The sequence below is a fragment of the Prochlorococcus sp. MIT 1323 genome (assembly GCF_047304905.1).
Lineage (GTDB): Bacteria > Cyanobacteriota > Cyanobacteriia > PCC-6307 > Cyanobiaceae > Prochlorococcus > Prochlorococcus marinus_D.
On record NZ_CP138973.1, the window covers coordinates 1,147,505 to 1,203,237 of the forward strand.

Sequence of the window (55,733 nt, forward strand, 5' to 3'; positions counted from 1 at the left end):
GATACACCGAAGCCCTTGAACGATTCAAAGACTTCTGAACGTCATCGATACCAACAAGCGCATCAGATTGAGCCATCACAGCATTAATATCTTTGCTTAAATCGGAAGAAGGGCTGGGCAGAGGAGAATCAGAATTGACCGAGCCTTCAGACATGAGATCGACTAACCGCTTCTTTTGTTGCGCGACATTAGCAGGTGAGACTCATCTCGCACAGGTCGATTCGGCGCCTAAAGACACTTTCGCAATCGGCTTTTTTGGACCGCGGATGGTAGTTTCCCCCATCCACTGAGGTCCGATTCATGCGCGTCTCCCGCCTGATGCTGGTGACGTTGCGCGACGTACCAGCTGACGCGGAAATCGCCTCCCATCAATTGCTGCTCAGAGGGGGATATATCCGTCGTGTTACTTCAGGCATTTATGCCTACCTACCCCTGATGTTGCGGGTCCTGCGCAAAATCACAGCGATTGTGCAGGAGGAAATGGATGCCACTGGTGCTCTGGAGACCTTGTTACCTCAATTGCAGCCTGCAGAGCTCTGGCGGCGTAGTGGCCGATGGCAGGGGTACACGGCCGGCGAAGGCCTGATGTTCCACCTTGAAGACCGCCAAGGACGAGAACTCGGACTCGGCCCCACCCATGAAGAGGTGATCACAAGTCTTGCCGGAGACCTGCTGCGCTCATATCGACAGCTTCCTGTAACGCTCTATCAGATCCAAAGCAAATTCCGCGATGAGATCCGCCCACGTTTTGGCCTGATGCGCGGCCGGGAATTCATCATGAAGGACGCCTATTCCTTCCATGCCTGCGAAGCAGACCTCGCCATGACCTACAGAGCCATGGATGAGGCCTATCAACGAATCTTCTCCCGTTGCGGACTCGCAACCGTCGCCGTGGAAGCCGACAGCGGAGCCATCGGCGGAGCCTCGTCTCAAGAATTTATGGTTACAGCGGATGCTGGCGAAGACCTGATCCTGATCAGTGGTGATGGCCTCTACGCCGCCAACCAAGAAAAGGCCGTCTCTCATCCACCAAAGGCCATCCCCCTGCCTGCTTCAAAAGTTGCCTTGATTGATACACCCGAACAGGGAACGATCGAGACACTGTGTGCCGCCCAGGGCCTTGTTCCGTCGCAAGTGATGAAGGTGCTGGTCATGCTGGCCCGCCTCGAAGATGGTGAACTTCAACCAGTCCTTGTAAGCATCCGAGGCGACCAGCAACTCAATGAGGTAAAGCTGATCAACGCCCTAAGCAGGGAACTAAACAAGGGGGTGCTCGATGTGGCCCCCATCAGCGCCGATCAAATCACTGCGCAAAAGCTTGAAGCCTGGCCCTTTGGGGCGATAGGGCCTGACCTAGACGATGCCCTATTAAGCGGAGCCACAAGCTGGACAAAACAGTTCCTACGCCTAGCTGACCCGACAGCTACTGAGCTGAACTGTTTTGTCTGCGGTGCCAATCAAAACAATCAGCATCGAACTGGCATGACCTGGTCAAAACTCGGGGAAGTGCCCAAAAGGGTCGATCTACGCAAATCGCAGGCTGGCGATCGCTGTATCCATGACTCCAGCCAGATTCTGGAGGAGAGAAGAGGCATTGAGGTAGGACACATTTTCCAATTAGGTCGCAAGTACTCAGAAGCCCTAGAGGCCTGTTTCACCAATGACCAGGGCACTCAAGAGCCTTTCTGGATGGGGTGTTACGGCATCGGGATTTCCAGACTTGCCCAGGCCGCTGTGGAACAACACCATGACGAAGCTGGCATGAATTGGCCTCTGGCCATCGCCCCATTTGAGGTCATCGTCGTGGTAGCCAACATCCAGGATGAGGTTCAGCAAAAGCTGGCCGAACAGCTTTACACCGAACTACAAGCAGCTGATATCGAAGTGCTACTTGATGACAGGACTGAACGCGCCGGCGTGAAATTCAAAGATGCTGACCTGATCGGGATCCCTTGGCGAGTCGTGGTTGGCAGAGATGCCGCCAAGGGGCAGGTGGAACTGATTCAAAGATCCAGCCGCAAGGTTCAAATACTTTCTGCAAAACAGGCCTTTACCGCACTGGTTAAAGAGATAGCAGCGAACCAAAACACAAGGGTCTGACCAGCCATTTAAAATTCTTGGGAATGGAATGAACCGGATGACTACTGCCTTGCATCACATCGCCAAGCAGTTGATGCGGGCAGGATTGGCAATCTGCCTTGTCCTTTGCCTGATGCTCACAGCCAACGGAAGCGCCAATGCAGCCGAGATCCAATTGTCCGGAAACTATGTAGACGACACAGTCAACGTGGCTCACAACCTGCAAGACGCAATCGCCCTGTCCTCGGACGACGAAGGCTATTCAGCAGCTCAAGAGGAGGCTCGTGACCTGAGCTACAACTACATCGCCCGATATCGGCCTCGCTCCAAGGTGAATAACCTGCCGTCTTTCACCACCATGCAGACAGCCCTCAATTCCCTAGCTGGTCATTACAACAACTTCGCCAACCGCCCCCTACCGGAAGAACTTCAAAATCGGATCACGAAGGAACTTGCCAAAGCAGAACAAACTGTATTAAGAGGCAGATAAATCAACTGCTAGGTAATCACTGTTTGACTTAAGGCAGGGATATCTGGGAAGATCCCCGTTTGTGAATAACGGCGGCTTCGGGCCGCAGTGTCCTTGGCCAATGTTGTCGTCATCGGTGCGCAGTGGGGTGACGAAGGAAAAGGCAAGATCACCGATCTCCTAAGCCGTTCAGCTGATGTTGTCGTCCGCTATCAAGGTGGCGTCAATGCCGGCCACACAATCGTTGTGGATGACCAGGTGCTCAAACTGCACCTCATTCCCTCAGGAATTCTTTACCCAGAAACTATCTGCCTCATCGGCTCTGGCACAGTCATCGATCCCAAAGTGATGCTCAAGGAGCTAGACATGCTGCTTGAGAACAGCATTGATATCTCAGGTCTTCAACTGGCGTCGACTGCCCACGTAACGATGCCGTATCACCGCCTCTTGGATGAGGCGATGGAGCAACAACGTGGCGATCAACGTATCGGCACTACTGGACGGGGCATCGGTCCCACCTATGCCGATAAATCCCAACGCAACGGCATTCGCGTACTTGATCTTTTAGATAGCCAACGACTACGAGAACGACTGCGTGGCCCTCTACAAGAAAAGAATCGTCTACTCGAACAAATTTATGGAGTAGCACCACTTGACTCAGAGCAGGTCATCGAGGAATACCTCGGCTATGGCCAAAGGCTTGCTCCACACGTTGTCGACTGTATTCAAACCATTCATCAAGCTGCCCGCAGCCGCAAAAACATTCTTTTTGAAGGAGCTCAAGGGACCCTTTTAGACCTTGATCACGGCACCTATCCCTATGTCACCTCCTCCAATCCAATCTCAGGCGGTGCATGCATCGGAGCTGGAGTCGGACCCACGCTGATCGATCGAGTGATCGGTGTTGCCAAGGCTTACACCACCCGTGTAGGAGAAGGTCCTTTTCCAACAGAACTGGAAGGAAGCATCAATGAACAGCTCTGTGACCGGGGAGGTGAATTCGGCACCACCACAGGCCGCCGCAGACGCTGCGGCTGGTTCGATGGAGTCATTGGTCGTTACGCAGTAGCAGTGAATGGCCTGGATTGCCTGGCTATTACCAAACTCGATGTGCTTGATGAGCTCGACGAAATCCGAGTGTGTGTGGCCTACGAGCTCAACGGTGAACGAATTGAACACTTCCCTAGCAGCGCAGAAGACTTTGCCCGCTGTCATCCAATCTTCGAGACCCTGCCAGGCTGGCAATGCTCCACTGCAGACTGCCGCCGTCTTGAAGACCTACCAACCACGGCGATGGACTATCTGCGCTTCCTCGCCGACCTCATGGAAGTGCCGATTGCCATCGTCTCCCTAGGTGCCAACCGTGATCAAACAATCGTTGTAGAAGATCCGATCCACGGTCCCAAACGGGCTCTCCTAAGCGCCTAAGCCCTTTCTCAAAACAGATGGTGGACGGGGATCGATACTTCTGAGGTTTCCCATGCATCCCTCCATGGCTATCCCCAGGTTCAGTGATCGTCCTCTCGATGTGGTTGGAATAGGCAATGCCATCGTGGACGTGCTGGTGCAGGCGGACGATGCCTTCCTTGATGCGCACAGTCTGAGTAAAGGCAATATGGCCTTGGTGGATGAAGCCCAAGCAGAAGCGCTTTACTCCATCAGTGGACCTGGTCTAGAGACTTCAGGTGGATCCGCCGCCAACACCCTGGTAGGTCTGGCGCAGCTCGGCGGGAAAGCAGGCTTCATCGGTCGTGTCAAAAATGATCAACTAGGCAGCATTTTTAGCCACGACATCCGCTCAGTAGGCGCTCGATTCGAGACTCCACCAGCAAGTGATGGTCCTTCTACAGCTCGCTGTCTGATCCTGGTCACCCCGGATGCGCAACGCACCATGTGCACCTATCTAGGAGCTTCGGTACAGCTGGACCCTGAAGATTTAGACCTGTCAATGGTTCGCCAAGCCAAGGTGCTCTACCTCGAGGGGTATCTATGGGACAGTCCGGCAGCCAAAAAAGCCTTCATCGCAGCCGCACAAGTCTGTCGTGATTCAGGAGGCCAAGTAGCCCTCTCTCTTTCCGATGGCTTCTGCGTTGATCGGCATCGCGACAGCTTCCTCGAGCTGGTTGATAACCACGTTGATCTGCTGTTTGCTAACGACAGCGAAATCACCTCTCTTTACAAGAGTGTCAGCTTCGAGGCTGCATTGGAAGAAGTGAAAGGCCGCTGCAAGGTGGCAGCCCTCACCCGCAGCGAGCACGGATCTGTCGTGCTCGCTGGTGATCAACGCTGGGATATTCCTGCCTACAAACTTGGCAACGTGGTTGACACCACAGGTGCAGGTGATCTCTACGCCGGTGGCTTCCTACACGGTTACACCCAGGGAACCCCTTTGGAAACCTGTGGACAAATCGGATCCATCTGCGCCGGCCAGGTGATCACTCAACTCGGTCCCCGCTCACAGGTGTCACTTCCGGAATTAGTAGCGAAGCATCTGAACTAATTGAAGGGCTGTTTCACCCTTCAACAGGTTCCACAGCTGCTGCTACCCAAGCAGCGTAAGGATCACTTGCAGTGGCTGACCAGTAAATCCACTCTGGGGTCTCATAGCTGTGTAACTCTTTAATCGTCTGATGCAGTGCATCCAGCTGATCCTGACTGGTCTTGATCAGCAATTGCACTTCCTGCGCTCGTTCCAGCTTCCCCTGCCAACAGTAGTGGGATTGAATCTGCTGCAAACTCACGCAGGCCGCCAACCTGCGAGCCAAGAGCTCATTGGCCAATCCCTCGGCCAGGTTTGCGTTTGCCTCTGTGGTCAACACCAAAACCAGTGTCGATGAGGATCCTCGATCAACCATGAAGACCTTTGCGAAGAACGTCAGCACAGTGGAGCTACTGGATTGGTTGAGAGCCGATTGAGCAGTCTCTCAACGCTACCGATGGCTTCTACTGCAACGCAGGGCTGTGGCCGGGAGATCAACCAAAGGCCAAGACCCTGCTGCCGACAGATCTTGTGCCAGAGCTGCTCCGTCACCCCCCCCGACTGCCTGCAAACCACTGCTGTAATCGACCAGCGGCGGCACAAGGCTGACTCCAGTTCGCCATGAGATTGCCCCTGCAACGGACGCACCACTGCCAGATGGTGCTCTGGCAAGCCACTCGCCAACGCATGTCGAAGACTTTCCGGCGAAGGAAGCACACGGGCAAACACTTGAGCTCCAGCCTGACGAGCTGCCCTAACAGCCTGGCCAAGATGCCTTGCCCCAAGAGCCATCAACAATCGACTTCCTTGCAATGTTTGCCTTGCCAAATCAGCCGAGTTCACGATCAGGGATGCTTCTCCACAACCCTCCATGGGACGCTCAAAGCGCAACAAAGGCTGAGCGAATTCCTGACAGGCACGCTGCAGATCCCTACTGATCTTGACTGCAAAGGGATGGGTCGCATCCACCACCCAATCAAAACCTTGATGGCGATCACGAGCCTGATCAAGCACCCCGAGTATCCCTTCCACTCCGTCGAGGGGGCCCGTCCAAAGATCTTCCAAGGACAGACCTGCGTAGGCACCTGCGGCGCTAGCACTGACGACACTGACACTGACTCGCCATCCCTGAGCCACCAAAGCGGCCACCAAAACAGGCCCTTCACCAGTCCCAGATAGCAACCAGATATGCCGCTGGTCATTCCTGCAAGCTTGCATCAAAATGACTCTCACTCCAAGGGAAGGACATGAACCACTGCGTACTTGAAGTGGAAGTGATCCAGGCACCAACCATTCGTTATACCCAAGACAACCAAACACCGATCGCCGAAATGGAGGTGCGCTTCGATGCACTTCGTGTCGACACTGCCCCTGGTCAACTCAAGGTGGTGGGATGGGGCAACCTTGCCCAGGATCTACAAAACCGCGTCCACGTTGGGCAAAGGCTTGTGATTGAAGGTCGACTACGCATGAACACAGTTCCCCGCCAAGATGGCACCAAGGAAAAGCGCGCCGAATTCACGCTCGCGCGTCTTCATTCCCTCTCCGGCCAAGCTGGTCAAACTGCTAGTAGCCCAGAACGACCTACTAGCACTACAACCAACCAGACCTCACGACCTATACCGATAGCCGAGACGCCAACACCCAAACCGGTAACAACTGCAGAACCAGAAGCTGCCAGCTGGAATAGTGCCCCACTGGTGCCAGACACCGATGACATTCCCTTCTGAACACATTCATTACCCGAAGCTGTTCTCGTCTTCAAGGCCCTCGGCAGCTCGAGTCAACAGCTGGCCCAATTCCCTCTCCAGAGCAGCCAAATCAAGGCGCAACTCAACCCAACGGCCACGATCAATCTGCTCCAGCAACCAAGCACGATCAGCATCCAACTGAGTGATCAACTCAGACAAGTCGCTATCAGAGGGATGAGCTGAAGCCATTGCAACGGATCCTTACCCTCAGCCTGGAGGCTAAAGCGTCAGAATAAACGCCATGAATGATCTGTTCTCTCCAGGCAGCCTCGTCACCGTGGCAGGTGGTGTACTTGCAGTTGTTGGTGCGGTGGCCTACACAAATGGCGATGCCAACCTCAGCCTGCCAACCATCTTCTATGGAGTGCCCATCCTCATAGGAGGACTAGCACTGAAATCCTCTGAACTTCCCCCTGCTAAACGCGTCACTCCAGCGGCAGTTCTGCGTCAAGCCAGGGAGAAGGGAGCACCGGAACTGGGCAAACTCGTCTGGGATGTAACCCGCTGGCGTTATGGACAAAAAGCCCATCTTGAGACGTCCTTAGAAGCGCTCAAACTCTGGGATAAAGACAACCCCCCTCAGCTCCAAGAGATTGAAGAACTAGAAACTGCAGCGGGGTACGGCGTACGGTTGAGATTCAATCTGGGTGCTGTGCCACTCGATCTCTGGAAGGAACGCCAGGAACGATTGGGCCGCTTCTTTGCCAAAGGCCTGAACGCCGAACTGAAATCTCCAAGCGCGGGGGTCCTGGATCTCATCCTGCTGCCAGTCAACAAGGATGATGAACTAGCAGGTCAAGATGGAGTCAGCTAAATCTGATGCAGCGCTGGTTGAGCCCTGCCAAACCAACTCCGCGAGAAGGCTTACAGAGGATGACTCCCTCAGGGTTTCTGTGCTTAGCGAAGCCCTCCCTTACATCCAACGTTTTAGCGGACGGCGCATTGTTATCAAATACGGCGGAGCCGCCATGGCCCACGCCAATTTGCAGGAAGCGGTTTTTCGCGACCTTGCCCTCCTCGTCAGCGTGGGCGTAGAGCCCGTTGTGGTTCATGGCGGCGGACCAGAGATCAATCAATGGCTGGAAAGGCTTGAGATTCCAGCACAATTCCGCGACGGCCTTCGCGTTACCGATGCAGACACCATGGACGTGGTGGAAATGGTCTTAGTTGGACGCGTTAACAAGCAAATCGTTAATGGCCTCAACCAACTGGGGGCCAAGGCTGTTGGCCTTAGTGGCAGTGACGGGAGTCTGGTTGAAGCCCGACCCTGGGGCGACGGCAGCCATGGCCTCGTCGGAGATGTAGCCCGAGTCAACACCGATGTACTTGAACCCATTCTCGCAAAGGGTTATGTACCAGTGATCTCAAGCGTGGCCGCCACTGTTGAGGGCTGCTCCCACAACATCAACGCAGACACGGTCGCCGGTGAGATCGCCGCCGCTCTTGAAGCAGAGAAACTCATCCTGCTGACCGACACGCCAGGCATCTTGCTAGATCGGGATGATCCAAGTTCCCTTGTTCATCAGTTGCGTCTCTCTGAAGCACGCCAGCTCATCACTGAAGGGGTGGTGGCTGGCGGCATGACCCCAAAAACCGAATGCTGCATCAGAGCTTTAGCTCAAGGGGTCGGCGCTGCCCATATCATCGATGGGCGTGTTCCCCACGCCCTGCTTCTCGAGGTGTTCACCGACGCCGGCATCGGCACTATGGTGGTCGGCCGAAGCTGAGTGATGCACGCGAATCTGGCCGAGGCTGAAGCCGCCCTCGCCCGGGGAGACTATGGCCAAAGCCTTGCTCTATTAGAGCCTTTGGCAGCAAGCCATCCACTCCCCCATGCGGAGGGGGCCAGGATCAGAATGCTGATGGTTACTGCTTGGATGGGGCAAGGTGACGAGCGCAAGGCTCTCGCAACCTGTCGTCTTCTCACCCGCTGCAAAGACCTCGAACTTCGCCAGAACGCGAAACAGCTACTGACCGTGCTGGAAGCACCAAGCTTGCAACGGCCTGCCAACTGGTCGATACGCTTGCCGAACTTAAACATGACAGCCACAACGGCTGCACGCTCTGCCTCAGCCCGTCGACCTTCACTGCGGCCAGCGCCGCCGCCACCGCCAGCCACCGGACCAACAAAAGCCCCCAATCTGGGCTTCTCAATCTTGGTCTTGCTCGTTCTCATCGGGTTAACCATGCTTCTCAGTGGCTTGGCCATACCCACGAGATGAGCTTCTCAAGGCCAAACGAGTGAACCCAGTAACCAGCCAAAGACTCACCAACAACCCTGACGGGGATCTGAGTTGGCCTCTACAGCAAGGCGACTCTTCAGCAGCTAGACCTTGATCGCAAACGCTCCAGCCGACTCGAGGTTGGCAACCCTTAGGGCATGGAGCTGTTGGAGACCAGCCTGATCCTGCAAACCGTTCAGCGCAGACTCGGCTTCGGCGTGCTCAAAATGCCCCTCGCAGTGACCTCCAACAACATCAACCCGTGAAGATGATGGCCTAATCAAAGCTGAATGGGATCTGGGTCCACCGCTAAGGAAACCCCACGGGGCAATCCATTCCAAAGAGTCGATCCTGAAGGCAATGGCAAAGGACTCTCCTCCGGACCATGCAATAGCAGTTGCCAACGACTTCGACCAGCGACCCTTGCAATCGGAGCTGGCGCTGGTCCTACAAGACACCAACCCTGAGCATCACAAAGGGGTTTGATCTGTTCAGCGAGGACCGCAGCAGCTGTGGCTGTCGCTGCAGCTGAATCACCTGACAAGCGCAACAAGCAGGCCCGGCTATAAGGCACCAAACCAGCCTCATGACGAAGACAGGCCTCTTCTTTCAGAAACTCCCCATAGCGACCATCAACCAAATGGTTAATCACAGGATGATCAGGGCAATAGGTCTGAACAAGCACATGACCTGGCCGCTCGCCACGTCCTGCACGACCAGCCAATTGCATCAATAGCTGCAAGCTCTGCTCTCCAGCTTGTAAATCAGGGCGATGCAGCAAACCATCTGCAGCCAACACAGCCGCAAGAGTGACCCGAGGCAAATCCATACCCTTGGCCAACATCTGGGTGCCAACCAGCACATCTGCCTCCCCTGCTGCAAATTGCTCCAGTAAACGGCGATGCCCATCACGCCCACCGGTGCTGTCACGATCGAAACGCAACAACCTCAGACCCTGGAGCTCCTCAACGAGATGCTCCATCACGCGCTGCGTGCCTGCACCGAAGGGTTTGAAAGCCTTCGATCCACATTTATGGCAACTGGACTCAACCTCAGCGCGATGGTCACACCAATGGCAACGCAACCACTGGTGCCCTTGACGACTGCGATGCACCGTAAGCGCCACATCGCAGTTAGGACACTGCACGACCTCTCCACAGCTACGACAACTCAAAAAACTGCTGTGGCCACGTCGTGGCACCAACACCACCGCCTGTTCACCGGCCTCAGGCAATGCCGAAAGACGTTCCATCAATGGACGGCTGATCAAGCGACGATGGCCATCGGCCAATTCCTGTCGCATATCAACCACATGCACCGGCGGTAAGGGCTGATCGGAAATGCGACGGGTCAGTCGAGCCAAGGCAAGCTGGCCTTGAGGAGCGAGGTTCTTCCAGCTGACAAGCGAAGGCGTAGCGCTTCCCAGCACCACCCTGGCGCCAGTTCGCCTGGCCCTATCCATGGCCATGTCACGGGCGTGGTAGCAAGGCATGGGTGACTCCTGCTTGTAAGAACTGTCGTGTTCCTCATCAAGCACGATCAAACCCAATGGTGCCAATGGCAAAAAGACTGCTGAACGAGTACCAACCACCACCAATGGCTTTGCAGCAGTAAGCCCCTGCCGCCAGGTGCTCACCCGTTCACGATCGGAACAGCCACTGTGATATTCCAGAACCTTGGTTCCGAAACGACGACGGAAACGATCGACCAACTGAGGGATCAAACCAATCTCCGGCGTGAGAATCAAGCAATGACGACCGGCTTGCAGTTCTCTTGCCGCAAGCTGCAAGTAAACCTCTGTCTTGCCCGAGCCTGTCACCCCCCAAAGCAGCATCCCAGTTCCAAGGGGCTGGGATTGGAAAGCCTCCACAACCGCCTGCTGTTCAACAGTCAGAGACTGAGGCACCTCCAAATCCTGATCACAAGCATCTGAGCAGGAAAGCCCGTTGGAGGCATCAGTAGGTTGACGCTTTTCCCTACGAATGAGACCTCGCTTGATGAGGCCATTGACAAGACCAGACCCGAAGCCAGCAGCCTGAAGATCCCTCTGCCATGCACCACCGCCCCCTGCAGCCAAGGCCGCCTGCAAAGCAGCCTGACGCTGAGGAAGATTCTGGGGATTGATCGCAGAAGATTCGAGTTGAATCCACCAGAGTCGACGGGGCTCCGCCTGATGAGACGGCCGCTGACCGAGCCAACCAGGCGGCAAAGCTGCTTTAAGCATGCGAAATGAACTGATATGGCAATGAACAGCCATCGCTTCAATCCAGCCAAACCAGAGAGGGTCTACCGCCGCAGACTGCACAAGAGCCTCGATGGCCTCTAAGTGACGCGGCGGCGCTTCACTTCCAGAGTCCTGCCCACGATCAACAGGAGACGAGATCCGCCGATCCATTACCAGGCCGTGCATCCTTCGTCCCCGCAGGCGAACGAGGACGAGATCCCCTAAATCCACCCCTAACCGTCTGCTGTCCAGATAGGTGAAACACCGCCCTTCACGACCTGCCTCCACCCAGACGTCCACCTCTGCGCAGTATTCGGAAGGGCAGGGGGCCGGTTCAGCCGGATCAGGACTTGCAGGCGTCACAAGTTTTTTTTAGAATGTCAATGTTGGACAGTCCAAAGACTGTCGTCGGAACCAAGCAGAGTTCCGTCCAGTGGGAAGACACGAAATTCGAGCCTTTATAGGGAACCCTCTATAAAAGTTCGGTCGGTCTGAGAAAGCCCCTGACAGCCCTGCTTTGGTCCACAAAAACATTTCCTGTTCCTTTCGCTCCAATTCAGAGCATCCCAAGTCTCAACCTGGATAACAGGATCGTCAGACTACTTCTAGCTCAGATGATCACTTGTTTATGAGGTTCTGATCTGATGCTGTGAGCCGTCGGTGCTGCAGTGGCCTCTTTTGCATGGTTTTGCATAAGCCTGGGTTCTGCTCCCTCATTCCCACTTTCCACTTTCATTCCCCTCACCTGCCATGAGTCCTGCAGCCACCCAAGCAGCAGCTGCAAAGGCCAAGCCAAAAGCCTCTGCAAAGACTGCCAAACCCCAAGTGGCCAAAGGTACGGTTAAAGCCAAAGCCAAGAAAGTCAAGGCAACAGCTCCTAAGGCCAAGACTGCTGCCAAGCCGGTCAGCTCTGCTGCAAAAGCGTCCAGCCCCAAAGCAAAAAAAGCAAAAGCCACCCCTACCCCTACTGTCAGCAAAAACCTTGATTTAACGGCTGACAAACTTCTTGCTACTGCAACGACAAGCGCCCCTAAGGCCAGCGCTGAGACTGAAAGCAACCAAGCTGCTGCTAAAGCAACCAGCGAAGCAGACGCGAAGGCCAGAGCTCTAGCCAATATCAAGATCGGTCCTAAAGGCGTCTACACCGAAGATTCCATCAGGGTTTATCTCCAGGAGATCGGCCGTATCCGCCTGCTGCGTCCGGACGAGGAGATTGAACTAGCCCGCAAAATTGCTGACCTCCTGCATCTAGAGGAACTGGCAGAGCAGTTCAATAGTGATCACGGTCACTACCCCAACAACAAGGAATGGGCTTCCCTTGTTGAAATGCCCAACATCAAATTCCGCCGTCGCCTGATGCTGGGGCGCCGAGCCAAGGAAAAGATGGTGCAATCCAACCTGCGGCTGGTTGTTTCAATCGCCAAAAAATACATGAATCGAGGCCTGTCCTTCCAGGATCTAATCCAAGAAGGCAGCCTGGGATTAATTCGTGCTGCCGAAAAATTCGACCACGAGAAAGGGTACAAATTCTCCACCTATGCCACCTGGTGGATCCGTCAAGCCATCACCCGAGCAATTGCGGATCAGAGCCGCACAATCCGTCTTCCTGTTCACCTCTACGAAACAATCTCACGCATCAAAAAAACAACCAAAGTGCTGAGCCAGGAGTTTGGCCGTAAACCAACAGAAGAGGAAATTGCCGAAAGCATGGAGATGACAATCGAAAAACTTCGATTTATCGCAAAAAGTGCTCAACTACCCATCTCCCTCGAGACACCGATTGGCAAAGAGGAAGACTCCAGACTTGGTGATTTCATCGAATCTGATACTGAGAATCCAGAACAAGATGTTGCCAAAAATCTCTTGCGAGAAGATCTAGAAGGTGTTCTCGCAACCCTCAGCCCCCGCGAACGTGATGTTCTGCGTCTGCGCTATGGCCTTGACGATGGCCGCATGAAAACCCTCGAGGAAATTGGACAGATCTTTGAGGTCACACGAGAGCGCATCCGTCAGATTGAAGCCAAAGCCCTACGCAAACTTCGTCACCCGAATCGCAATGGTGTTTTAAAGGAATACATCAAGTAATCAATTTAAAAGTCAATCCAAAAAGGGGGCTTAAGCCCCCTTTATTTATGCCCGCCATCAGATAGCGAAAAGGCTTTGAAACCTGCTCAGACCCCAATGCCCATAAATTTTCAGAGCAACAACGTGTTTTCTCGCCCTACAAGGGCGATGGGTCCAACTGCTTAGTATTAAAAGCTTCAATTATTCATTCCAACATGTCTACAGCATAAAAAACCCCGCTCAATGGCGGGGTGGCAAAGATCTGCTTGGAGCAATCTTTATTTGGCGTAGACATATATATAAAAATATGCCCTATCTAAAGGGGGGCGTCTGGGTTATAAGGGCTTGGGCAACCGGTTAAGATATCGACGATTTTCTTAACTTCGTCTTTGTAGTCGTCCCATTCATGCTTGCCATCACCATCGCCGAAAGTACTTTCAATCTTGTCACCTATTTTTTTAGCTATTTCTTTGATCTTATCCCAGACGCGGCCTCCACCAGCTATGAATGCCAGTTGTTCAGGAGTTAGCTCCATGTCTTCAAGCTCACTCATGACGAGTGCTTCTACTTCAGCTTGGCTGATCTGGTTTGCAAATGTAGTCATGATTAAAAATGAGTAGTTTGTTTAAGTTCGTTGGAATTTCTTCCGCCGACAAACACACCATCTCCCAAATCAGCAACAGCTGTGATGACCTCAGTCAATCACAGCTGTGAGGCTAGTCACACTCTAGCTTCTCCTGAGACAGAGATATCAATCAACTTGGCTGCAAGTCACTCCAGCAGATACCCCCCCCATTGATGATGCATCAAATTCAAGATCTAGCGATACTATTGGCTCCTTCCTTTCACTCTTACAAAGCCTCGCCTACTGAGGATTGCCTGTCTGCTGATTTTCCGCTTTTAATTCCACCATTTCTTGGGAGAGATTACACCTTGACACAATAAATCTACAATGTCAAATCAGGCAGCACAGTCTAATCACAATGATGCTTCAAAGGAATACATCAAGTAATCAATTTAAAAGTCAATCCGACAAGGGAGCTGAAGCCCCCTTCTTCAATGCAGGTGATCAAGATTTTTCAGCCACTTATACCTCTAATACCTAATACAAATAGAGCAGCAAAGCTATTTAGGTTAAGACCATGAAAAAAGCAACAAGTCTCAATCTGATCAATGGCACTCCAAATACTCTAACCACTATGACCATTTATATTGGACATAAAATACCTCCATCCTTCTGATAAAAGTAAAGCCTGGCCATCAAGGTAGCGCCTCCGCATTAAATTCAATCAAGCCACTCACTAGGAGAAGTTTTATTTTTTAGCATGCAATCCGGAGACAAGCTAAACATATTTCTGATCACTTTTTCAATAGCTTGGAAATGATATTTGCTTTCCAAACGGAAGCTCTTACATCTATTGCTGGTCTTGGGAAAGGAAATGAACAAGTCCTATTGATTGAGCAGACAACCTAAAAAACCTCCCTTCCCTCAGAGCATTAACGGATTATCAGCCAATCGCGAAGATCGTGGGGTCGACTGCTTAATCTGGAGGGCTGGAGTTCTGAACACATGGTCCTCACCCAACTGCGCATCGCCTCACGCCGAAGCCAGCTGGCCATGGTGCAAACCAATTGGGTGCAAGCGGAACTGGAGCAAGCACACCCTGGCCTTTCCATCTCGGTAGAAGCGATGGCAACCCAGGGGGACAAAATCCTCGATGTCGCCCTTGCCAAGATCGGCGACAAAGGTCTTTTCACCAAAGAGCTTGAAGCTCAGATGCTGATCGGCCGTGCGGATATCGCTGTTCATTCCCTCAAAGATCTACCCACCAATCTTCCCGAAGGGCTAATGCTTGGATGCGTGACTGAGCGAGAAGACCCAGCCGACGCTCTGGTAGTGAATCAAAAGAATGCCGAGCATCAACTCGACACCCTGCCTGAAGGGGCAATCGTTGGCACAAGCTCGCTACGGCGCCTCGCCCAATTGCGGCATCACTACCCCCATCTGGTGTTTAAGGATGTGCGCGGCAATGTGATCACCCGCCTTGAAAAACTGGATGCCGGCAACTATGACTGCCTGATCCTTGCAGCAGCAGGTCTGACAAGGCTTGGCTTTGGAGATCGCATTCATCAGTTGATTCCCAGCGAGATCTCCCTTCATGCCGTTGGCCAGGGAGCCCTAGGCATTGAATGCGTGGAGGGTCACCCCGAAGTCCTCGAGGCCATCAAGGCACTGGAACACAAACCAACAGCGCAGCGCTGCCTTGCTGAACGGGCCTTACTAAGAGAACTAGAAGGGGGCTGCCAGGTCCCCATCGGTGTCAATAGCCGCATCGAAGCCAACGAATTACTGCTCACGGGCATGGTTGCCAGCTTGGATGGCAAACGCTTGATACGTGATCAGCAGCGCGGCCCAATTGATCGCTGTGAAGCCATCGGCAAGGAACTCGCTGAAACCCTGAAATCTCAAGGCGCTGGAGAGATCCTTGCGGAGATCTTCGCTGCTGTCAGGCCAGAAGCCTGACTCCTCTCAATCTCTATTGAGCCAGCTAGCGAGATCACTCAAGCAATTGTCAGTCTGTTGGCTGCGCTAACAAGGATCAGCGCAGGATTTCCACAGTTGTTCCCACCTCGACGACGTCAAACAACTGACGTACATGCGCATGAAGCATGCGCACACAGCCATTGGTGACTGCAGCTTTTGCATTGACCCAGTAGGGCCATGGGGTGCCATGAATGCCGAATTGGTTCTGACCACTTTGCAGAAAGCCAATCCAGCGATCGCCAAGGGGACTAGCAACCCCAATCGCAGGATTCACTCGCCCAGATTTGGTGCTCTGATATTGCGGATTGATCACTTTGTTCTCCACCTTGAAGACACCTGTAGGAGTAGGCGTAAGAGGATCACCAATAGCAACCGGCCAGGGGCCAAGCTTCTCGCCATCGCGGATCACACTGATTTCACGACGACCAAGCAGCAAGACAACTTTCGTACTGATCTCAGGCGATACAGATGCTTCAGTGTTTTCCGCTGAGGCCTCAAGAGATGCAGACGCTTCAGTGTTTTCCGCTGAGGCCTCAAGAGATGCAGACGCTTCAGTGTTTTCCGCTGGGATCTCAACAGATGCTTGAACCATGCCTGGCAAAGCAACAGCTCCTGCCAGGATCAATGAAACAGGCAACAGCGAAAACGGACGGCGCAACAGGCTTGACACGGGCCAGCAAAGACTGATCAGTCTCCAGATAAACAGCGAGCAACAAAACCTTTCAGGCCATGTTCATTCGCTGCCAACGACCATTGCCGCAAGGATCAATCAACCAGTTTTGGATCGATCTCAGCGAGATAACGGGCTTCGCAGGCCTTGATAATCTCTACAGCCTTTTGCACCCCTAAGAAGCCGTTCACCCTGCAGGTACCAGGCTTTTTAAGGTCCTTGTAGTGCTCCCAGTAGTACTGGGTCTCCTTCAGCCATTGCTCTCCGAGCTGTTCAAAGCTGGTGATGTGGTCCATGCGCTTGTCATCAGCCAGCACAGCGATCACTTTGTCGTCGACTTCACCACCATCATCAAAGGTCATGATGCCAATGATCCTTGCCTCAACAATCGAGCCAGGCACCAGCGGCTCTGTGACACTGACGATTTCGATGTCGAGTGGATCACCGTCTTCGTCCCATGTACGAGGAATGCAACCGTAGGCAAAGGGATAGGCCAGGGAGGAATAGCCGACACGATCAAGCTTGAGGTGGCCTGTTTCCGTGATCAGCTCATATTTATTGATCGTGTTGGAGTTGAGCTCCACGATCGTGTTGAGCCGCAATTCCGATTCATCGGCAAAGGCAGGCAACACATGCAAGAGGTTGGGAGTGCTGCGGCTTGGAGCCTGATCGATGTTGGCCATAAGTAGCGAAGTCGCCAGCGGCGCATCCTACGGGGGCGCCGCGATCAAGCTCATCGCCGCAACGAATCCAAAGTGATTGATTCAACAAACGATGCTTAACACGATCCAAAGCTTCAAGAGGGAAATAAGCCAACAGCTGGCATAGCAGTTGGCTTGATTAAAAGAACAAATAAAAAGATTAATGATTGACCATCTAAACATCAATCAAGAACTTCTCGTTAAAAGAGAGACCTCTAGCCAATCATCTTCTTTTCTTCCATAAAAAAAGTCAGAAGATTTTGGGCTTAACAGAAGCGCCCACACTCCCTTCCACATTGACCTTGCCATCAATATTAACTCTACCTTGCACTTTTAGTGGAGATGAATTCACCACATCCACCGGTGTTCGAATTTCATCAACACTCACACTTCCTTTAATCTCTTCTACCAACACTTGGCCGAGGATTGGTAGAGCTTTATTGGAGTTAATCGTCACGCCATTCTTAACAGCCACATCACCGTTCACGGGGAGCGGCTGTTCGGCGTTGATATCAACGGTGGGCAAAGCAATCTGATCCACTTGCAATCCACCAACGATGCGAATTGGAATCGGCCGGCTGAGCAACTGCAGCGCTGTTGCCGAAAGCATGCCGATCGAAATCACCAGAGCAAAGGGCCATCGACTGACGATGAACACTTGAAGCCACAACGGCGTGTCTTCTTTTGGAGTGAATGGCTTGCTCTGCATTGGACAAGATCTACTGCCCTATTGATACAAGACCAGCACCTCATGCGCTCATTACCCACCAGCTAAAACTGCGCAAAAAAGGAACCGATCCTGCTGTTCGTTTTGGCGAAACAGATGGGGGCAGTTCGAAAAGCCACATCTTCCCATCATGCTGTTGACAGCATTGAACAGCTCAATCCCAGTGCTGCGTTCGCTTCGCCTCGCGTTATCGCTGACTGGTGCGACTGCTCTTGCACTAGCCAACACTCCCATCCAGCCTGTTGCTACTCAAGACGACGACAGTGCAGAAGATCTAGGCGTGATGGAGATCAAGCCTAAAGACGCTGTGTGGTTCAACTGGGGTTTCCAAGGAACACTGCAAGGAGCAGGCACACCCGATCAAGCCGGCATAGGGGCATTTCTTCCCATTGCTGTTGGTGAGAACAGCGTCTTCTTTATCGATGCCTTAGCCAACCCTCAAAAGCACAGCCAGCTGTCGCCAGCCTTGACCAAACTAGTTTTTCAAACCTCAAAACTATCTATTGCTATTTAAGTGCAGACGCTGTGAATTAATCAAGGTAATCATACCAATAAATAGGTACTCTAGGAGTTTAACCCTAAATAGATCCAACCAACTTATGCAACTACAATGCATAGAGTCGCATCAGATTCTTTAGTCGCGGCAATTAAGCACCATCCCTCCAGCCCAACAATTCTTCTCGCCCGGACCGCCCGTATCAGCAACATCAAGCATCTTAAACAATCCAGGCACACATAAAATGCCATCGCCTGTCTCTACCCAGCCAGGCGCACATTTAGAGCCCGGCTGTTCAACAGCGGTCTCATCTGTTGATACTTGATCATTCGGCACTGGCTGACTGGTTACTGAATTAGCTGGCACTCGCTGAATAACTAGCGGATTAGTGGCTGTTGGATTAATTGCCACTTGATTATTCTTCAATTGATCACTGGCTACGCCCCTAGCATCAAGCCGGATTTCAGCAACTTGCCTAGTGATAACATTACCTCCAGGAATTATCCCCATGGTGATAACAATAAACACCAAAAGCATGACGCCAATGGCAGCCAATATGCCGTTAATGCCTTTCATTTGCGACGTTCTGCTGTATCAAGCATAACGGGCCCTGGAGAAATCCCAGAAGAAAGCAAATAATTAGTAAGAACATCTAAGAGCAAAGAAAGATGCCATTCACCCAATGCCCTTCACTTCAAAGCAATTGATTTGATCTAGTAACGGCAGCAGACGTTTTCAACATAGCGCCAAATCCAGGCCAGGAGTATCTATTAAAGTTCTTGCAGATGCTCAAGCTTGTCTTCTAAGTAATCAAGGAAAGGCTTGCTCGATAAAGGTTTTCCGGTTACATGCTCCACCAATTGCTCAGCATTCATCATCCGGCCAATCGGGTGAACATGTTCTCGCAACCAAGCCAACAGCTGATGCTCATTCCCATGAGAAACATGTTCCTCAAGTGGTCCAATCGCCTGCTGCATCGCTTCTGATAGCTGCGCACTAATCAGATGCCCCATCAGATAAGAAGGGAAATAGCCAAATAAACCTTCACTCCAATGCACATCTTGCAGACAGCCCTCGCCATCATTTTCGGGAATCACACCAAGCAAATTGCTATAGCGCTGGTTCCATTGATCAGGCAAACCCTCCACCGGTAAGCCTTCTTCTAGCAGCGCAATTTCAAGATCTGTTCGAATTAAAATATGCAAGCCATAACTGAGTTCATCGGCTTCGACGCGATTCAAGCCTGGTGTTAATGGATTCATCGCCAGCCAAAGCTCATCAGCAGAGCTGAGTGGCGCGCCTACAGAGGCAAAATGAGGCCACCAGCATTCGCAAAAAGCCCTACTGCGAGCAATTCTGTTCTCCCAAAACAGAGACTGACTCTCATGCACCGCCATCGACGTGGCCTGGCCCAACGGCCAGGCAAACCATTGATGACTTTGAGCAGGTAGGCCCTGTTCATAGAGGGAGTGTCCCCACTCATGGGCGGTGGCCAAAAAACAAGACAAGGGCTGCCCAGGCACCACTCTTGTCGTGAGTCGAAAATCCTGAGGTCCAAGGGTGGTTGAAAACGGATGAGGTGATCGCGCCACGCAAGTGATGCTCAGATCCCGACCCCAGCCCTGCAGCAGGCGCTCACAAAGATCCTGCTGAGTGGTGTCATGCAAATCCCATCCCAATGAAACAGCACGAGAACGAGTCCAAGCGCGTGCCTTCTCAACTAAATCAGGCAGGCGTTGACGTAATGGAGCAAACAGCTCCTTTAGACGCGCCAAGGTCAGATCTGGCTCAAAAGGTTGGGCCAAACTTTCCCAGCAGCTGCGTTGTTCTGCCAGCTGCTGCGCCTGTTCCTGCCGCAAACTGATCAGATGCTGCAAAGCCGGCGCGAAGCAGGAAAAATCAGCCGTTGATTTAGCTTGCTGCCATCGGGCATATCCCTTTGCCTTCGCAGTCGCGAGCGCTCCCACCAAAGCAGGATCTAGGCGCTGCTGTCGCCTGAGGTCTTGCTCAAGCAGCTCCAGGTTGCGAGCTCGCTCAACAACCTGGCTTGGCTCCAACTGCCCCGCCAAACGAGCTTGCTCAAATTCAGCGCGAACCTCCACCAACAGCCCCTCAAATTGCGAACTGCTTTGACGAGCATGCAGTTGCTTGGCCAAAAGACTGAGCTGCTCACCACGCCAAGCAGCGCCCGCAGAAGGCATCCTGGTGTTCTGATCCCAATAAAGGGTGCTTTGAATCGAACCCAAAAGCTGGGTCTCGTGCAGATATTCACCAAGTCGTTGCCAAGCCAGCGCAGGCAAGGGCTGGATCCATGACTGCATCAACCTTAAACAGACGAGTGCCCTAAGGCCAAAAGTTCGTCGAGCTTGACTCCCCCTTACCCCTTAAAAGAGAGACAGAAGAGAGGTGAAAAACTAAAGCCGCTTGATGCGGCAACGGCATAGCTGATCGAGGGATTCGCGGCCAGTGAGCCGCAGGCGCAATCGAGCCCAGATCTTGTAGACCCCATCCACAACACGAGCAACACCAGGCCAGGCCGTGGGTGCATAGAGCCATCCCCATTCCACCAATTGATAAGCCTCGCGAAAGACCGCGACATCTCGCACGACTTCACCATTACGACGCAACGCATGCATGCGCCCCATCGCCTGCCGATAACTGATGCCTGCAAAGGCCTCAGGGTCATAGTTAGGGGAATCAATATCAACAAAATTCAAGCGGCCGTAACGATCATGAGCGCGTAAAAAGCTCACTTCACGGCAACAAAAAGGACAAGCCCCGTCAAATAAGAGCGTGAGCTCAGGTTCAATATTGACGGTCATCTCCTGTTCCAGCTGCATTCCTTGCGGCATCAGTCAACGTCATCCAACCACAAAGGAATTGCTGACCATTGCTGGCCATCAAGGCATAGGTCATCCATTGGCGAGTGTTGTCTTTGCCAGCAAAAGGTTTCGAGACAAGCCATCGGGTAGATATTTTTCGGCTGCTTCAGCCCCGCTGCGCATGGAGAGAGGCACAGCCACTCGCAAGCGCAGCAAGCAAAGCAATGATCGCCAGCAGACCCTTTCAGCGCAACAGCACGCCCCATTGCTGCTAGGTCAACTGTGTAGACCAAACTTAGGCAGCCAGTCACTCCCCCCAACAACGATGTCTCTTCAGCAAGCGTTACACCAGCTGGAGATCGTCACGACAGGAGAAGGCTTCACAGACCTCACTGCCCAACTCAATCATTGGATTGCCTCCTCGAGAATTAAACGTGGCGTTCTCCACCTCACGGCATTGCACACCAGCTGCAGCCTCACCATCAACGAAAACGCAGACCCACGAGTGCTCACAGATCTCTCGGCTTATCTCAAGGCTCTCGTACCAGAAGAGGGCTTCCGGCCGATCAACGGCCTAGGCGAGCGGCGTTCCTATCTCCATGACGATGAAGGGCCAGACGATATGCCCGCGCATATCCGCACAGCTCTCACCTGCAGCACTCTTAGCCTCAGCATTGATCAAGGCAGGCTGCTACTAGGCATCTGGCAGGCGATTTATCTCTGGGAACATCGCCGGAATGGAAGCCACAGGCGGGTGGCGATCCACGCGATTGGCGAAATGAACAGCCATGAATGATCTGCCTGATGAATTGTTAAAGCGACTTGATCGTTATGCCGCGATGCACGGCGTGGATCAAAAACAAGCCATCGAGCATCTACTACGAGCTGCCCTCAATCTCGCCATTCCTGATCTCTCGAAGTCCAAGCCAGTCAAGCCAACTGCTAGCAAAAAAGAACCAGCACCAAGCAGCACAGCCAACTTATTCGCACGCCGCAATGGTTCCAAAATCAACCAGTTGGTGCAGCAACGCCACAACCCTGATGCCTGGGCTGAAGATGGTGGTGCTGAGACCAACGTAGATCTGCTCGTTGATCGTCTCCACGATCTAGCTGAATCACCAGATCAGGAGCAATCGATGCCAACAGATCAAACCTGAGCCGCACAAATGCACTGTCCAATGTGCATCGTTGATCGATGCTCTGACAAGAAAACACCTCGACAACGCACCACAGCACTCAATGATTGCCAGTTCAAAGAAAAATTGTTTAGCAGTATCCGACCAGCTCGGACAACAGCATTGGATTCTCAACTGCCGCAATCACTCCTAGGGGACAACATCAAATCACCCTTCAGCCATTGCATCAGTAGAGCAACACAACACAGCAACCATCACAGACAAGAATGACTCCAAAGCTCACAACACAACCTCATGACGGCAACCCTGCTTACTGCTGAACAGCTCTCTTCCCTAGCTGAAAAGCTGCCGGGGTGGACCCTGGCGGATCAACGGCTGCAAAGGCAATGGCGCTTTCGCAACTTTGTGGAAGCCTTCGGTTTTATGACCCGTGTAGCACTGCTAGCTGAAGCCATGAATCATCACCCGGAATGGAACAACGTCTATGCCACTGTGACGATCGAGTTGACGACCCATGACGTCAACGGATTGAGCGATCGTGATTTGAAGCTCGCCGAAGCAATCAATTTGCTTGAGCCTGGCTGATCAAAACTCACTCAGGCGAAACTGCTGCCAGCATGGAATCAAAGAACGGCTGTGGTTCCGGCACCCTCCCGTTCCCCTGACGGCAAGCCCATGAACGACGCAATCGCATCCGAAGCAACCACTCAACCTGATCATGGCGAAGCGCTCGAGCAAGACCGGTGCGTACCGGTAACAATCCTCACTGGCTTCCTAGGCGCAGGCAAAACTACCCTGCTCAATCACATCCTCAGCAATCAGAAGAGCCTAAAAACCGCCGTATTGGTGAATGAATTCGGTGAAATTGGAATCGACAACGAGTTGATCGTGACCACCAGCGAGGACATGGTTGAACTCAGTAATGGCTGCATCTGCTGCTCGATCAATGGGGAGCTGCTCGAAGCGGTTGATCGGATTCTCGAACGTCCAGACCCAATCGATTACCTCGTTGTAGAAACCACAGGCCTGGCAGATCCGCTACCCGTTGCCATGACCTTTCTTGGCAGTGAACTGCGAGATCAAACCCGCTTGGATTCGATCATTACCTTGATCGACGCGGAAAACTTTAACGACCAACTCCTGGAAAGCGAAGTCGGCAGAGCCCAGGTGATCTATGGCGACATCCTGCTGCTCAACAAAACAGATCTCGTCCCTGAAGAGCGATTAAAAGAGGTTGAATCCAAGTTGGCAGACCTCAAACAAAATCCCCGCATCCTTCGATCAATCAAAGGGAACGTGCCCTTACCGCTGCTGCTAAGCGTGGGCCTGTTTGAAACCGATCGCCTACAACCAGCAGACCTTGCAGAGAGCCACGATCACAGTCATCACCACGACGATCACAGTCATCACCACGACGATCACAGTCATCACCACGATGACCACCCTGATCACCTAGCAATCGAAGGCTTCACATCCCTATCCTTCAGCAGCGATGACCCTTTTGCGCTGCGGAAGTTCCAAAATTTCTTAGACAATCAACTTCCTGCAGAAATCTTTCGTGCCAAAGGGATTCTCTGGTTCAACGAGAGCGAACGCCGCCACATCTTTCATTTAGCCGGCAAGCGCTTCTCCATTGATGACAGCGACTGGCCCGCTGAGCGCAAGAACCAACTCGTTTTGATTGGACGCCAACTCGATCACGACACCCTGCGACGCCAACTTCAGGCCTGCGTAGCAAAGGACGCCGGCAAAGGGTTCAGCTGACTCCAACCAACAGGCAAACAGATCGATAACTTCGCCCACTGCTTGCTACTCAACAGCTGCATCAATGGCCGTTACTCAACCCGCGCCAGGCGGAGAAGCTGACCAACAGCTTGATCAACAGCGCACTCAATTCTGAGGCAATAAAAACGACTGCACACTCGCTGGTTATGTTTGCTGTGCTGAATTGATACTTCAGTATGAACAAAATCAAGCTTCTAATACTTCTTATTGAGATCTACCTGGCTAAAGTGTTTTTTCAACGGAGAGGGCCATGCTTGAACTGCTGACCGCCATCACCGCCCTGGCCCTCGTGATGCTGGCCTTTTGGTTATTGGCCGATTCCGATGACGACAACAGCGGCGGCGGACTGATGGAACCCTCACTTGTGCCTATTCCGGTACGCGAGCGACGCCCCTAGAAAACCACCCCTCAATCAACTAGCTGGAAGGGAACTCGAGCACAAAAAGAAGCTGCAGGCCAGCTTTCAAAGTCATCGCAGAGCAAAAAGAATGTCGTGACTCACAATGCTGTTGAACGCAGTTGAGGTCATGCTGAGAAAAGTCGTCACCGCTGCAGAACTCTGCCAATTCCACCCAACTCCACTTGCTCAACATCAAAACCTTCTCCCTGATGGCCTCTAACGGTTGAGATTGATCGCCTGATGACCCAAGACGCCGTCCCCTCAAACTACGGCTCGAACCGCCTGCGCAAACGCCATTGGCAACCAGACCGCCTGCTTCTCAACAGCATGGCCATTCTGCTTGCTGTGCTTGCTCTCTGGCCTCTGATTGGTCTGATCCGTGAAGCACTGCAGGGATTCATCAATGGATCGGCCAGCCTTGGAGTCGATGGCCCACAACAGATTCAAGGGACCTTAACTCTGCTGATCGGGACATCTTTATTGGGTGGCCTACTTGGAACTGCAAACGGCTGGTTATTAGCAAACTGCCGCTTCCCAGGACGTCGAGCCCTACGAGTGGCTCAGCTATTGCCCCTCGCAACACCCGCCTACCTACTCTCGGCCATCCTGATCGACCTTGGCAGTCGCAATGCCATAAGAATTCATGGCATGGGCTGGGGGATTTTGATCATGGCGCTGACAACCTATCCCTACGTTTTTCTCCTCAGCACTGAAAGCTTTTCAATCTGCGGACGCCGCCAACTGGAAGCCTGTCGCAGTCTTGGGGTTGGACCGTGGAACAGTTTTCGACGCATTGCTCTGCCCATGGCTTTGCCAGCGATTGGTGCCGGGATTGCCCTGATGGGCATGGAAGTCGTCAATGAACTCGGGGCTGTAGCACTACTCGCCATCCCAAGCCTGTCAGCTGGCATCGTTGAGACCTGGCAAATGGAAGGCAATCCTGCCGGTGCCATTGGACTAGCCATGATCGCGCTGATCATCGTGATGTCACTGGTGGGGTATGAACGCAGACTGAGACGACGCAGCCGCCGCTGGACAGAGGGTGTCGCTGGTGGCGATTCTCCAGCCTGGCAGCTGCACGGTGTACGCGCTCTGTGCGCTCAGTGCCTAGCCCTCCTTCCTCCCACGATCACTTTGGGCGTCCCCCTGCTGTGGGCCATCCTCAATCTCGATCAACTCGAACAAGGGATAGATCCTGATCTAATCCCACTAACAGAACGCAGTCTTGGACTTGGGCTGGCAGCAGCAAGCCTGGCCGTGGTAGCAGGTCTGATCCTTGCAATCGCCAAGCGTTGGTCATCAACTCGCTGGATGGGCAACCTCTCATTTATGGCAGGTATTGGTTATGCCATTCCAGGAGCTGTAATGGCCATTGCGCTGATGCCATTCAACGGTGCTCCATGGAACCTCGCCTGGATTCTGCTGCTGCTGTGGGGCTATAGCGATCGCTTCTTGGCAGTTGCAAAAGGAGGACTCGACGCTGCCTTCGAGCGCCTCTCCCCAAGCCTGGATGAGGCCGCTACTGGACTTGGCTATCAATGGCAGGAGGTGCTTCGACGCGTTCATCTGCCTTTGCTGAAAGGTCCCCTAGCGGTAGGAGCACTTTTGGTTTTTGTCGACACGGTTAAAGAACTACCTCTCACATTTGTTCTGAGACCCTTTGATTTCGACACCCTTTCTGTAAGGCTGTACCAATACGCCGCAGATGAACGCATGGCGGAATCCATCTTGCCAGCACTGATTATCATCGCTCTGGGATTAATCGCTTCGCTGGCATTGGTCCCAGGGCTCGATCAAGGGGAACGAAAAAAGCCTCCTTTAAGTAAAGAACCACTCACTTAGTTTTGAATACTTCAAATGATCTTCAACAAGAGTTTTGGGTCAGCTTCAGATAGGCAGACCCCTATTCAAAACCACAGACTCATAACAAGCGAAAATTGCAAAGAGAGACTCGACAGACAAAACCCTCTACTCCACAACACTTGCTACAGATAAATCACTTATTTGATACGAGATTAGCAGCATGCGAAGACTAAAATATTGGCATCTTTTGATTGACTACCAAATCATTGAAAAATCCGATAATGCGCTTCTAATACGCCTATTTCTTGGCCTGGCCGCTTTCCTTTTACTACGATTAGTCGGAGTTACAGTTGAAATGGACTCGCCAATTTGGCATACAACCAATGCCCCACTTGGCTAAACACACAATCAAGCAACCTCTCTCTTAGACCTATTACATTGAACGAGGCTTAAGTTGCTTCGAGCCTATTAATATATGGAGCCTATGATGCTTACACTTGTTGTTACTGGCTCTGATATCAGGCAACGACTAAGCATCTTTTCTCTTAGCAAAGTTGCAGGGCATGAGTTAATTCTCTCCAGGCTATTGGAGCTGTTCATGGCCAAGGTAAAGCATTGATTTTTCAACCAAAAAATTAGCTAAAACCCTTTCGCCTCAGCCCTCTGGGATGAAAGGGACACGTTTCGATTGAACTGAGAGGTGGTGGGCTGATCCTCTGGCTTGGGCTGATCATTTGGCTTAGGCAATGCCAAAACATTAAAAGCCAATGACCAGCGCTCTCCTTCACCTCGAAAAGGCATCACAGAATGAGGTTGCCATGCCGGGAAAACATAAAACTCACCTGGCACTGGCAAAACATAGTGCGCCATTCCCGTGCGAAAACTTTGGATGTGCCATTCCTCAGGGCCATGAAAACAAAGCTGACCATCAAAACTCTCTGGCCTGATCTGAGATGGCACTTGCAGGAATGCAACACCCGAAAAACTTCCACCATGGGTATGGGTCGGGTTGTAATCACCAGCACGTTGACTGTTCAACCAAACATCCACCATCTGCAGCCGATAGCGGCCTGGTGTCCATGGGCCACGTCCTTGCGGAGGTTGCCGATCAATCACATGACGAATCCAACGGTCACAACCAGGCAAGACAGCTTGATTGCAAAAATTCTGAACTTCTAGTTGGTTGAGAGCAAGCTCTCTTTGTTGGTTGAGTTGCCCAGCCAGCTTCGCCGATGCATCAGGGCTGTTTTCTGGATTCGCGAGAACCTGAGCCGCAAGACTCTGCAGGCTGCTGAGCACTGAGGGTTCAAGCTCCCCCTTGAGGATGGACCTTGGGAAAAGGTCAAGAACATCCATGGCCAGTTTCTTTGCTAGCAACAGTGTGATGCATGCGATACAAATTTATGTTCACAACGAACCGGTGCTTAGCCAAATCAACGAACACAAGAAGATTTCAGAGAACTTCTTGCAGTTCAAACCAATCCAAGTAAATTGAAAATTTTCGCTAGAAGCGATGATAAGCAAAGTGTAAAAGCCACTGCATGAAAGAGAATTAGCAAGCTGCTTTTCTTTTGGCTCAAAGAGAACTTTTCAGCCCAGAAGCCTATCTTTTAAGGCTTTAGCCTCCAGCCATGATTTCATAGATTGACAGTCATTAAGAGAAATTCTACCCCTAGAGTGACCCAAGAAACCATAATCTCTCCAGCACTCTCTATCGCAAGGCTCAAGCAACTTCGCAACAAGAAATGCCATTGATTCCGATCATTTGACCCAGCCCTTTTCAGCCATGCAGAAAAAGTAAAGGCCAAACCATATCCAGCAACAAGGCACCCGGATTGATCTCGACTCAACAACACAGAGAACGTTCTACTTAGAGCCGCAAGATTTATCAATGCTGTCGCTAATCTGAAATCATCAATAAGGGTTTCAGACTTTTATAGACAATTTAATTTTTGAAAGTCGAGACATCTCATCACCTCATTGCATGCGCCGTCTGCCTCGCTAATGCGCCTTCTGTCGCTTCAATAACGCACGATCCCCCGCAACCGCAGCAGCGGCAAGCCCATCGGCAATCGTTGCGATCACCCTGTAGCAGAGCACCACCGCTAACAAGGGCGCTTCCGGCACCTCAGAGCCCACTCGCAACAAAAGAGTGGCTTCAAAAACCCCTAGCCCTCCAGGCGCTGCAGGAACAACCAAGCCCACAGTCCAAGCCAAGGCAAACGCTGCCAACCATTCCCCCATCGTCAAGCTGGTACTCAGCGAAAACGCCATCAAACAACACCAAAATCCAGCAAAGCGAAACGCCACGAAGAGCATCTCCATCACCAGCGAACCCCAGGGGTAGTCGTCTCGTCCACTGCCCAATGATTCTGCTGAGACACCACCAACCAGACCCGCATCAACCCGATCGAGCTGCTTGGCTTTGGCACGTTCTAAGCGTCTGAGCAGGGGCTCTCTCCAGCGAGGTATCAACAACATTGCTGGCAAGCAACAGGCCATCGCAAGGCCTGACTGCCAACCTCCGAAGGGAACCCAAAGCAGGGCTGCTACGGCCATGAGCAAGGGCTCGAGCAACACAGAAGCCAATGCAGGCCCGGCCCCCAGATGGGGCCTTAACACCCGCATTCGTTCAACCAAATGCCAGATCCCGCCAGGCAGATACTTGAGCAGATTGCTACTCAGGAAAAGGGGAATCAGTGATATTTGCCTGGGTCGATGGCCCAACCAACCCACCAACACTCGCCAAGCGAGTGCATTCACCACGAGGCTCGACCAGCTGATGCCCACGCCAAGCACCAGCCACCAGCAGGCCAGGCCACTCAGGGAAAGCTGACGCAACTGTGCCCCATGGCTGACCAATGCCACCGCCACAAAGGCAAGACTTGCGAGCGTGATCCAGAGTCGAAACCCACCTGGGAGAGCCACCTTGCCCAGCCAAAACCTCAACCCCCGCCCATGGCGAATCAAGCCTGAGATCACCATGTCCAATCCTCATCTGCAACAAAATCCTCCGAAGCCAACAACACTTCACGGCGTAACTCCTCCAGAGAATGGCCCGTCTCAACACTGAGGCGAAGGAGATCGTCATGCTCCGGCTTGACAGTAAGAATCCCTTGAGGTCGCCGTACCTGCTTGACACGCACTGAGCCCCATGGCGTGGGACAGGATCCCCCACGACGAGGCAGCACCCATCGCCCATGAGAGTGCTCCCGCAACCCCAGAGTCGTTCCCTGAGAGAACCACACCACTCGCAACCCAGGAGCCTGTTCAGCAGTCACCAATGCCTTCACACTGACCCCCTGGCGACCTTTTTTCATCTGCACTTGCTCAGAAACAACATCCAACGCTCCGGCATCCCTCAACTGATCACTGAAAACGGCAACGTCCTCAGGCGTGGCGTCATCAATCCAGGCTTCCTGCACAACCACCGACTGCCATCTCAAACCAGCCATCTCTTCTTCAGATCGCTCTCTCGCGAAACCATCGAGCTCACAGATTCGCAGGATGTTTGGGCGATCAAGAGTGCGGTGTCCCAAACCCACGCCAATCGCGTTGATTCTTAGCGACGGAGGCTGACCAAAGCGCTCTGCCAGCACAGCCATCAAGGCAAGCCCAGTCGGAGTGGTGAGCTCACAAGCCGGGAGGTCATCACCAACCTCGAGGCAGATTTGATGTCTTCGGGCTAGTTCCAAAACGGCCGGGACCGGAACCGGCAAGAAGCCATGAGCTGTTGCCGTCTTGCCTCGCCCCGCCGGCGGTACGGCGCAGACAATCTGTTCGGGAGCCAAGTGCTCAACAGCCGCACAAACGCCCACCACATCAACCAAAGCATCGATCATGCCCACTTCATGAAAATGCACCTGCTCGATGGGGTGACCATGAACCGCAGCCTCTGCTTCCGCCAAAGCTTTGAACACCGTCAATACCCTGGCGCGCAAAGGTTCTGACCAATCAGCCTCCATGATCAGCGCTCTGATGTCATGCCAAAGCCGACCAGGAGACTCCAAGTCGAGCCCTTCGACGGATAACCTCAGGCCCCTCAAGCCAGCGCTGCGGTCCTCTGCGACCGTAAGGGCATAACCCTGCTCAAGGCCAAGTCCTGCAAGAGGAGCCTCAATCACGGCCCGAGGCACACCCAGATCCAAAAATGCGGCCAGGAGCATGTCACCAGCCAGACCAGTTGGGCAGTCAACAAACAGGGCCGTCATTGCCCCTGAGGAAGTCCCTTGGGAAACTGACCAAACCAAACATAAACAGACTTCCAATACAGCTTGTCAACCGCCAAACCAATAGCAATCACAACGCCTAAATAGACAGCCAATGCAGCGAAAGATCTAACACCAAGGCTTAAGCAGAAAGGTTGGATCAACGACATTCAGTTATTGGGCTGGCTACCGCGTCCATCCCGTCGAACAAGGGAACCTCTTCCACCTCGCCCCTTGCCACCGCGAGTAGGCATCGGCCCCATCACTTCATAGTCTTCAAGGTGAAGCTGCTGCCCACGACGTCGCACCTCCAGGCTCACAAAATGACGCAGGTTACTGAGGGGCACATCCCCTTTTAATTGCAATTTGAACGGCAATGGTCTACTGCCATCAGCCCTAGGCTTCTGGCGAACCTTCAAAACCAGGTCACCGGTTTCAGGCCTGGTATAGATCAATTCACCACGAATAGAAAAGTAGTCGTCCCCTTGAGGAAGCTGATCTTCAATTTCCAAGCTGGAATCACTCGAACGCTCTGAATCACTTTCATCAAGCAAGGTTTGTTTCAGGGTGCTGGGCTCCCAGATTCCAGAGATCTGTAGATGCAGATGATCCGCTTCGCGGCAGCGGGGATAGACGACCCATAGATGAGGTTGATCCATGGCTAGATGACGACGCATCAAGGTGAGCACCCGGCCTAGGACAACAGCCTCAATCTCAACCCCGTCAGAATCCACCAGGAAGCCTCGAGTGAACTGCTCAGAATCTTGCGGCCGATAAGTGCCTCTTACGACACCGATGGCCCTGTACTGCAACGGCTCAGTGGCCGCAGGAATCGGATGGTCGCGCATCGAAAAAAAGGGCATCCACTGGCCCAATTGGAAATCTAGCCAGCATTCGTGAACCGTCCCAGACTGACCAGGTAATTTTCTGCTCGCTGAAGTGCTTAAGCCCGAAAGGATTCTGCCCTCCCGCGGGATGATCCTTCTGATCACTGGGCTCATGACCGCCTCAGCACTGGCCTGGTTTGGAGCGCAATTAATCGCACCTGAGTCAAGAGCTCTGGGCAATCGAGAGATCCTCAATCGGCAGGTGAAAGATCTGCTAGATCAACAAAATAATGGTGATCTGAACACAGAAGAACAGCAGAAGCTGCTGGAGCGATTGCTGGTCCTAGGCCGCAACGAGGAGGCAATGAACCAAATTGAACTGCTAATGGCCAGGCAGCCAAAAACCTGGTCATGGAAGTTGATGCTCGCGGAACTAAAGCGCGAACAGGGAGATCGCGATGGAGCCCGGAAGGACATCAACCAGCTAATGACCATCCAGCCTCACAACCTCGAGGTCCTGCAACTAAAGATCTTGCTTGACCTAGAGGCCGGGAGAGAAAAAGCAGCCGTGACTGAACTCAAAAAGAGATTTGAGTCCAAAACGAAAGGCAAGCGCATACCCATAGGGCTTCTCCTGGCAGATTTGCAGCGCCAGACAGGACAAACCAAGGCTGCCGCTGCGCTCTATCGCGTTCTATCGAATGAGTCACCAACAGACGCACGTCCCTTGCTCGCTCTTGCTCTGATGCGGCAGGAGCAAGGCCAAGACCAGCAAGCACAAACTCTGCTTCAAGAAGCTAGAGAACGCCGTAACAAACCAGGCGAAGCGGATCCCTTGATTGATGGCCTGGCGAGTCAGTGGAGGCTTAACTCAATCCGCACAAAAGGTTCAAACACTGTCCTCAGGGCTGATTCACCGAAGCCTCAGAACTCTCCAATTCCAGGGCCTTGAGGGCTGCATCGATTGCATCAGAAGGAGCTGTGGCATCGTCCATTGCTGTGGACCTTCGCAAACGATTCATAAGGTCCATCGGATTGGTGGCATCGAGAATCGTTCCTTTGTCGTTGTTCCCCGGAACGGTGTTGTAAAGATCACGCTCCTGAGGTGTCTGATAGTCACCTGAAAGCTGTGCTTCAGCAGGATCGACAACTGTTGTCAGGCTGAGCAAGGCAATTGGCAGTGCAGCCAAACCAAGCTTGCGCAAGGTATGAAGACCTAAGGGGGCTCGGTTGATCAATGACGCATCCCCAAGTTCACTAAGGCTAATGCTAATTGTCATGGTCAGATTTCCATGACCTGTGCAGATCGCTACCTGGAACGTCAACTCAATTCGCACCCGCCTCGATCAGGTGCAAGCTTGGCTACAGGATGCCCAACCCGATCTACTTTGCCTCCAGGAGACCAAAGTGGATGATCCGCTGTTCCCTCACGAGGTCTTTGAAGCTCAGGGCTATCAAGTGCACTTTCACGGACAGAAGGCCTACAACGGCGTTGCAATCGTTAGCCGCCAACCTCTCGAAGATGTGCGCCGGGGCTTCACTGATGAGCTCCCAGAGGATGCCGAAGCCTTGCAACTGGGAGAGCAAAAGCGCGTCATCAGCGCGCTCGTTAACAACATTCGTATCGTCAATGTCTACGTTCCCAACGGTTCCGCTCTGAAATCGGAGAAATATCCCTACAAACTCGAATGGCTGAGCTGCCTAAACCGCTATCTGAGTGCACAAGCGAAACGGGATGAACCCCTCTGCCTCGTTGGGGATTTCAATATCGCCTTGGAAGCAAGAGACATTCATCATCCCGAACGACTAACGGGCGGGATTATGGCTAGCGAGCTTGAAAGAGAGGCTCTTCTAAACGTTCTAGGGGACCGGCTCCACGACGTGTTCCGCGTGTTCGAACCAGATGCCAACCATTGGAGCTGGTGGGACTATCGAAGTGGTGCCTGGGACCGTGATCAGGGTTGGCGTATTGATCACATCTACCTATGCGATGAGCTTCTCAGTCAGGCCAGAAGCTGTGTGATTCACAAACATCTAAGAGGCCATGAAAAGCCTAGTGATCATGCCCCGGTAACCGTAGATCTCAACTGGCCTCCAACTGATGACGATGAGGAGATGTCGGAATTATTCAGCAATTGAAGGACATGATTATTTAAGGCAATAGTCGCAGTCAAGGATTCACCTCCGGAGCAGTCAGAATGCCTTGGCTTCTGAAGGCATCTCAAGACCTTCTGAAGTCAAGATGACCTGCCGCCGAGCCGACTCACCACAGCTTTTTGGAGTGGGGAAAATTTTGTCAGGATTGGCCCGTCCATCTGGATCGAAGGCTCTTCGTAGCAGTTTCATTGTGGACAGATCATCCGCTGCAAACATCCAATCGAGATAACAGCGCTTATCAGCCCCAACCCCATGTTCACCAGTAATGCTGCCGCCAACATCAAGACACTCAAGCAGAATGGCTGACCCCAGATCCCGAACACGAGACTCCACATCAGGCGTGTCTGCGTTGTAGAGGATTAAAGGATGCAAATTGCCATCGCCAGCATGAAAAACATTGGCCACCGGCAACTCATACTCCCGACTAAGCCTCTCGATTGCCGTGAGCACCCTCGGCAAAGTACTGCGTGGCACGACACCGTCCTGCACGTAATAGGTGGGTGAAATCTGCCCAACCGCAGCAAATGCTGACTTGCGTCCCTTCCAAAGCAAGGCACGGTCAGCAGCCTCTTCTGCACGACGAATGGTCCTCGCTCCTGCCTTGCTACAAAGTCCACTGGCCTGGTCTGCGGCCACAGTGACTTCCGCCGCCTGACCATCGAGCTCGATCAGAAGCACAGCCGCGGCATCACGAGGGTATTCGTCGAAGCCAAACAGATCATTGACTGCATTAATCATGAAGTTGTCCATGATCTCCATACCCGCAGGTAAAACTCCGGCAGCGGTGACCTGGCAGACCGCCTCGCCAGCAGACTCCATGGTGGGGAAATCTGCGAGCAGCACAGTCACATGTTGCGGCGCCCGCAAGAGCCGCAGAGTGATCGCTGTGGCGATCCCCAGGGTGCCTTCGCTGCCAATAAAGGCCCCACGTAGGTCGAGCTCCGCATGCTCCGACAGTCCACCACCGAGAAGGGTCACCGTGCCATCAGCAAGCACGACTTCAAGCCCCAGCACATGATTACTGGTGACGCCATATTTAAGACAGTGCACACCACCGGAGTTCTCGGCCACATTGCCGCCGATGCTGCACACCACCTGACTGGAAGGATCAGGGGCGTAATAAAACCCTTCCCCAGCGACCGCCCGAGTCACCCAACTATTGATCACGCCTGGCTGCACCGTAATGGTGTGGTTATCAAGGTCCATCGAAAGGATCCTGCGCATGCGACTGGTCACCACCAACAGCGCCTCTTGCTCCACTAATGCACCTCCCGAGAGCCCCGTACCACTACCCCTAGCGACAAAAGGGATGCCATAGCGATGACAACAAGCCAAGATCTGAGACACCTCCTCAGTGGTCTCGGGCAACACTGCCAAAGGAGGACAATGACGATCGATGGTTAACCCGTCACAGTCGTATACGAGCAACTCTTGCCGCTTTGAGACCACCGACTTCTTCGGCAAAAATCGCCTTAAGTCACTGTCTAGAGCAGTCCAGTCGTGGGACACCATGCCCGCGCATCTGTCCAACAACCTAGGCAGCAAACCCAGAAGTAAACGGATGACCTGACACAGTTCATCCGCTTCTGACCTTTTTGGGTCAAGATGGCGAACGGTTCGTATCAGCCACTTGGCTTCGGTCCCTGTGACAGCTTCAGCCTTGAACACCAGCCGCTCCCAGGCGATTTTCAGCGCCGCCCAGCGCTTAATGCCTGGTGGCGTTAGTTCTCCAGTGCGAGCATTCCGCTCCGTAGGCGGTCAACCGATCGTGTTTGACCGCGTAAAGGGTGCCTACGCCTGGGACGTCGATGGCAATCGCTTCATCGACTACATCGGCAGCTGGGGGCCCGCAATCTGCGGCCATGCCCACCCAGAAGTCATCGTCGCTCTACAAGATGCGATTGAAAAGGGCACAAGCTTTGGTGCCCCATGTGAGCTAGAGAATCAACTAGCCGAAATGGTGATCGACGCCGTGCCCAGCGTCGAGATGGTCCGTTTTGTGAATAGCGGCACTGAGGCCTGCATGTCTGTACTGCGGCTGATGCGCGCATTCACTGGCCGCGACAAGCTCATCAAATTCGAAGGCTGCTATCACGGCCACGCCGACATGTTTTTGGTGAAAGCTGGGTCCGGGGTGGCAACTCTCGGTCTACCCGACTCACCAGGGGTTCCCCGCAGCACCACTAGTAACACCCTCACTGCGCCCTACAACGATCTCGAGGCAGTCAAAGAGCTATTTGCCGAGAATCCTGACGCAATCAGCGGGGTGATCCTTGAGCCGGTCGTAGGGAATGCCGGATTCATTACTCCAGAGCCTGGTTTCCTGGAAGGTTTACGAGAACTCACCCGTGAACACGGAGCCTTGCTTGTGTTTGATGAAGTCATGAGCGGTTTCCGCATCAGCTATGGAGGTGCTCAGGCCCGATTTGGCGTCACGCCTGATCTAACCACCATGGGGAAAGTGATCGGTGGTGGGCTCCCCGTTGGTGCTTATGGTGGCAGAGCCGAGATCATGGAGATGGTGGCCCCAGCAGGCCCCATGTACCAAGCCGGCACGCTGAGTGGCAACCCGCTGGCCATGACGGCTGGCATCAAGACCCTTGAGCTACTCAAGCAAGAAGGCACCTATGAGCGCCTAGAAAGCACAACAGAGCGCTTAATTAACGGCATTCTCGAAGCAGCCAAAGCAGCAGAGGTTCCCATTACGGGCAACAGCATCGGTGCGATGTTCGGCTTCTTCCTTTGCGAAGGCCCAGTACGCAATTTCGAAGATGCCAAAGCAACCGATGCCGAACTCTTCGGCAAGCTGCATCGGGCCATGCTCGAAAGGGGCATCTACCTAGCCCCAAGTGCCTTCGAAGCAGGCTTCACATCCCTTGGCCATTCCGAAGCAGACATCGAAACTACCCTGAAGGCATTCCGCGAGAGTTTTGCAGCATTGGCGTGAACAAACAACGAAAATAGAGAGCTGTTCTTACAGCTCTCTTGCGCAAATACAAGCCAGCTAAGCCAAGGGGTTACATCTAGAACTAAAAGTTGGGAAACGAGAGTTAATTCAATTCTCGTTTTTTAGCAATCCCTAATTCTGCCTGTTTTTGCGGAGTAGAAACCTCTCAAGAACAGGAAAAAGCTGGATAAGCAGAGCAGTTATTCACAAGCTTGGACAGACTGTTGATTTGCCTGAGCGAATTTTTGCGTTTGCTGCTCAAAAAACCTTTGATAAGCAGCTGGCTCAATACTCTGACCATTAGCATCCTTCAAGAACTGCTTATAACTATGCCAACCAGCCTGAGTAATAAAGTAATTGATTCCTTGAACACAAATATCCTCGAAATGAAAGTCATTCTTGCCAACGTTCAATTCAGGCAAAGGCCTGCCTGGAAGACCAGAAGAATATGCCTGCGCAAGGCCGATCAAATCCCCCTCTCCATATTGAAAACCAATCAATTCAAAGCCAATAGGCATCGCTGGAGTTGCCGATGTCCAACCAGCAATCAAAGCAATTGCCGGCAATCCGGAGTTTGATGCAACAGGCGATTCCGTTGTGGCTGTGCGATACATATCATCGTAATAGCTTGGGGGTTGCCAAGAACTAAGCGGCATTAGCAAAGCATCAATGCCATCTTCTCGCATCAATCCCTCTACATAGTTTCGATTCTTCTCAAAAGTCTTTAACGCAGAATCATATCGATCGCTATACTTTGGCGCAATGCTTTCCATATACCCTATGCAGGCTTTCTCGCCTAGCCGTGTGCGACCAGATAAACATATGTCCTGAAGGCTCCTTCTGGTCGACGCAAAAGAACCTAGGTATTGATCAATATCTTCCGCCTCGCCCGCCATATTATTGTCTCTGTTCGTGTCAAATAAGGGCAGATTGATTTCAACCAGTGATGCAGCCTGTCTCTCAAGCCTGGCTTTGACCTGATTGAATATAGCCATTGAAGACTTATCGCTAGCATCAAAGACCTCATTGCCTGCAACACTGCGAATTACGCCAATTCGCCTTCCATCAAGGGAAGCATTTTTTAAATTATTTGCATAAGAATCTGTGCGCGGCACTTGCTTCGTAAAATGATCATCAGGGTCAGATGTGTTTGCTATCGCAGCAAGGCCAAGAGCAAGATCAGGAATCGACCTTGCCATCACGCCAGCGACTCCATCCAGGTTGCCTCTCGGGAGAATTCCTGAATGACTGATCAGACCCGTGCTTGGGCGAATGGCATAAACCCCATTGAAGACTGCAGGCACTCTGACCGAGCCACTATTATCCGTACCGATCCCCAACACAGCAAAGTTCGCACTCACTGCAACTGCAGAGCCTCCGCTTGAGCCACCTGAATTTTGATTAGGGTCATACGCATTGCCAATCCTTCCGCTGCGGCCACTAATCCCTTCCCCGCCGGAAGCCAATTCATCCATGGCGGCTTTACCAATAATGATGCCGCCAGCGGCTCGTAATTGATTAACCAAAAAAGCATTGCTGACTGGCTGAGAGCCAAGCAAAGCCAACGTCCCAGAAGTAGAAGGAGTGTCAACGGTATCAATATTATCTTTAACAGCAATCGGGATGCAATGCAAAGGACCAATCAGTTTATTGCTTTGTTTAAAATGCCTATCCAGAGCCTTTGCCTGCCTGACTGCATTCGGATTAAGTGCAACAAATGCATTCAGAGGAGCTCCTCTTTCGAGGCTAAAATTATACTTCTTGATTCGATGCAAAAAGCTCTGAATTAATTGCTCACAATCAATCCTTCCCTCTTTAAAAGCATCATGGATGGATTCAATTGTAGACTCATTAATCTGAAATTTCTGACTGCCAAACTGGCTGGCCATAGACTTCTCAGTCATAAGACAAGCCATGCTCAGAGCAAGCGCAAGCCTTATGCCTTGGTCAAATATCTTCAGCCCCTTCGAATGATTCATATCTAATACTTAAACAAAGAATTTTGCTGTCAGTATTACACACACATCAACATTCACAAGAGCATTTCATTATCGATAATTTTCAAACTGAAGCGGCACATCTAAATCATCTTCCTTGCTTTTGACTAACTTAATCGCTGCTTGCAGATCATCCTTGTTTTTGCCGGTGATCCTCAAACTCTCTCCTTGAATCGCCACGGTCACCTTCTTCAGCTCATCGCGCACGGACTTGCTCAACTTCTTGGCGAGCTCCTGGCTTAAACCCTTGCGCAGCTTCACCACCTGCTTCACCCGGCTGCCACCAACTGCCTCCGGCGTCTGAAAATCGAAGATTTTGAGCGAGAGGTTTCGTTTGGTGGCCTTGGCTCGCAGCACGTCCTCCACCGCCTTCAACGTCATATCGCTGGCAGTGGTGATCAACACTTCGCTCTCTGTTAACTCGATCTCAGTATTTGAATCCTTAAGGTCGTAGCGCTGTCCAACATCCCGACGGACCTGATCCAACGCATTCACCAACTCCTGACGATCAAAGTCCGAGACAACATCAAAGGAATAGGTCGCCATATCTAAAAACGATTATGAGCTCAACCTACCCAACATCTCAGCAAGATCAGGCCCAAGTTGGCCTGATCTTGCTGAGATGGGCTAAAGGCTCAGGATTCTTTGCAGTTTGCCCCGATAGCGAAGCCTGCAACCAAGCCAATTCCAGCGCCACCCATCCCAGTCATCAACGCAAAACGATGCTGATCGGTCATCTGGCCAACGAAGTGAACACCAGCTGCAATCACTCCTAGTCCGTAGGCAACCACGAGAACCACATCCAAATTCGCGGGCTTCTTGATCAAAGATGAGCCTCCTTCGCGGACCCTGCGGACCTTGGCCTGCGCTTCATCAATCTCCTGCTGGAATTTTTCCAGGTCTCTCTTTGGGTCGTCCATCTCAAATCAAGCGAAGGAAGCGTTGGCGGTGCGGAGTTCCGATCGCCCCAGGCGTTGCAAGAAGTGGATCAATCCCTTCACCACTGCCTGATACACGGTCCGCTTCTAAACAGAGAGCTCTCTACCATCAACCCATTAACGGTATTGACACAGCCTAGAGAACCTTTGTTTTGAGGAACTAATCATTTTCAGGCCCTACTTGGCGAAACTCCCTTCTCATGGTTCACCCGGTCGTTGTCGGTTGCTTGGCCAACATCCAGGCGAAGCGCATTACTGCTGAGAGCAATGTTTAAAACATTTGCCAGAGATAAGAAAGCCTGCGAATTAAGCCCAAGAGAACAGCTTTGCATCCTTCAGCCAACTCAATTGAAGCGCTAGAGAATCCCCCAGTGATCAGCCTGAGGTTTCCATTCTCCTGGAACCGACTGATCCCCATCACCCGGCCACGCAAAGACATTAGTAACTGTTTAGGGATCTGTCATGCGCAAAAACACTGCTCATGGCGCTTCATTTGCCGCTAAGGCAAGTAACAACTACTACATATGGAGATGGTGGGAACTCTCGAACAGAGAGAGTGAATGGCACCTCACGATCCAATAACGAGAAAAAGTCCCATCAGCGAGGCCCGGCGTCATCAGCAAGGGCTTTTTTGTTGCTTCTCATGATTTAGATCCTGCAGCAAAGTTCCCTAGCCAACCCTGCTGCAGGATCTAAATCCAGGCTCAAAGGATGGCTTCTCTGCTTAAAACTCAAGGCAACCAGCACGCACACTCACAAAACAGAACCCTTTGAACCGCATGACCAAAAACCCTGACCTAGCCGAGTGCTTGAGAGCTAAACCAGCTAGCGAATAGCCATAACAAACTCAGCTATCTGATTTCTGAAAAGCCTTGAGTGCCGAAAGCAAAGCAGCTGGGCTTTGAGGATCAACCATCAAAACACTTCCTGCTGGTGCAGCAGCCATCTGCTCGCCCATAGCCATCCATTCTTTAGCCAACAAAAGCCTCAAAGCCTCCTCCGCTCTGGGGCTGGCCTCCAAAGCCCGAGCAATCTCCAGGGCGGCTTCCGCCTTGGCGCGAGCAAGGGTTGACTGCTGCTTTGCCTGGGCGTCAGCTTCTAGTAAAAGGGCTTCCTGCTGGGCGCGAGCATCTAATACCAACGCTTCAGCATGACCACGAGCCTCATTGAGCTGAGCCTCTTTCTCGCCCTCAGAACGAAGAATGGCAGCACGTTTTTCCCGCTCTGCTGTCATCTGTTGTTCCATCGCTTGCTGCACCCCTCGAGATGGAACAATGTCTCGCATTTCAACTCGCGTGACTTTGACCCCCCAGGGATCTGTGGCCTCATCCAACTCCCTAAGAAGGCATTCGTTCACTTCTGTACGGGTGGTAAATGTCTGGTCAAGATCAAGCTTGCCCATCTCGGCTCGGATCTGAGTGAGAACGAGATTCACCATCGCCGCCTGCAGATTATCCACCGAGTAATAAGCACGAGAGTGTTCAAGTAGCTGCCAATACACCACCGCATCCACCTCGATCGAAACGTTGTCACGAGTGATGCATTGCTGAGGAGGAATATCCAAAACTCTCTCCTTCAACGACTCGTAACTGACCACCTTTTCAACCATGGGGAGAACAAAAGAAAGGCCAGGCTGCAGTTCACGATCGAACTTGCCGAGCCGCTCCACCAAGCGCGAGCGTCCACCACTCGTAATTTTGACACTGCCACTTCCCAACAAGGCAACTAGCAAGAGAGCTGGCAAACCAAGAAACGCTTCCACAATGTTCTTCCTTTGTAGGCAAAACCTAGGTCCGTAAACGAACCACGGCAAAGCCCTTCCAAACAGCTTTCTCTTCTCCAAAGTAGATAGAGAAAGCCCTGCACCCTATCCCTTGCCTTCGCCCACCTGGATTCCTCTGATCTGGCTCGCCGTAGCTGGCCTACTCCTAGCCATTGAGCTGGCTCAACCGAGCTTCGATGGCCTGATGTTCGCAGCGCTTGGGGCCTTAGTGGTATCGATTTTGACTGCAATCACTCCCATGCCACTGATTTTGCAGATGATCTTCTTCCTGCTGATCACGGTTTTAGGGACTCTCTGGCTGACTCGTTGGTCAGCCCGCCGCAACCCCAGTCCAGATGGGCTTCGCCAACGCGAGGATATCGCCGAAGTTCTGACGCCAATCAAAGCTGGAGGAGATGGGCGTGTGCGTTGGCATGGGCAAAGCTGGGCCGCCAGTTCGATCGACCTGGAGACTCCAATAAACGCCGGTGATCAGGTCGTGGTAATGGGCCGTGAAGGCACACAACTACAGGTTCTGCCACTGCCGCGTCGATGAACTCAATCAAAGAACAAAAGACTCACAACCTTGCCCATATCCTCAGCAGTGCGACAACTGGTCAATAACGTCTCACTGTCATGGAAAGCAAAGCAGATCAATTGATCACAGCGACTGATGATCTCCTGATTGCAAAGACTGCTAGCCATCGGTAACGACAGCTCATCGTGCTCAGGTTTTTCGATGAGATGAAGCACAGAGCCGAGCTGATCGCGAATCTCAGGGGCTTGACGATCAAGGCTCTGGGGAAGCAACACAGTGAGGCAAGAGGCATCCGCCTCCAATACCCCACGGATCACCGCGGCATTCACCCCCTGTGAACCGGAGGTGATCAGAGAATGACCCTCTTGCGCAAGGGAGCGCGCCATCAATTCAACAAGATGAATCGCTACCACCGGCACATGGCGACTACCAAGCATGGCAATGCGGCGCTTGCCCTTGTCCTGCAAGAGGGCAAGCTCTTGGGCAAGGGTATCGACCCGATCAAGGTCAGGGAGATCCAGAGACTGACTCAAGGACATCCCCATGACGATGGATCGAAGCTAGCAGTGGTCATCGACCCTGCATAGGCAACCCCAGAACATCAAACAAACGGTCCAAGTCACAGTGTTCATCGACCAATCGGAAGGAATAGGTTGCTTTAACGGCCTCATGCAGTCGCACATGACCAAAGGCCTGCTCAATCACTTCCACGGTAGACAGCGTGTCGTGATCCACCCTGAGTAAAGGAACCTCAAGTTCTTCTGCCCTACTAATCAACTGCGGCAAAGGTTGCCCTGCACCAGTGAGGATCAAGCACTGAGTCGAAGCCTCGAGGGCCGCCAACTGAATATCAGTACGGTCAGCACCAGTCACCACAGCCATGTTGCGACGACAACGGAAAAAGTCCATGGCGGAATTCACATTCATGGCTCCGATAGTGAGAGTCTCAACCAGAAGCTCAAGTCGCTCAGAGCAACAGATCACCCGGGCTCCTAGGCGCCTAACCAACTCACCCACAGTCACGCTGCGCAAGAGTGGCGAATGGGGCATCACTCCGAACACCACCAGTCCAAGGGCCTCCAGGGCAGGCACCACATTGGTTTCTAGATCATCAATTTCATCTGGTTTTACCGCATTCAAAATGATGCCCACCAGATGATCTCCAAGCTGTTCCTTCGCCGCTAACAAAGCATCGACGCTGCGGCTGTCCTGCCAGAGATGCACCAGCACGACGCGGGCATCCAAGCCATGAGCCAGCTGACCAAGACTGAGACCGTAAAGCAGGCCTTCATGCAAACTACCGGCTGCTTCAAGAATGGTGAGGCCCTGAGCATGAAGCTCGAGCTGTTTGCATAGGTCCTCAAATCCTTTGCCAGCTTCGATTTGAGACATGGCCAAACGGTGATCAGCCGTTGCCTTTGCCAGGAGATGCAAAGAAGGAATCAGCTGATGCTCAGACAAACCCAGGGTTGCACCAACAAAACGAACATCATCATCAATTAAAGGTTCGGGCAGAGGGGAAACTGCGGGATCCCACTCCACACTCGTGGCCAGAGGCTTCCCAAAGCGAATGGGCTGATTCGCCTCTATCAACTGGCGAGCGAGACCAAGAACCAATGCCGATTTACCACTGAATGGCTCACAAGATCCAATCAGCAAGGTCTTGCCCATCAGTGGACTCCGTGTTCCTATAGCTGAGCAATTTAGGCGTCACCCACAGACTCTTCAGAACCCAACAGCAGCCACTTCCAGAATCGATTGGGCAGGTCTCCCTGCCCCCCAAACTCAGGCCAGTCCATCAACCAATCCACAAGTTGATGCGTAGACACATCAAAGGTGTAGGTCAAAGCTTGGATGTCTGGGAAACACAACTGACAAGAACACAGCTCCAGTGGCGACCTAGCTCCCTGCCAACGAAGAGTGAAGCGATGAACACGACCACCTTGAAGAGGTCGCTCTCCTTTCAATGAGCTCTGAGCCAAGAGCCGCAGGGCTCGCTGCAAATCAGCCTGCCTGGAAAGGCCACCGCAATAGGGTGCAAACAAGGCCAATTGGGCCGCTTCTGAGGGAATTGGCAAGGTCAACTTGAAGCTCACACCAAAGGATGCCCCAAGCTGAAGAAATGGGACAGATCACAACTCTCAACAACCATTGGTCAAACTGCCGCATCGGCATCACTGGAGCCAGTGGAAGTCTTGGCAGGGCCCTAACCCAAAAGTTGCGCTCCCGAGGAGCTGTTGTGATCGGATTGACCCATGGACCGATTCCCTCCGCAGAGTCATCAGACGATGCACCCCAGGAATGGGTGCAATGGAAATGCAGCCAAGAAGCATCCCTCAAAAGCACCCTTGTGAGCCTTGACGTGCTCGTGCTCAATCACGGCATCAACCCGCAGGGACGTCAGACACCGAAAGACATCAAAGCGGCCTTAGAGGTGAATGCTCTGAGCAGCTGGCGCTTAATGGAACTCTTTGAAAGCCTCGCCCTCAACGCAGAACCATCCATACGCCCCCGCGAGCTATGGGTGAACACATCAGAAGCTGAAATCCAACCAGCCCTCAGCCCCACCTATGAAATCAGCAAGCGGTTGATCGGTCAGCTGGTCAGCCTGCGCTGGAACAACCTCACCTCGAATCAACGCAAAGTCTTCAAAATCCGCAAGCTTGTACTTGGCCCCTTCCGCTCAGAGCTCAATCCAATCGGGTTAATGTCTGCTGATCTAGTAGCCAGCCAAATTGTTCAACAAGCCGACCTTGGCCTCAATCTGATCATCGTCACCCCCAACCCTCTCACGTATCTACTGATGCCCCTGACCGAACTAGGGCGAATGATTTACTCCCGGTTGTTAGGTAGTGGGTCCATAGACAATCAATAACAAGTCAACTCCAGAATTAGTCGCCCCGATCAGTGAGGATGTCGCAGCCATCTGAGGTGACCACGATGGTGTGCTCCCACTGAGCCGAAAGACTGCCGTCTTGAGTCACAACAGTCCAGCGATCTTTAAGTGTGCGGCAAGCCTTACTGCCAGCATTGAGTATCGGCTCGACGGCCAAAGTCATCCCTGAACGCAAAGTGATGTTGGGCAGGTCATCCGTGCGGAAGTTGAAAACGGAAGGCTCTTCATGCAAGTTGCGACCCACACCGTGGCCGGTGTAATCCTCCACCACGCTGTAACCATGAGCCTTGACATGATCCTCAACGGCTCCTGCGATATCAAGAAGAGTGTTGCCAGCTCGAATCTTAGAGAGCCCTGCCATCAAGGATTCTTGGGCCACACGACTAAGTTTCTGCCCAGATTCAGGCACCTCCCCAACGCAGATGGTGATGCAACTGTCACCGTGATATCCCTCGTAGTAAGCCCCGGTGTCGACCTTGAGAAGATCCCCGGACTTGATCACTCGCTTAGGGCCTGGAATGCCATGCACAACCTCATTGTTGATGCTCGCGCAGATCGAGGCAGGGAAGCCGTGATAGCCCTTGAAACTAGGGGTTGCGCCCATCTCACGAATCCTGCGCTCGGCATAAACGTCAAGATCAGCAGTCGTCTGGCCAGGCTCGGCCATCTCCATGATCTCGCGCAGAACCGTGGCCACAATGTGGCTTGCCTTGCGCATGATCGCCAACTCCCTTGAAGACTTGATTTCCACTCCTCGACGCTGTTGTATTCGAGGCCCTGTAGCCGTTGCGCGCGCCTCTGAAGTTGAGGCCAGCAGATCAGCGAAGAGGTTCATAAGGCTGAAGAAAAACTGATATGAAAAAATCAAATGAACGGTTATCGGCTCTGCCCGACTTCCATCTTTCCATTCGTCACGCTATCAATCTTTGTACTAGGAACGGCACGAATGAACCGCTTCAAGCAACCCTGCTAGCCGCATCGCTGGCTTACTGGGTCCATGAGTGGTGATTTCTTTGCTGATCTCAAGATGACTTCATGATGCACATATCGCTTGTTGCGTCACTGGCAAGAAATGTCCGACAAACAAAGTCATTGGCTAAGAATGACCACCGTGCATGAAGGTGAATGGCCTGCTCCCATGCTGAGCCAAAGGAGGTTCTACGCCATGCCCTTTGACTGCTATGGATACTGATCACAGGCACAAGAAAGCTGCTGAAGGCTTCCTGACTAAGTGAAATTCCCAAAAAGCTTGTGAACTGAGCCATCGCAAGGGCCAAGCATCGACTGAGGAGCTTTCACCGCCAAGCAATGGCAAAACTACTCAAGGCAAGAATGATCAGCAGGTAGAGTTGTTGTTTGGCTAGTTAACCCGGAGCTGGGATGACGGCGGATTCGAAAGACACCTCCATGAGCGAAGACAACACTGAAACGGCAACAGCAATTGAGAACAGCTCAGCCATGGTGACTGATGTAACAAGCAAAAGTGCCACAAACGTCAGGCTCAGCCCTGACGCCCTGATCAAAGAGTTCGAGGCCACACAGCAGAAAAGTGATTTAAATGACATCTACGTCGGAGACACCGTCCGAGTAGGAGTACGCATCAGTGAAGGCAATAAGGAACGGATCCAACCCTATGAGGGTGTTGTTATTGCAAAGCGCCACGGCGGAATTCATGAAACCATCACCGTGCGCAGGATCTTCCAAGGCATCGGTGTCGAGCGTGTTTTCATGCTGCATAGCCCTCAGGTGGCCTCCATCAAGGTGGAGCGGCGAGGTAAAGTTCGAAGAGCGAAGCTTTTCTATCTGCGGGAACGGGTGGGTAAGGCCACCCGCGTGAAGCAGCGCTTCGACCGCTGAGGTTTCGGCCTCGTTCAATCCAAATGCCATCACCTCTGTGATGGTCGACGGGTCCATCGCCTTGCGCCGTTAGTTCAGTTGGTAGAACGCAGGTCTCCAAAACCTGATGTCGGGGGTTCAAGTCCTCCACGGCGCGTCCGATGGCCCATCCTGCAGTTTCCTCGTTCCGAGAATGGAGTTAGATCTTCAACCTGGTGATGTCGTCAAAGTGCTCGAGTCAGCCGCTCTTGGTTGGGTTCGTGCACGCGTCATTCGAGTCAAATCTGGTGGTCGTGTGGTCGTCCAAAGCGATCAGGGACGCGAATTCACAGCCCGCGGGAACCAAGTACGCCTAATCGAACCCGCAGGATTCCGTCCCTAATCAGAGGGACAGTAATTCCAATCTTTCGATTTGCTCTCTATCTGAGCTCCCTACCTACAACGCCACTAGAGATGTCTTTATTTCGACATCGAGAGCAAGCGTCCCAAAAAGCAGATCCGAAGTCTTCAATTTCATTCGAATCGATCCATCCTCAAAAGGATCACAAGACCACCGCCAGCGAGTTGACGGCAGGCAGGGCAGAGGTTGATACTTTCTTGGTCGCATAAGCGACGCAGGTCAGATTCCATGCGGCGAGCTCCCGACTGGACCTGAACTCATCTGGGACCGTAGTTCAATTGGTTAGAGCACCGCCCTGTCACGGCGGAAGTTGCGGGTTCGAACCCCGTCGGTCCCGTTCTTATTCCTAATCCTGAGAGTCATTGTGAAGGTGCGCGTTCGGCTGGCCCCGAGTCCAACAGGCACACTTCACATCGGCACGGCAAGAACGGCAGTTTTCAACTGGCTCTTTGCACGCCATCAGGGGGGACAATTCCTCTTGCGCATCGAGGACACCGACAAAGAACGATCCAAGCCTGAATTCACGACCAACATCCTCGAAGGTCTGAATTGGCTTGGCCTCAACTGGGATGAACAGCCCATCATTCAAAGCCAGCATGTGGATGACCATCGCGCAGCAATCCAAAAGCTGCTCGATCGTGACCTGGCTTACCGCTGCTACGCCAGCGAGACTGAACTGGAGGCGATGCGAGAGACACAAAAGGCCCAGGGCCAGGCCCCTCGCTACGACAATCGTCACCGAGATCTCAATCCCGAGCAAGAAGCCGCCTTCCAATCTGAAGGGAGAACTGCCGTAGTGCGCTTCCGTATCGATGATGATGCGGCCATCAGTTGGAAGGACCTGGTGCGCGGTCCAATGCACTGGAAGGGATCAGATTTGGGCGGCGACATGGTGATCTCACGTCGGGCTCCAGCCAAGGAAATTGGCGACCCGCTCTATAACCTTGTGGTGGTGGTTGATGACGCCGCCATGAGTATCTCGCATGTGATCCGCGGCGAAGATCACATCGCAAACACGGCCAAACAACTGCTGATCTATGAGGCCCTTGGATTACCAATACCTCAATTCGCCCATACCCCGCTCATTCTCAATTCCGAAGGACGCAAACTCTCCAAGCGGGATGGAGTGACCTCGATCAGTGACTTTCAAGCCATGGGATACACAGCCGAAGCTATGGCCAACTACATGACCCTGCTGGGTTGGTCAGTCCCCGAAGGGACTGACGAACGGTTCACTCTTGAGCAAGCTGCAACCGTCTTCAGTTTTGACCGAGTCAATAAAGCAGGAGCAAAGTTTGACTGGGACAAACTCAACTGGCTCAACTCTCAAGTGCTACATGACTTGCCTAAAGATCAACTGTTGCATGAACTCAAACCCTTATGGTCTGAGGCTGGCTGGGCTCTGCCAGAAGAAAACTGGTGTTTGGATCTAGCCGAGCTGCTTGGTCCATCACTGACACTGCTCAAGGATGGTGTCGATCAAGCTCGCCCTTTTTTCGAAGAACCAACGCTGCAAGCTGATGGCCTGGAACAACTTGCCGTGGACGGAGCCAAGGCAGGCCTTAGCAATCTTCTCGATCAGCTGGATCGCACTTCCTGGGACGGTTTTGATGTCAAGCAAGCACAACAACTGCTAGCGAATGCTGCTCAGGCTGCCAACGTCAAAAAAGGTGTGATCATGAAAAGCCTCAGAGCTGCGCTTCTAGGCCGCCTGCAAGGGCCAGACCTAATCAAAACATGGGGATTACTGGCCAGAATCGGGCAAGACTTGAGCAGGCTGCGTCGTTGTCTCTGAGCAGTCGTCTTCGTTTGAATCTTCAGGAGCGATTAAACCCAGGGCCTTAGCCAACGGCTGGGCCGTGAGGCCTTGAATGCCAACCGTCATCAGGATGGTGAGAAAGACCAAACCTTGCAACCGACCGGCTCCTAAAATCCCAGCCTGCTCAAGGCGAATCGCAAACAAAGAGGCCACTGCGGCCGTAACAATCCCACGTGGTGCAAGCCAACCAAGAAACAATCGCTGCCTGAAATCAAGAGGCAAGCCAATCGTGGCCAGGCTGACAGCAACAGGACGCACAACCAACATCAGTACAAGCACACAACTGACCCCCCCCCAGCCAAGCGGACTGAGCTCACCCCAAGAGACATCAGCAGCCAAAAGTGGAAATAACATTGTGATGGCAAGACGGGCCAGCTCCCGGATCAACTCATCGAGCTGATCGGACTGGGTAACAGGCCTGCGACCGACCACCACCCCCGCTGCTACAGAAGCCGGCAAGCCCGACTCCGGCAACAACCATTCACAAACTGCGTACAAGAGGAACAACACACCCAAGGTGAGCTGCAACCTCAGCCCTACCGAAGGGTCCGGTTTTAAACGTCGCAATCCCTCTGACAGAAGCCAACCAGCAGCAGCCCCTATCAATACGCCTCCACCCAGGCGGGCCAGCAGCCCGAAGGCAACCTCCCGCCACCCATGCAAATCGCCCAGCAATAACTCCAGCAAAAGCAAGGCCAGCACAGCACCCACTGGCTCAAGCACCAATCCCTCTGCCTCAAGGACATCCCCCAGAGGAGAAGCTAAACGGATCTGCTGCACCAACGGGGTCACAACAGTCGGACCAGTAGCCAGCACGATGGCGCTGTAAACCGCTGCCACTGACCAACCCAAACCAGCCAGCCAATGCGCCGCCAAGAGACCCGCGGCCAGTGAAATCACTAGTCGGATCAGCAAAATGCGCAGCACAGTTGACTTGATGGTGTCGCCAGGGAGGCGCAGATTGAGACCACCGTCAAAGAGCACAAGGCTCACCAGCAGACCAACGATCGTCTCAAGACCTTGACCAAGATCCAGCGGTTCAACCAAGCCAAGGCCCGATCGACCAATCAGCAGGCCAGATAGCAACAACAGCACCACACCAGGAAGGCCAGAGAGAGCAGACAAAATCCGAGCTCCGGCACCTGCAAAGACGGTGATCCCCCAAAGCAGGCCTAACCGCTCAGGTGTCATCGAGGGCTGCGAACTGAGGTTCCACTCTCACACCGATCACAGCCTCTGGACGCACTACCAGATACTCGCCATCGAGCTCGCTAAGCGGCACGTTCACGAACCCCCCACTGCCTGAGGCGTTGACGATTCCCTGATACCACTGCTGAAACGTCTCAAGAGTAGGAAAATGAACCTCTTCGGTCTGCCCCCCGGAGAGATGGAGGTACACCGCATAGCGGCGTGGGGTGCGTGTCATCAGTGAACCGTAATAGCAAGGTCCATCGACTCAGGATGGCCGATAGTTACCCCACTTGCCCAATTGAATGGTCGAAGAACCTCTTTGCCAGGCATGTAAAGGGGATGGCAGGGGTGCCCCTCACGCGTCAAACCCAGCGAGAGAGGGCCGGGAGCACCAGGAATGTTCCTGATGCGATTCTGGCGATGACGCTCCAACAAAGCCTGGACGGCAAGATCACGTCGACGCAAAGTTCCACCGCACCCCCAACCAAGCCAAAGGTCCCAATTAGGGCTCTCAGACCACTGGCGTGCCCGAGTCAAAAGCTGATCATCATTTGCATCACCAATCGGATCAGCACAGTTCCTAAGCAGCGCTGGGGATTGACTGATCCGCGCAAATAGATTCACAACAAGAAGGTGTCCATAACCCCATGAGCGGCAAAACCCCAGCAAACGCCTCAAGGTTGGATCATCCTCTGACGCTGTAGCCGTGGAGGGATTCAAGCCAATGAAAAGCAACGTGCGCTCGCATTGCCCAAGGCTGCGCTTCAACCACCAGCGGTAGTGACCGCAAGAACTAAAGGCAGCCTCAGACACCCAGAAATGCACAACTTGCCTCAAGAATGCGCCCGCTGGCCTTCCCGTCGCCGAAGGGATTGACAGCACGTGCCATCGCCTCGTAGGCGCTTGAATCATCAAGCAAGGAAGCTGTCTCAGTCACGATCATCTCCGGATCGGTACCAACCAGCTTGGCCGTACCCGCTTCAACGGCCTCTGGTCGTTCAGTGGTCCGTCTCAAAACCAAAACTGGCTTACCCAGCGCAGGAGCTTCTTCTTGGAGCCCACCAGAATCTGTAAGCAGAAGCGTGCAGGCCCTCATCGCAGCAACCAAACGGTCGTAATCGAGAGGCTCGGTGAGTACCACCCTCGGATGGTTCCCCAAAAGTGCCTGCATTGGTTCTCGCACGGTTGGATTGCAATGCAAAGGCAGAAGTAAAGCCGTGTCGGGATGAAGGTCAAGAACCCTTCTGATGCCCTCGGCAATGTCTTGAAGCCGATCTCCCCAATTCTCCCGGCGATGCACGGTGGCCAAAATGACGCGCTGATGCGCCCAGTCGAGTCCATCAAATTCGATAGGCGGCGCCTGCTCAGCCATCAACAAAAGAGCATCAATCACTGTGTTGCCCGTAACAAAGATCTGACCAACAACCCCTGAACTGGTCAGATTGGCCTGAGAGCGAGGCGTTGGAGCGAAGTGAAGCTGGGAGATCTGAGAAATCAGGCGCCGGTTTGCCTCTTCAGGGAAAGGATCTAACAGGTTGTCTGTGCGCAAACCCGCCTCAACATGACCAACCGGAATCTGCTCATAAAAAGCAGCAAGGGCAGCTGCAAATGCTGTCGTGGTATCTCCCTGGACAAGCACCAACTGGGGAGGGTAGGCCTTGAATTCATCCTTGAGGCCTTGCAATGCTGCACAGGTGACGTGAGTGAGGGTCTGCAGAGGGGCCATCAGATCGAGATCATGATTGGCTGAAAGACCAAATAAATCCATGACCTGAGCAACCATCTCGCGGTGCTGGCCAGTAAGCACAACTCGAGTCGTCAAAGCGTCACAGGCCTGAAACGCCTTGATCACCGGTGCCAACTTGATCGCCTCTGGACGGGTGCCCAGCACTATCGTGACGCGGGGCAAACCAGCCATAACAGAAGCAATCTTGAAAGGATCCTAAGAGTGCTTGCTGATCACCAAAAGTGCTCACGGACTTGCCAAGAGCTTCGCCGCGACGAAGCTGAAGAGAGCGGCCACAATCCCCTCGTGAGTCAACCGGTCTTTCCGCCCAACTTCCCCCCTCAAGCACCAAAGTCAGCCTCTGAGTCGGCGAAACCGATATCCAGATCATCTACAGAAGGATTAACGCCATTCGCTGGAGCCACGCCTGGGGTCTCTCCCAACTTGGAGGAGATCGTACGAATCGCCTATCAAGAAGGACATTCCGATGTCCACCTAGGCGTTGGCGAAGTGCCCCGTTTCCGAGACCGCGGCGAAATGCAAAGCACAGATTGGCCTGTAACCGACCCAGAAAGATTTCAGAGTTGGTTGCAAGAGATCCTCTCCGCGAATCAGATCGATGAATTCTTTAGAAGCAAAGAATTCGACGGCTCCCATGCCTTTCCCTTCGCAAGAGTCCGGATCAACCTGCTGGATTCCCTCACAGGGCCAGCGATGGTGCTTCGCATCATTCCCCAAACAATTCTCACCCTTGAGCAACTGCAACTCCCTGATGTCCTGAAGGGCCTCTCATCCAAACCGAAAGGACTTGTCTTGGTGACCGGCTCAACCGGGTCAGGGAAAAGCACCACCCTGGCGGCCATGATCGACTGGATCAATAGAAATCAACCCCGCCACATCCTCACCATCGAGGATCCTGTGGAGTTTGTACACAAGAGCAAGCAATCCCTCGTCAAACATCGAGAACTGGGAAAACACACCCTGAAGTTCCACAACGCCCTGAAAGCCGCCCTACGAGAAGACCCAGATGTAATCCTGATCGGTGAGATCCGTGATCAAGAAACCCTGGCCAGAGCGATTGAGGCCTCCCAAACGGGGCACCTGGTGTTTGGCACTCTGCATACCAACTCGGCAGTCAAGACCATTGAGCGAGTCCTGGGCATGTATGCCCCAGAAGATCAAGAGAGCATGCGTCGCTCCCTTTCAGAATCACTGCTGGGGGTGATTGCCCAAGGATTGATCCGAACAACCGACAACAAGCGAGCTGCCTACCACGACATCCTGATCAATACCGATGCTTGCAAGGACTACATCCAAAGAGGAGCACTTGAGGATGTTGAGGAGATCATGGAACGCAGCAGCTTTGATGGCATGATCACAGCCAATCAATCATTGCTGAATCTTGTCGATACTGGCCGGGTAGAACCAGAGATGGCAGTCGCCGCAAGCTTTAAGCCCAACGAACTAGCCCAAAGTATTCGTGGGCGGAATTGAACCACAACTAATTCAGCCAGGCTCTGCAGTCAGCAGGCATCACTACACGCAACAACAACAACACGCTGATCCCAATAATCAATCCCGCCATTGCCATACGACCATTCCAGATCTCGGCCTGTGGGGTGAAGCCTCGTCGCCAAGCGTTTAGCTCTTCACTACTGACAGGTTCCGCAGAGGTGTTGGAATCAAGTGGAGATTCAGAAGCCATCGCTGCACAGCAGACAAGGTCAAGCTAATTCGCTTCTTCAGAATGGGGGAGGTGCATGGTACAAATCCTCGGTTTTGTCCAATGGCCATCGGGCTGCCACTCCCAACTCAAGAGAGCTGCAATTAACCCCAGACACCAAGCGCTGCAGGGCCGCTGCTCCAATCATGGCAGCATTATCAGTGCAGTATCGAAGCGGTGCCGTGTGCACTTCAATCCCCTGTTCTTGTCCACGCTTGCTCATCAGTTCTCTTAGGCGGCGGTTAGCAGCGACTCCTCCAACCATCACCACAGTTTTTAGGCCCTGGTCATTAGCGCAGAGCAAGCTGCGCTCGACCAAAACATCTGCAACCACTTGCTCAAAACTGGCAGCAAGATCTGCGCGTGGCAGGTCTTCACCAGCCTCTGAAAGAGCCTGAACCAGGCGCAGCATGGCGGTCTTCAATCCGCTGAAAGAGAAATCGTAGGGATGAAATCCACCACCAGGCTTAGAGACCCTTCCTTTGGGCAAAGAAAATCTGCCAGAGTCTCCAGCCGCGGCCAGCGCCTGAATAGCGGGGCCACCTGGATAGGCCAAACCGAGCAAACGCCCGACTTTGTCAAAGGCCTCTCCAGCAGCATCATCATGGCTACGTCCAAGACGCACCATCTCACTCTCTGTCCCGACCCGAATCAACTCAGTGTGTCCCCCGCTCACAAGTAGCACCAGATAAGGAGGGCGTGGAGGATTTTCCGCCAAGCGCACTGAAGCCAAATGCCCCTCCAGGTGATGAATGCCAAAAAAAGGCAGCGCATGGAGAGCAGCCAAAGATCGGCCTGTCACCGATCCCACCATCAGTGCTCCGGCCAGCCCAGGGGTCACCGTTGCAGCTACAGCATCAAAGCGAGCCATCGACTGTCCCGCCTCCTGCAAAACCTCCTCCACAAGATGAGGCAGAGCCTCCACATGCAAGCGAGAGGCCACTTCCGGTACCACGCCTCCCCACTGGGCATGTTTCTCAACCTGAGAAGCAATTCGGCTAGCGACAACCTGCAAACACCCGTTATTTAGACGTAGGACTGCGGCAGCCGACTCGTCACAACTTGTTTCGAGGGCAAGCACCGTCGGCATAGTTGTGGGAAGCCTCATTTACATTTTACCCGTGACATCCTGCCGTTCCGGAGCAGGTCTTACAGGAATCGAAACCGATGCGTCGTCTCTTCGCCGTTGTGCTCTCGGCTCTGCTGGTTCTCGGCTTTGCACCCGTTGCTAAAGCTGACATAGCTGGCCTAACCCCTTGCGCTGAGAATGCCCGTTTTCAGCAGCGAGCCAGTGCTGCAGACACTCCACAGGCCATTGCCCGCTTTGACCGCTACAGCAAATCCTTGTGCGGTGATGACGGACTCCCACACGCTCTAATCCCAGCGCCAACTGAGCCGTTTGCGATGTCCTTTATTCGCGGCCATGAAGGCGAAATCATGATCCCAGGGGTGATTTTCATCTATATCGCTGGAATCATCGGTTGGGCTGGTCGTTCTTATCTCCAGGCCATCAAAGCCAAAGGCCACAAAGCAGCCTTAGACAATGAGATCCATCTTGATATAACCCTGGCTTTCAATTGCATGCTGAGAGCTTCCGCCTGGCCGTGGCTCGCCCATATTGAAGGCCAAAATGGCAGCCTCCGTGAGAGCGACGACAAGATCACAGTTTCACCACGCTGAGCAATATTCTCCTCTTAACAACCACCCCATTTCCCCTTTATCAAGATGAGAAAATTCTTCGAAAGCTGGCCAATGGCTGCCGTTCTCTGGGTATGGCTCACAGCGGGAATCATTGTTGAATTCAACCGCTTCTACCCAGATCTTCTCTTCCACCCAATGGGTCTTTGAAGAGCTGAAGAGCATCAACAACTACAGCCAAGAAACAAATCAGCTTCTTGGCTAAACCCCTTCACAAAGCCCTCTAAAGGGGCTTTTTTATTGGCCTATGTTGTCAAATAACGCTTTAAGGTCAGGAAAAAGTCTTCGCATCAACAGCTCAGACCCATCAAAGACTCCAGCTCAATCACAGCAACCTGCAGGTTGTCATTAATCACAACTGCATCAAACTCCTGCTGAGCCATCAGTTCCTCCCTCGCCCTAGCTAAACGTCGCTGAATTGCCTCTTCAGAATCAGTGGCACGTCCGCGAATGCGTCGTTCAAGCTCCTCAAAACTGGGCGGTGCCAAAAAAATCTGAAAAGCTTCAGGGAAACTGCGCCGCACCTGTCGGGCCCCTTCCAGTTCAATCTCAAGCAAAACCGGACGGCCTAATGAAAGCTGCTGCTCAACAGGTTGGCGTGGGGTGCCATAACGATTGCCTGCAAATTCAGCCCATTCAAGACAACCGCCAGCTTGAACCAGTTCTGCAAAGCGATCACGGTTCAAGAAGAAGTAAT

60 protein-coding genes, 2 tRNA genes and 1 pseudogene (2 of these 63 running past the window's edge) are annotated in these 55,733 nt (G+C 52.9%); 30 read left to right on the plus strand and 33 right to left on the minus strand.

What is annotated here, in order from left to right; genetic code table 11:
* On the minus strand, positions 1 to 154 hold the beginning of the coding sequence (locus tag SIB68_RS05625; RefSeq protein ID WP_063400163.1) for a hypothetical protein. 311 nt of this gene lie to the left of the window's left edge; only the first 154 of its 465 coding nucleotides appear in the window; the start codon lies at positions 152 to 154; its stop codon lies beyond the left edge, outside the window.
* Between the two features lie 146 nt (positions 155 to 300).
* On the opposite strand from SIB68_RS05625, the gene SIB68_RS05630 reads away from it, so the two are divergent.
* From SIB68_RS05630 to SIB68_RS05645, 4 genes are all read left to right on the plus strand, one after another.
* Positions 301 to 2,100 carry a proline--tRNA ligase gene (locus SIB68_RS05630; RefSeq protein WP_063400162.1) on the plus strand — a complete coding sequence of 600 codons (1,800 nt, stop codon included), beginning with the start codon at positions 301 to 303 and terminating at the stop codon, positions 2,098 to 2,100.
* 28 nt (positions 2,101 to 2,128) lie between these two features.
* Positions 2,129 to 2,569: a photosystem II protein Psb27 gene (psb27, locus tag SIB68_RS05635; protein ID WP_196757107.1), complete on the plus strand. Its 441-nt coding sequence runs from the start codon at positions 2,129 to 2,131 to the stop codon at positions 2,567 to 2,569.
* An 87-nt stretch (positions 2,570 to 2,656) separates the two neighbouring features.
* Complete coding sequence (locus SIB68_RS05640) at positions 2,657 to 3,976, plus strand: adenylosuccinate synthase (RefSeq protein WP_196757106.1); 1,320 nt, start codon at positions 2,657 to 2,659, stop codon at positions 3,974 to 3,976.
* Positions 3,977 to 4,040: 64 nt separating this feature from the next.
* Positions 4,041 to 5,048, plus strand: coding sequence for an adenosine kinase (locus SIB68_RS05645; protein WP_155724929.1), 1,008 nt, complete (start codon positions 4,041 to 4,043; stop codon positions 5,046 to 5,048).
* A 13-nt stretch (positions 5,049 to 5,061) separates the two neighbouring features.
* Here the strand turns inward: SIB68_RS05645 and cutA are convergent, their stop codons facing one another.
* Together cutA and SIB68_RS05655 are read right to left on the minus strand one after the other, a co-directional pair.
* Entirely contained in the window at positions 5,062 to 5,403 is a 342-nt protein-coding gene (cutA, locus tag SIB68_RS05650) for a divalent-cation tolerance protein CutA (protein WP_063398445.1), read from the minus strand.
* 20 nt (positions 5,404 to 5,423) lie between these two features.
* The gene (locus SIB68_RS05655) at positions 5,424 to 6,245 is read right to left on the minus strand and encodes a precorrin-6A/cobalt-precorrin-6A reductase (protein ID WP_063400313.1); all 822 of its coding nucleotides are present in this window, start codon (positions 6,243 to 6,245) and stop codon (positions 5,424 to 5,426) included.
* 29 nt (positions 6,246 to 6,274) lie between these two features.
* On the opposite strand from SIB68_RS05655, the gene SIB68_RS05660 reads away from it, so the two are divergent.
* On the plus strand, positions 6,275 to 6,757 hold the full coding sequence (locus SIB68_RS05660) for a single-stranded DNA-binding protein (RefSeq protein WP_063400159.1): 483 nt from the start codon (positions 6,275 to 6,277) through the stop codon (positions 6,755 to 6,757).
* Between the two features lie 9 nt (positions 6,758 to 6,766).
* Here SIB68_RS05660 and SIB68_RS05665 read toward each other — a convergent pair whose 3' ends face one another.
* Positions 6,767 to 6,967: a hypothetical protein gene (locus SIB68_RS05665; protein ID WP_011130635.1), complete on the minus strand. Its 201-nt coding sequence runs from the start codon at positions 6,965 to 6,967 to the stop codon at positions 6,767 to 6,769.
* A gap of 52 nt (positions 6,968 to 7,019) precedes the next feature.
* On the opposite strand from SIB68_RS05665, the gene SIB68_RS05670 reads away from it, so the two are divergent.
* From SIB68_RS05670 to SIB68_RS05680, 3 genes are read left to right on the plus strand one after another with little or no spacing between them, the layout of a single operon-like run.
* Positions 7,020 to 7,592, plus strand: coding sequence for a DUF2854 domain-containing protein (locus SIB68_RS05670; RefSeq protein WP_063400158.1), 573 nt, complete (start codon positions 7,020 to 7,022; stop codon positions 7,590 to 7,592).
* Entirely contained in the window at positions 7,579 to 8,505 is a 927-nt protein-coding gene (argB, locus tag SIB68_RS05675) for an acetylglutamate kinase (protein WP_063400157.1), read from the plus strand. The genes SIB68_RS05670 and argB overlap by 14 nt, the downstream gene beginning before the upstream one ends.
* A 3-nt stretch (positions 8,506 to 8,508) precedes the next feature.
* Positions 8,509 to 9,000, plus strand: coding sequence for a hypothetical protein (locus tag SIB68_RS05680; protein WP_063400156.1), 492 nt, complete (start codon positions 8,509 to 8,511; stop codon positions 8,998 to 9,000).
* A gap of 280 nt (positions 9,001 to 9,280) precedes the next feature.
* On the opposite strand, the gene priA is transcribed toward SIB68_RS05680, so the two are convergent.
* Positions 9,281 to 11,587, minus strand: coding sequence for a primosomal protein N' (gene priA / locus SIB68_RS05685; RefSeq protein WP_413681985.1), 2,307 nt, complete (start codon positions 11,585 to 11,587; stop codon positions 9,281 to 9,283).
* A 387-nt stretch (positions 11,588 to 11,974) separates the two neighbouring features.
* Between priA and rpoD the strand changes: the two genes are divergently transcribed.
* Complete coding sequence (gene rpoD / locus SIB68_RS05690) at positions 11,975 to 13,309, plus strand: RNA polymerase sigma factor RpoD (protein ID WP_063400154.1); 1,335 nt, start codon at positions 11,975 to 11,977, stop codon at positions 13,307 to 13,309.
* 295 nt (positions 13,310 to 13,604) lie between these two features.
* On the opposite strand, the gene SIB68_RS05695 is transcribed toward rpoD, so the two are convergent.
* Positions 13,605 to 13,892 carry a hypothetical protein gene (locus tag SIB68_RS05695; RefSeq protein ID WP_063400153.1) on the minus strand — a complete coding sequence of 96 codons (288 nt, stop codon included), beginning with the start codon at positions 13,890 to 13,892 and terminating at the stop codon, positions 13,605 to 13,607.
* Positions 13,893 to 14,858: 966 nt separating this feature from the next.
* Here SIB68_RS05695 and hemC point away from each other — a divergent pair.
* Positions 14,859 to 15,812 (plus strand): hydroxymethylbilane synthase, encoded by a 954-nt coding sequence (hemC, locus tag SIB68_RS05700; protein ID WP_063400152.1) that lies wholly within the window; start codon positions 14,859 to 14,861, stop codon positions 15,810 to 15,812.
* 76 nt (positions 15,813 to 15,888) lie between these two features.
* Here hemC and SIB68_RS05705 read toward each other — a convergent pair whose 3' ends face one another.
* The 3 genes from SIB68_RS05705 to SIB68_RS05715 form a co-directional block, all read right to left on the minus strand.
* Positions 15,889 to 16,503: a L,D-transpeptidase gene (locus tag SIB68_RS05705; RefSeq protein ID WP_063400151.1), complete on the minus strand. Its 615-nt coding sequence runs from the start codon at positions 16,501 to 16,503 to the stop codon at positions 15,889 to 15,891.
* 95 nt (positions 16,504 to 16,598) lie between these two features.
* Entirely contained in the window at positions 16,599 to 17,186 is a 588-nt protein-coding gene (locus tag SIB68_RS05710; protein WP_011130644.1) for an inorganic diphosphatase, read from the minus strand.
* Between the two features lie 268 nt (positions 17,187 to 17,454).
* Complete coding sequence (locus SIB68_RS05715) at positions 17,455 to 17,913, minus strand: hypothetical protein (RefSeq protein WP_063400150.1); 459 nt, start codon at positions 17,911 to 17,913, stop codon at positions 17,455 to 17,457.
* A 181-nt stretch (positions 17,914 to 18,094) separates the two neighbouring features.
* Between SIB68_RS05715 and SIB68_RS05720 the strand changes: the two are divergent.
* Positions 18,095 to 18,367, plus strand: a pseudogene (locus SIB68_RS05720) (carbamoyl-phosphate synthase); the annotation flags it as partial.
* Between the two features lie 198 nt (positions 18,368 to 18,565).
* On the opposite strand, the gene SIB68_RS05725 reads toward SIB68_RS05720, so the two are convergent.
* The 3 genes from SIB68_RS05725 to SIB68_RS05735 all read right to left on the minus strand — a co-directional run bounded on the left by SIB68_RS05725 (position 18,566) and on the right by SIB68_RS05735 (position 21,279).
* A complete protein-coding gene (locus tag SIB68_RS05725) occupies positions 18,566 to 19,003 on the minus strand; it encodes a hypothetical protein (RefSeq protein ID WP_063400148.1) in 438 nt (145 codons plus the stop codon).
* A 194-nt stretch (positions 19,004 to 19,197) separates the two neighbouring features.
* Positions 19,198 to 20,748 carry a carboxypeptidase M32 gene (locus tag SIB68_RS05730; RefSeq protein WP_063400147.1) on the minus strand — a complete coding sequence of 517 codons (1,551 nt, stop codon included), beginning with the start codon at positions 20,746 to 20,748 and terminating at the stop codon, positions 19,198 to 19,200.
* A gap of 93 nt (positions 20,749 to 20,841) precedes the next feature.
* Positions 20,842 to 21,279 (minus strand): thiol-disulfide oxidoreductase DCC family protein, encoded by a 438-nt coding sequence (locus tag SIB68_RS05735; RefSeq protein WP_063400146.1) that lies wholly within the window; start codon positions 21,277 to 21,279, stop codon positions 20,842 to 20,844.
* Between SIB68_RS05735 and SIB68_RS05740 the strand changes: the two genes are divergently transcribed.
* The 6 genes from SIB68_RS05740 to SIB68_RS05765 all read left to right on the plus strand — a co-directional run bounded on the left by SIB68_RS05740 (position 21,239) and on the right by SIB68_RS05765 (position 26,412).
* Positions 21,239 to 22,045, plus strand: a complete 807-nt coding sequence (locus SIB68_RS05740) for a secondary thiamine-phosphate synthase enzyme YjbQ (protein ID WP_236068916.1) — start codon at positions 21,239 to 21,241, stop codon at positions 22,043 to 22,045. The two genes, SIB68_RS05735 and SIB68_RS05740, sit on opposite strands and share 41 nt — an antisense overlap.
* A complete protein-coding gene (locus SIB68_RS05745) occupies positions 22,038 to 22,406 on the plus strand; it encodes a hypothetical protein (protein WP_063400145.1) in 369 nt (122 codons plus the stop codon). Before SIB68_RS05740 ends, SIB68_RS05745 begins: the two co-directional genes overlap by 8 nt.
* Before the next feature lie 273 nt (positions 22,407 to 22,679).
* A complete protein-coding gene (locus SIB68_RS05750) occupies positions 22,680 to 22,970 on the plus strand; it encodes a 4a-hydroxytetrahydrobiopterin dehydratase (protein WP_063400143.1) in 291 nt (96 codons plus the stop codon).
* Between the two features lie 90 nt (positions 22,971 to 23,060).
* Entirely contained in the window at positions 23,061 to 24,149 is a 1,089-nt protein-coding gene (locus SIB68_RS05755) for a CobW family GTP-binding protein (protein WP_063400142.1), read from the plus strand.
* Positions 24,150 to 24,420: 271 nt separating this feature from the next.
* Positions 24,421 to 24,567 carry a hypothetical protein gene (locus SIB68_RS05760; protein WP_011825376.1) on the plus strand — a complete coding sequence of 49 codons (147 nt, stop codon included), beginning with the start codon at positions 24,421 to 24,423 and terminating at the stop codon, positions 24,565 to 24,567.
* A gap of 243 nt (positions 24,568 to 24,810) precedes the next feature.
* Complete coding sequence (locus SIB68_RS05765) at positions 24,811 to 26,412, plus strand: ABC transporter permease (RefSeq protein WP_063400140.1); 1,602 nt, start codon at positions 24,811 to 24,813, stop codon at positions 26,410 to 26,412.
* A 600-nt stretch (positions 26,413 to 27,012) separates the two neighbouring features.
* On the opposite strand, the gene SIB68_RS05770 is transcribed toward SIB68_RS05765, so the two are convergent.
* The 4 genes from SIB68_RS05770 to SIB68_RS05785 all read right to left on the minus strand — a co-directional run bounded on the left by SIB68_RS05770 (position 27,013) and on the right by SIB68_RS05785 (position 31,429).
* The gene (locus SIB68_RS05770; protein ID WP_063400139.1) at positions 27,013 to 27,729 is read right to left on the minus strand and encodes a putative 2OG-Fe(II) oxygenase; all 717 of its coding nucleotides are present in this window, start codon (positions 27,727 to 27,729) and stop codon (positions 27,013 to 27,015) included.
* Positions 27,730 to 28,374: 645 nt separating this feature from the next.
* Entirely contained in the window at positions 28,375 to 29,358 is a 984-nt protein-coding gene (locus SIB68_RS05775) for a lysylphosphatidylglycerol synthase transmembrane domain-containing protein (RefSeq protein ID WP_063400137.1), read from the minus strand.
* Positions 29,352 to 30,584 (minus strand): LarC family nickel insertion protein, encoded by a 1,233-nt coding sequence (locus SIB68_RS05780; protein WP_063400136.1) that lies wholly within the window; start codon positions 30,582 to 30,584, stop codon positions 29,352 to 29,354. Before SIB68_RS05780 ends, SIB68_RS05775 begins: the two co-directional genes overlap by 7 nt.
* Positions 30,585 to 30,751: 167 nt before the next feature.
* Entirely contained in the window at positions 30,752 to 31,429 is a 678-nt protein-coding gene (locus SIB68_RS05785) for a hypothetical protein (RefSeq protein WP_196757105.1), read from the minus strand.
* Positions 31,430 to 31,580: 151 nt separating this feature from the next.
* On the opposite strand from SIB68_RS05785, the gene SIB68_RS05790 reads away from it, so the two are divergent.
* The gene (locus SIB68_RS05790) at positions 31,581 to 32,360 is read left to right on the plus strand and encodes a tetratricopeptide repeat protein (protein ID WP_236068915.1); all 780 of its coding nucleotides are present in this window, start codon (positions 31,581 to 31,583) and stop codon (positions 32,358 to 32,360) included.
* On the opposite strand, the gene SIB68_RS05795 is transcribed toward SIB68_RS05790, so the two are convergent.
* A complete protein-coding gene (locus tag SIB68_RS05795; RefSeq protein WP_328586779.1) occupies positions 32,311 to 32,688 on the minus strand; it encodes a hypothetical protein in 378 nt (125 codons plus the stop codon). The two genes, SIB68_RS05790 and SIB68_RS05795, sit on opposite strands and share 50 nt — an antisense overlap.
* 19 nt (positions 32,689 to 32,707) lie before the next feature.
* Between SIB68_RS05795 and xth the strand changes: the two genes are divergently transcribed.
* Positions 32,708 to 33,547 carry an exodeoxyribonuclease III gene (gene xth / locus SIB68_RS05800; RefSeq protein ID WP_063400133.1) on the plus strand — a complete coding sequence of 280 codons (840 nt, stop codon included), beginning with the start codon at positions 32,708 to 32,710 and terminating at the stop codon, positions 33,545 to 33,547.
* 54 nt (positions 33,548 to 33,601) lie between these two features.
* On the opposite strand, the gene SIB68_RS05805 is transcribed toward xth, so the two are convergent.
* Positions 33,602 to 35,077 carry an FAD-linked oxidase C-terminal domain-containing protein gene (locus SIB68_RS05805; RefSeq protein WP_236068936.1) on the minus strand — a complete coding sequence of 492 codons (1,476 nt, stop codon included), beginning with the start codon at positions 35,075 to 35,077 and terminating at the stop codon, positions 33,602 to 33,604.
* Positions 35,078 to 35,210: 133 nt separating this feature from the next.
* Here SIB68_RS05805 and hemL point away from each other — a divergent pair, with 133 nt between their 5' ends.
* Entirely contained in the window at positions 35,211 to 36,512 is a 1,302-nt protein-coding gene (gene hemL / locus SIB68_RS05810) for a glutamate-1-semialdehyde 2,1-aminomutase (RefSeq protein WP_236068934.1), read from the plus strand.
* A 200-nt stretch (positions 36,513 to 36,712) separates the two neighbouring features.
* Here hemL and SIB68_RS05815 read toward each other — a convergent pair whose 3' ends face one another.
* The 4 genes from SIB68_RS05815 to SIB68_RS05830 form a co-directional block, all read right to left on the minus strand.
* Positions 36,713 to 38,491, minus strand: coding sequence for an amidase (locus SIB68_RS05815; RefSeq protein ID WP_063400131.1), 1,779 nt, complete (start codon positions 38,489 to 38,491; stop codon positions 36,713 to 36,715).
* A gap of 69 nt (positions 38,492 to 38,560) precedes the next feature.
* Entirely contained in the window at positions 38,561 to 39,055 is a 495-nt protein-coding gene (locus SIB68_RS05820; RefSeq protein ID WP_063400130.1) for a YajQ family cyclic di-GMP-binding protein, read from the minus strand.
* 89 nt (positions 39,056 to 39,144) lie between these two features.
* Positions 39,145 to 39,429 carry a hypothetical protein gene (locus tag SIB68_RS05825; protein ID WP_063400129.1) on the minus strand — a complete coding sequence of 95 codons (285 nt, stop codon included), beginning with the start codon at positions 39,427 to 39,429 and terminating at the stop codon, positions 39,145 to 39,147.
* 865 nt (positions 39,430 to 40,294) lie between these two features.
* Entirely contained in the window at positions 40,295 to 41,209 is a 915-nt protein-coding gene (locus SIB68_RS05830; protein ID WP_063400128.1) for an SPFH domain-containing protein, read from the minus strand.
* A gap of 112 nt (positions 41,210 to 41,321) precedes the next feature.
* On the opposite strand from SIB68_RS05830, the gene SIB68_RS05835 reads away from it, so the two are divergent.
* Positions 41,322 to 41,765 carry an NfeD family protein gene (locus SIB68_RS05835; RefSeq protein ID WP_063400127.1) on the plus strand — a complete coding sequence of 148 codons (444 nt, stop codon included), beginning with the start codon at positions 41,322 to 41,324 and terminating at the stop codon, positions 41,763 to 41,765.
* Between the two features lie 2 nt (positions 41,766 to 41,767).
* On the opposite strand, the gene SIB68_RS05840 is transcribed toward SIB68_RS05835, so the two are convergent.
* From SIB68_RS05840 to ebsA, 3 genes are read right to left on the minus strand one after another with little or no spacing between them, the layout of a single operon-like run.
* Positions 41,768 to 42,286, minus strand: a complete 519-nt coding sequence (locus tag SIB68_RS05840; protein WP_063400308.1) for a hypothetical protein — start codon at positions 42,284 to 42,286, stop codon at positions 41,768 to 41,770.
* A gap of 31 nt (positions 42,287 to 42,317) precedes the next feature.
* Positions 42,318 to 43,418 (minus strand): phosphotransacetylase family protein, encoded by a 1,101-nt coding sequence (locus tag SIB68_RS05845; RefSeq protein WP_063400126.1) that lies wholly within the window; start codon positions 43,416 to 43,418, stop codon positions 42,318 to 42,320.
* Between the two features lie 32 nt (positions 43,419 to 43,450).
* Positions 43,451 to 43,843: a type IV pilus biogenesis protein EbsA gene (gene ebsA / locus SIB68_RS05850; RefSeq protein ID WP_063400125.1), complete on the minus strand. Its 393-nt coding sequence runs from the start codon at positions 43,841 to 43,843 to the stop codon at positions 43,451 to 43,453.
* Between the two features lie 8 nt (positions 43,844 to 43,851).
* Between ebsA and SIB68_RS05855 the strand changes: the two genes are divergently transcribed.
* Positions 43,852 to 44,622, plus strand: a complete 771-nt coding sequence (locus SIB68_RS05855) for an SDR family oxidoreductase (RefSeq protein ID WP_063400124.1) — start codon at positions 43,852 to 43,854, stop codon at positions 44,620 to 44,622.
* A 16-nt stretch (positions 44,623 to 44,638) separates the two neighbouring features.
* On the opposite strand, the gene map is transcribed toward SIB68_RS05855, so the two are convergent.
* Entirely contained in the window at positions 44,639 to 45,478 is an 840-nt protein-coding gene (map, locus tag SIB68_RS05860) for a type I methionyl aminopeptidase (protein ID WP_011130674.1), read from the minus strand.
* Between the two features lie 623 nt (positions 45,479 to 46,101).
* Here map and rplS point away from each other — a divergent pair.
* The 5 genes from rplS (at position 46,102) to gltX (ending at position 48,674) form a co-directional block, all read left to right on the plus strand.
* A complete protein-coding gene (gene rplS, locus SIB68_RS05865; protein WP_413682029.1) occupies positions 46,102 to 46,500 on the plus strand; it encodes a 50S ribosomal protein L19 in 399 nt (132 codons plus the stop codon).
* Positions 46,501 to 46,563: 63 nt separating this feature from the next.
* Positions 46,564 to 46,636: transfer RNA gene (locus tag SIB68_RS05870), tRNA-Trp, on the plus strand.
* Positions 46,637 to 46,672: 36 nt separating this feature from the next.
* Positions 46,673 to 46,861, plus strand: coding sequence for a hyperconserved protein Hcp (locus SIB68_RS05875; protein ID WP_006043540.1), 189 nt, complete (start codon positions 46,673 to 46,675; stop codon positions 46,859 to 46,861).
* 281 nt (positions 46,862 to 47,142) lie between these two features.
* Positions 47,143 to 47,216, plus strand: a tRNA-Asp gene (locus SIB68_RS05880).
* Positions 47,217 to 47,243: 27 nt separating this feature from the next.
* Positions 47,244 to 48,674: a glutamate--tRNA ligase gene (gene gltX / locus SIB68_RS05885; RefSeq protein ID WP_063400121.1), complete on the plus strand. Its 1,431-nt coding sequence runs from the start codon at positions 47,244 to 47,246 to the stop codon at positions 48,672 to 48,674.
* Here gltX and SIB68_RS05890 read toward each other — a convergent pair.
* From SIB68_RS05890 to wecB, 4 genes are read right to left on the minus strand one after another with little or no spacing between them, the layout of a single operon-like run.
* Positions 48,624 to 49,889, minus strand: a complete 1,266-nt coding sequence (locus tag SIB68_RS05890; RefSeq protein WP_063400120.1) for a cation:proton antiporter — start codon at positions 49,887 to 49,889, stop codon at positions 48,624 to 48,626. The two genes, gltX and SIB68_RS05890, sit on opposite strands and share 51 nt — an antisense overlap.
* Positions 49,879 to 50,124, minus strand: a complete 246-nt coding sequence (locus SIB68_RS05895) for a hypothetical protein (protein ID WP_011130678.1) — start codon at positions 50,122 to 50,124, stop codon at positions 49,879 to 49,881. The genes SIB68_RS05890 and SIB68_RS05895 overlap by 11 nt, the downstream gene beginning before the upstream one ends.
* Positions 50,124 to 50,771, minus strand: a complete 648-nt coding sequence (locus SIB68_RS05900; protein ID WP_063400119.1) for a DUF1643 domain-containing protein — start codon at positions 50,769 to 50,771, stop codon at positions 50,124 to 50,126. Before SIB68_RS05900 ends, SIB68_RS05895 begins: the two co-directional genes overlap by 1 nt.
* A complete protein-coding gene (wecB, locus tag SIB68_RS05905) occupies positions 50,695 to 51,807 on the minus strand; it encodes a non-hydrolyzing UDP-N-acetylglucosamine 2-epimerase (RefSeq protein WP_063400118.1) in 1,113 nt (370 codons plus the stop codon). The genes SIB68_RS05900 and wecB overlap by 77 nt, the downstream gene beginning before the upstream one ends.
* A gap of 114 nt (positions 51,808 to 51,921) precedes the next feature.
* Here wecB and SIB68_RS05910 point away from each other — a divergent pair, with 114 nt between their 5' ends.
* The gene (locus tag SIB68_RS05910) at positions 51,922 to 53,109 is read left to right on the plus strand and encodes a type IV pilus twitching motility protein PilT (RefSeq protein ID WP_413682030.1); all 1,188 of its coding nucleotides are present in this window, start codon (positions 51,922 to 51,924) and stop codon (positions 53,107 to 53,109) included.
* 7 nt (positions 53,110 to 53,116) lie between these two features.
* Here SIB68_RS05910 and SIB68_RS05915 read toward each other — a convergent pair whose 3' ends face one another.
* Positions 53,117 to 53,320: a high light inducible protein gene (locus SIB68_RS05915; RefSeq protein ID WP_011825340.1), complete on the minus strand. Its 204-nt coding sequence runs from the start codon at positions 53,318 to 53,320 to the stop codon at positions 53,117 to 53,119.
* 37 nt (positions 53,321 to 53,357) lie between these two features.
* On the minus strand, positions 53,358 to 54,428 hold the full coding sequence (tsaD, locus tag SIB68_RS05920) for a tRNA (adenosine(37)-N6)-threonylcarbamoyltransferase complex transferase subunit TsaD (protein WP_063400116.1): 1,071 nt from the start codon (positions 54,426 to 54,428) through the stop codon (positions 53,358 to 53,360).
* Positions 54,429 to 54,505: 77 nt separating this feature from the next.
* Between tsaD and SIB68_RS05925 the strand changes: the two genes are divergently transcribed.
* Both SIB68_RS05925 and psaJ read left to right on the plus strand, forming a co-directional pair.
* Positions 54,506 to 55,018, plus strand: coding sequence for a Photosystem I reaction center subunit III (locus tag SIB68_RS05925; protein WP_063400115.1), 513 nt, complete (start codon positions 54,506 to 54,508; stop codon positions 55,016 to 55,018).
* A gap of 45 nt (positions 55,019 to 55,063) precedes the next feature.
* Entirely contained in the window at positions 55,064 to 55,186 is a 123-nt protein-coding gene (gene psaJ / locus SIB68_RS05930) for a photosystem I reaction center subunit IX (RefSeq protein ID WP_011130685.1), read from the plus strand.
* A 140-nt stretch (positions 55,187 to 55,326) separates the two neighbouring features.
* Here the strand turns inward: psaJ and gmk are convergent, their stop codons facing one another.
* Positions 55,327 to 55,733 carry the 3' portion of a guanylate kinase gene (gmk, locus tag SIB68_RS05935; RefSeq protein ID WP_063400114.1) on the minus strand. The gene runs 163 nt beyond the window's last position, so only the last 407 of its 570 coding nucleotides appear in the window; its start codon lies off the right edge, out of view; the stop codon is at positions 55,327 to 55,329.

Bases quoted from the DNA above. Each gene is read 5' to 3' on its own strand.
- SIB68_RS05630 (WP_063400162.1), top strand. From the start codon at position 301: ATGCGCGTCTCCCGCCTGATGCTGGTGACGTTGCGCGACGTACCAGCT.
- psb27 (WP_196757107.1), top strand. From the start codon at position 2,129: ATGAACCGGATGACTACTGCCTTGCATCACATCGCCAAGCAGTTGATG.
- SIB68_RS05645 (WP_155724929.1), top strand. From the start codon at position 4,041: ATGGCTATCCCCAGGTTCAGTGATCGTCCTCTCGATGTGGTTGGAATA.
- cutA (WP_063398445.1), bottom strand. From the start codon at position 5,403: ATGGTTGATCGAGGATCCTCATCGACACTGGTTTTGGTGTTGACCACA.
- SIB68_RS05655 (WP_063400313.1), bottom strand. From the start codon at position 6,245: ATGCAAGCTTGCAGGAATGACCAGCGGCATATCTGGTTGCTATCTGGG.
- SIB68_RS05660 (WP_063400159.1), top strand. From the start codon at position 6,275: ATGAACCACTGCGTACTTGAAGTGGAAGTGATCCAGGCACCAACCATT.
- SIB68_RS05665 (WP_011130635.1), bottom strand. From the start codon at position 6,967: ATGGCTTCAGCTCATCCCTCTGATAGCGACTTGTCTGAGTTGATCACT.
- SIB68_RS05670 (WP_063400158.1), top strand. From the start codon at position 7,020: ATGAATGATCTGTTCTCTCCAGGCAGCCTCGTCACCGTGGCAGGTGGT.
- argB (WP_063400157.1), top strand. From the start codon at position 7,579: ATGGAGTCAGCTAAATCTGATGCAGCGCTGGTTGAGCCCTGCCAAACC.
- SIB68_RS05680 (WP_063400156.1), top strand. From the start codon at position 8,509: ATGCACGCGAATCTGGCCGAGGCTGAAGCCGCCCTCGCCCGGGGAGAC.
- rpoD (WP_063400154.1), top strand. From the start codon at position 11,975: ATGAGTCCTGCAGCCACCCAAGCAGCAGCTGCAAAGGCCAAGCCAAAA.
- SIB68_RS05695 (WP_063400153.1), bottom strand. From the start codon at position 13,892: ATGACTACATTTGCAAACCAGATCAGCCAAGCTGAAGTAGAAGCACTC.
- hemC (WP_063400152.1), top strand. From the start codon at position 14,859: ATGGTCCTCACCCAACTGCGCATCGCCTCACGCCGAAGCCAGCTGGCC.
- SIB68_RS05710 (WP_011130644.1), bottom strand. From the start codon at position 17,186: ATGGCCAACATCGATCAGGCTCCAAGCCGCAGCACTCCCAACCTCTTG.
- SIB68_RS05715 (WP_063400150.1), bottom strand. From the start codon at position 17,913: ATGCAGAGCAAGCCATTCACTCCAAAAGAAGACACGCCGTTGTGGCTT.
- SIB68_RS05725 (WP_063400148.1), bottom strand. From the start codon at position 19,003: ATGAAAGGCATTAACGGCATATTGGCTGCCATTGGCGTCATGCTTTTG.
- SIB68_RS05730 (WP_063400147.1), bottom strand. From the start codon at position 20,748: ATGCAGTCATGGATCCAGCCCTTGCCTGCGCTGGCTTGGCAACGACTT.
- SIB68_RS05735 (WP_063400146.1), bottom strand. From the start codon at position 21,279: ATGCCGCAAGGAATGCAGCTGGAACAGGAGATGACCGTCAATATTGAA.
- SIB68_RS05745 (WP_063400145.1), top strand. From the start codon at position 22,038: ATGAATGATCTGCCTGATGAATTGTTAAAGCGACTTGATCGTTATGCC.
- SIB68_RS05750 (WP_063400143.1), top strand. From the start codon at position 22,680: ATGACGGCAACCCTGCTTACTGCTGAACAGCTCTCTTCCCTAGCTGAA.
- SIB68_RS05755 (WP_063400142.1), top strand. From the start codon at position 23,061: ATGAACGACGCAATCGCATCCGAAGCAACCACTCAACCTGATCATGGC.
- SIB68_RS05760 (WP_011825376.1), top strand. From the start codon at position 24,421: ATGCTTGAACTGCTGACCGCCATCACCGCCCTGGCCCTCGTGATGCTG.
- SIB68_RS05765 (WP_063400140.1), top strand. From the start codon at position 24,811: ATGACCCAAGACGCCGTCCCCTCAAACTACGGCTCGAACCGCCTGCGC.
- SIB68_RS05770 (WP_063400139.1), bottom strand. From the start codon at position 27,729: ATGGATGTTCTTGACCTTTTCCCAAGGTCCATCCTCAAGGGGGAGCTT.
- SIB68_RS05775 (WP_063400137.1), bottom strand. From the start codon at position 29,358: ATGGTGATCTCAGGCTTGATTCGCCATGGGCGGGGGTTGAGGTTTTGG.
- SIB68_RS05780 (WP_063400136.1), bottom strand. From the start codon at position 30,584: ATGACGGCCCTGTTTGTTGACTGCCCAACTGGTCTGGCTGGTGACATG.
- SIB68_RS05785 (WP_196757105.1), bottom strand. From the start codon at position 31,429: ATGCGCGACCATCCGATTCCTGCGGCCACTGAGCCGTTGCAGTACAGG.
- SIB68_RS05790 (WP_236068915.1), top strand. From the start codon at position 31,581: ATGACCGCCTCAGCACTGGCCTGGTTTGGAGCGCAATTAATCGCACCT.
- SIB68_RS05795 (WP_328586779.1), bottom strand. From the start codon at position 32,688: ATGACAATTAGCATTAGCCTTAGTGAACTTGGGGATGCGTCATTGATC.
- SIB68_RS05805 (WP_236068936.1), bottom strand. From the start codon at position 35,077: ATGGTGTCCCACGACTGGACTGCTCTAGACAGTGACTTAAGGCGATTT.
- SIB68_RS05815 (WP_063400131.1), bottom strand. From the start codon at position 38,491: ATGAATCATTCGAAGGGGCTGAAGATATTTGACCAAGGCATAAGGCTT.
- SIB68_RS05820 (WP_063400130.1), bottom strand. From the start codon at position 39,055: ATGGCGACCTATTCCTTTGATGTTGTCTCGGACTTTGATCGTCAGGAG.
- SIB68_RS05825 (WP_063400129.1), bottom strand. From the start codon at position 39,429: ATGGACGACCCAAAGAGAGACCTGGAAAAATTCCAGCAGGAGATTGAT.
- SIB68_RS05840 (WP_063400308.1), bottom strand. From the start codon at position 42,286: ATGTCCTTGAGTCAGTCTCTGGATCTCCCTGACCTTGATCGGGTCGAT.
- SIB68_RS05845 (WP_063400126.1), bottom strand. From the start codon at position 43,418: ATGGGCAAGACCTTGCTGATTGGATCTTGTGAGCCATTCAGTGGTAAA.
- SIB68_RS05855 (WP_063400124.1), top strand. From the start codon at position 43,852: ATGCCCCAAGCTGAAGAAATGGGACAGATCACAACTCTCAACAACCAT.
- map (WP_011130674.1), bottom strand. From the start codon at position 45,478: ATGAACCTCTTCGCTGATCTGCTGGCCTCAACTTCAGAGGCGCGCGCA.
- rplS (WP_413682029.1), top strand. From the start codon at position 46,102: ATGGTGACTGATGTAACAAGCAAAAGTGCCACAAACGTCAGGCTCAGC.
- SIB68_RS05875 (WP_006043540.1), top strand. From the start codon at position 46,673: ATGGAGTTAGATCTTCAACCTGGTGATGTCGTCAAAGTGCTCGAGTCA.
- SIB68_RS05890 (WP_063400120.1), bottom strand. From the start codon at position 49,889: ATGACACCTGAGCGGTTAGGCCTGCTTTGGGGGATCACCGTCTTTGCA.
- SIB68_RS05895 (WP_011130678.1), bottom strand. From the start codon at position 50,124: ATGACACGCACCCCACGCCGCTATGCGGTGTACCTCCATCTCTCCGGG.
- wecB (WP_063400118.1), bottom strand. From the start codon at position 51,807: ATGGCTGGTTTGCCCCGCGTCACGATAGTGCTGGGCACCCGTCCAGAG.
- SIB68_RS05915 (WP_011825340.1), bottom strand. From the start codon at position 53,320: ATGGCTTCTGAATCTCCACTTGATTCCAACACCTCTGCGGAACCTGTC.
- tsaD (WP_063400116.1), bottom strand. From the start codon at position 54,428: ATGCCGACGGTGCTTGCCCTCGAAACAAGTTGTGACGAGTCGGCTGCC.
- SIB68_RS05925 (WP_063400115.1), top strand. From the start codon at position 54,506: ATGCGTCGTCTCTTCGCCGTTGTGCTCTCGGCTCTGCTGGTTCTCGGC.
- psaJ (WP_011130685.1), top strand. From the start codon at position 55,064: ATGAGAAAATTCTTCGAAAGCTGGCCAATGGCTGCCGTTCTCTGGGTA.